Raw genomic sequence first — 57671 nt, forward strand, 5'->3', positions numbered from 1 at the left:
TTTACTAATGTTGCACCAACTTGCATGGTGTTGTTAGGGAATCCAACGGATGCATCGTTGTTAGCTAAATCATAAAGTTTCTTTTGAGCAGATAAATCTAAGTTAGTGTAAACCTTTAAACCAGATTGAGTGTTGTAACCCTTGGCTTTAAGTTCTTGAATAACTTGTTTTAGATATGAATCAATGTATTTTTCTTTAACAGATTCGAATGAACTGCTCTTAGGATTCTTAACCAAACCAGACTTGATACTTGTCTTTTTAGCATCTGCTGCTTGCTTTTGGGTAATAGCACCATATGATGCCATTGCGTTCAATACTTCGTTTCTTCTTTCCTTTGCATATTGAGGATATACATAAGGATTGTAGTAACTTGGTGATTGAGGCATACCAGCTAATAAAGCAGTTTGTGCTATAGATAGTTTGCTTAATGATTTACCGAAGTAGTATTCAGAAGCAGTTTCCATACCGTATACATTGTTACCCATGTATACCTTATTAATGTAGAATTCTAGAATTTGTTGCTTTGAATATGTGCGTTCGATCTTAAGTGCTAACCATGCTTCTTGAGCCTTTCTCTTGAAAGTTCTATCAGAAGCAGCAGTAGAGAACACTGACAACTTAACTAATTGTTGAGTTAGTGTAGAACCACCTTGAAGATTTAAAGAACCAGAAGTTATGTTTGATAATGAAGCTCCCATAATTCTGATTGGGTCAACACCATGATGCTTGTAGAAACGACGATCTTCGATTGAGACAATCGCATTCTTTAGTTGGCTAGGAATCTTGTCGGACTTGATATAGTCTCGATCTTGAACCCCCAATCGTGAAATAACATGGCCAGAATTGTCATAAATCTTGGTTGAGTTATCACTTGATAGTGATTGATAACTAATTTCAGGTGCGCTAGAAGCATAAATCATGAAGACGATACTTCCTAGTACGATTAGCAATGAAATAAAGCCTAATCCACCTACAATGACCTTTTTAATCCATGTAGCGTGTTTAGACGATTTATGTTGCTTTTGGTTTCTTTGGACACGGCTGCCCAAGTTAGGATTGTTTTGAGACATTACTATTCTCCTTTACGGTCTATATTAATTCATCCACGGCATCCAAATAAGGTATCGTGGGATTTAATGAATAATTAATTTTATAACCAAGTTCCTCAATTATATCCTTTTTTATGGATTTTTTTCCACCATTATTTTGTTTATCCCAGAAATAAAAGAGGTCGGAAGCCTTGAATAAATAAACTTCATCTAACACCACAAATTTGATAATTGCGAAACAAATTCCGCCATTATCAACGCATTTTCTCATATGTTCTACCTGATGTTCATGGAAGTTAGATAGTGGAAACGATGTTTTATTTTTGGTTTCCTTGGCATCGAAGTCTATGTATCTTCCTTTATATACACCATTATAATCGGTGGTAGATGCTTTACGAAAATATGCTTCCTTAATCGTAGCAGCGCTTCTTTTAGGATAATCAACTTTAACGATTTGAATAGGGGTTGGTTTTTTGTGTATTACGGCAATATCTTTACTTAAATAATACTCATTGCTTCGATTCAATTCTTCTTCAAGAGTCATTCCACGACCGCCATATAATGTTGGTTTTACGTATCTACTCTTGGGTGATGAATTCTTTTTATCCAAGCCGGTATTATAAGCCTTACCATTTGGATAACGGATAGCCATGTGTACCACCTTTCAAAAAATAATAAATTATTACTGTAAGTTTATTAATGATATTATACCATTAGTATTGAAAAGTTAATAATAAGGTAGGGGGTGTTACTATCTCAAGACTTTGGGTAACCGGATATCGAAGTTATGAACTAGGCGTGTTTAGTGATAAGGATCCAAAAGAACTAGTTATTAAAAATGTAATCGAAAATAATTTGAAACAGTCAATTGAAGATGGGGTCGATTGGATAATAACCGGTGGTCAAATGGGTGTCGAACAATGGACAGTTGAAGTAGCAGATCTGTTAAAAGAGGAATATCCAGATGAATTTCAAATTTCTATGATGCTACCATTCAAGGAGTTTGGTAACCAATGGAACGAACAAAATCAAATGAAATTATCACAAAGTATTAATAAAGTAGACTTCTCTGCTAGTGTTTCTAATGATCCATATAAATCACCAATGCAGTTAAGAGCATATCAGGATTTTATGCTCAACCACACGGATAGAGCGCTACTAATCTATGATGTTGACAATCCTGGCAAAACACAATATGATTATGAGCAGATTAAAAGATTTTCAGAAATACATGACTATGATTATCATTTAATTGATTTTGACGAACTACAAGAAGCCGCGAATGAGTACCAAAATAATTTAAATAATTTTGAGGAATAAATTGAAAATGTTTAAATTTCTGGTACAATAATACTTGTTCGTGATTATTTATGATATGAGGTGTGAATAATGAACAATATACAATTTACCCCTAAGGACATCTTAGAAAAAACATTTTCTCAAAAGATGAGAGGGTACGATCCAAATGAAGTAGACACTTTCTTGGACGGTATTATCAAGGACTACCAAGCATTCGATAACCGAATCAATAGTCTAGAAAACGAAAACAATCAACTAAGAATGGAAGTACAAAGATTAAAGCAATCTGCTGGTACTGTTACACCAGAACCAAGCGTTTCTCCATCTGGTTATTTCAATGATTCAAATTCAGCACCATCAAATCATGATAGTTTAGGTAGAACACGTATTGAAAATGAACTTTTAAAACGTGTATCTAACCTAGAACAACGTGTATTTGGTTCTACTGAAGGACCAAGTAGCATCGACAGATATTAATCGTTAATAACTGGTGTATGTTCTGAGTAATCGCGGTCAACTTATGTTGGCTGAGGAAAGTCCACTCTCGCACAAGCTGCGATGCTTGTAGTGTTCGTGCTCGGTGAAAAAATAAGCCGGGGGACTACAATTTGTAGTAATGGCGAAGAAACGAGCTAAGGTTTTGCTATGCTTTAGTACTTCTGAAAGTGCCACAGTGACGATACAGGATCGGAAACGATACTGGTGGAACGCGGTAAACCCCGCGAGCGGGAAACCCAAACTTTGGTAGGGGAGCTTCACACACGGAAATTGAACCAAGTGTGGGGGAGAAATTTATTTCTCAGATAGATGATTACTACTTTATATTTAAAGGCCTGACTTAAATATAAAGCACAAAACATGGCTTACAGGAATGTACACCATTCAGGAAAAGGGTGGAAGTTTTCTTCCTCCCTTTTTTTATTGAAAATAAATAATTCATAAAAAGGATGAATTAAATGAAAACTTTTAAATTAATGGCCACTTGTGCCGCCGGAATTGAAGCTTTAGTTGGTAGAGAACTTCGTGATTTAGGTTATGAAGTTCAAGTCGAAAACGGAAGAGTTAGATTTGAAGGAACAATTGAAGATATTATCAATACCAATCTTTGGTTAAGAACCGCCGATCGTGTTGAAATTATTGTTGGTGAATTTGAAGCCAAGACTTTTGAAAATTTATTCCAAAACGTTAAAGCACTTCCATGGGACGAATTGTTACCAATGGATGCTCAATTTCCAATGAATGGACGTTCACACAACTCTGCATTACACAGTGTTCCAGACGTTCAAGCAATCGCTAAAAAGGCGGTAGTAAATAAGTTAAATGAAACATATCATCGTCGTACAAGACTTCCAGAAACCGGTCAACTTTACAAGCTTGAAACTAGAATTAATAAAGACCATGTAATGGTTACCCTAGATACAACTGGTGAAAGTTTATTCAAACGTGGTTACCGTGTTGCCAAAGGTCCTGCTCCTATCAAGGAAAATATGGCTGCAGCATTAATCATGTTAACTAGTTGGTACCCAGATATGCCTTTCTTAGATCCAATGTGTGGTTCTGGAACTATTCCAATTGAAGCAGCAATGATTGCAAGAAACATTGCACCTGGTTTTAACCGTGAATTCTCATGTGAAAAATGGGATTGGGTAGATGAAGACGTCGTTGAAGATGTTCGAAACAAAGCTGATGAAAAAGCTGACTACGACAAAGAACTTGATATCATGGCATCTGATGTAGATGGAAATATGATTGATATTGCCAAAGTAAATGCTCAAGAAGTTGGATTACTTCACGATATTCAATTTAAGCAATTGTCTGTTCTTGACTTCAAGACTGACAAGATTAATGGTGTGGTTGTTTCAAACCCACCATATGGTGAACGTTTAAGTGATAAACAAGAAGTTCGTAAGCTATACAAGGGCTTAGGACGCGTATTTAAACCAATGACTAGTTGGTCTAAGTACTTCCTTACATCAGATTTGGAATTTGATAAGTTCTACGGACAAGCTCCAACTAAGACTCGTAAACTATACAATGGTTACTTAAGAACCGATTATTTCCAATTCTGGGGTAAAAAGATTAGAAAATAAAGGGTGTATATATTGACCAAGAAAATAGCAATTATTGGTGGCGGAATTGTCGGATCAACGGCTGCTTATTTCTTAAGCCAACTAGATTCTGGTAACGATTTCGAAGTGACCATGTTTGATGATGGTAACGGTCAAGCCACAAAGGCAGCTGCAGGTATCATCTCACCATGGTTATCAAAAAGAAGAAATAAAAAATGGTATAATCTAGCCCGTGACGGGGCAACATTGTTAAGACAAATATCTAAGGAATCCAAAATGCCTGAAAGCATTTATAACCAATGCGGTACCATCATTACGCGTGAAGATTCTGAAAAGCTAAAAGAACTTTATCAATTAGCTGAAGAACGTCGTGATGAGACTGATACAATTGGTGAAATTAAGGAATTAACTGCAGATGAGGTAATGAGATTTGTTCCGATTATCGATAATTCCTATCCTGGTGTATTCGTTTCAGGTGGTGCTAGATTGAATGGTGATAAATACGCCAGTCATTTGACTAAGATTGCTAAGAAAAAGAATTTAACAATAATTAAGCAAGCTGTATCAATTAATGAAGATGGTAATGTTGAATTAGATGGACAAGTCCTAGAATTCGATAATATCATCTTAGCAACTGGTGCTTGGACAAAGGATATTTTAAAAGAACTTCCTTTAGATGTTGATGTTAGACCACAAAAGGGACAATTAATTGAATTATCTACCACTCAAATTTTTGGTGCTAACGTTGATATGCCAGTTGTAATGCCTGAAGGGGAATCAGATTTCATCCCATTAGGTAATGGACGTTTAATTGTGGGAGCTAGTCATGAAAATGATAAGGGGTTCGATTTATCTGCCGATGCGGATATTATTGATGAACTATTAAATAGTGCTCATAGTATGTCTAATCAAATTAATGCCGAAAACTTAATTAGAGTAAAGATTGGTACCAGAGCATATACCTCAGATTTCGCGCCATTCTTTGGATGCATCCCTGGATATGAAAAAATCCTAGTCGGCAGTGGACTAGGATCATCTGGTTTAACAACTGGACCTTTAGTGGGTAAGATTTTAGCAGAAATGATTGCTGATAAAATCGATTACGATATCGATGAATATCGCAAACCAATTGAAAATTATATTAAATTAGTAAAATAAGTGAAGGGCCTGTGTCGCAAGATTATGGGCACCTTCATTTTTTGTATCTGGAATCCAATTATTGATTACCATGCTGTACTTAGCTTGTTCTTCTAAGATTTGATCAACATATTCTTGATAGTGTTTAGCATATTGCTTTTCTAAACTTTCATGAACAATTTTACTGTCAGTATAATAAACAATGATTGAGTCCTTATTAGTTAATGGTGAAATCGCCTTAAAGCCGAGGAGACAGGCTTCAAACTCTGCTTCATGATTATCTTTTGAAGTTAATTTAAGTTTTTCTTGGTATTGTTCACTATCATGAACAATTAAAATTCCACAAGAACTGTTCCCAGAATTGTTCATTGTGGCCGCATCAGTGTATAATTTAAACATAATCTAATTCTCCAAAGGAAGGTTTTACTTAATGATAACCCAAAAACGAACATTTTTATACCAGCCAGAACCTTTGTATACAGTAATTACCTGGGCTTGGACATTTGCTCTTCTATTTATTGGAATTATTTTTTGGCTTGAAGTAACAGTGATTCAATGGATTACAATCTTTTTCTTTTTAGTATTCTTCTTATTTGCGATTTTTCAAATTATTTTTAGAAGAATTACCATTGAAGATGATAAAATAACAGTAAGTAAGCTAATGAATCCAAAATGGTTGGAAGCAAATATTAGCGATATTGATGACGTTAGATTCACTAAGCATACCGCAGACATTGAAGTTAATAAAAAGCACTACAGATTGTTATTGCCTGTCAATTCAATAATTGAGCTAAGCAACTTACTTAAAAAATAATTACATAATTCTAGGAGATGTTCTTATCATGAAAACAGATATTGAAATTTCACAATCAGCTGAATTAAAAAATATTAGCGAAATTGCATCAAGTTTAAATATAAGTGACGATCAAATGGATCCTTATGGTAAATATAAAGCGAAAATCAACTTACCATTTGCCGGTTCAAAAAACGGTAAACTGATTTTAGTAACATCAATTAATCCAACCGCTGCTGGTGAAGGTAAAACCACTTTGACCATTGGTTTAGGTGACGCATTCCACAGAATTAATGAGTCTGTAGCAATTGCACTAAGAGAACCCTCACTTGGACCTGTTATGGGAATTAAGGGTGGTGCTACTGGTGGTGGATATGCTCAAGTAGCTCCAATGGAAGATATTAACCTATTCTTTACAGGTGATTTTCCTGCTATTACCGAAGCACATGACACATTATCAGCATTAATTGATAATCACATTCATCATGGTAACAAGCTAAACATTGATCCTAGAACAATTACTTGGAAGAGAGTCGTTGACATTAACGACCGAGAATTAAGAAACGTAATCGTTGGATTGGGTGGACGCACATCTGGTGTCCCTCGTGAAGACGGCTTTGACATTACTGTCGCAAGTGAAATCATGGCAGTTCTATGTTTAAGTGAAGATTTAGACGACTTAAAAGAAAAATTAGGTAAAATCCTAATTGGATACAACTACGACAGACAACCAGTTACTGTTAGTGATTTGGGTGTTACTGGTGCATTGGCACTACTATTAAAAGATGCAATCAAACCGAATTTAGTTCAAACACTAGAACATACTCCAGCATTTATTCATGGTGGACCTTTTGCTAATATTGCTCACGGATGTAACAGTATTTTAGCTACTAAAGCAGCCATTCAACATGCTGATTACGCAATTACTGAAGCTGGTTTCGGTGCTGATTTAGGTGGAGAAAAGTTCCTAGACATTACATCTGAAAAGTTGGGCAAACGTCCAGACGCAATTGTTATCGTTGCAACTGTTAGAGCGTTAAAACTAAATGGTGGTGTTAACAAGAACGACCTAGATCAAGAAAACGTAGATGCATTGCTAAAGGGTGCTAAGAACTTAGGTAGACACATTGCTAACATGAAGCAATACAACAAACCAGTCGTAGTAGCTGTAAATGAATTTACTAGCGATACTGAAAAAGAAATTAATGCACTAAACGATTACATCAAAGAACAAGGTGTAAAACCATTCAACACAACTGTATGGGAAAACGGTGGTGCAGGTGCTATTGAATTAGCTGAAGAATTAGTTGATGTATGTGACAACAATCAAGAATTCAAACCTCTATACAACAACGATGATGACTTCATGGACAAGTTAAACGCCATCGTTACTAAAATTTATGGTGGAAATGGTGTTGTTTTAAGTAATAAAGCTAAGACACAACTAAAGAAACTAGTTAAAAATGGTTGGGATAAATTACCAATCTGTGTAGCTAAGACTCAATACTCATTCACTGATAATGCTAAAGAGTTAGGAGCACCAGTTGACTTCTCAATTAATGTTTCTGACATTCAACCTAAACTAGGTGCCGGTTTCATCGTTGTATTAACCGGTAAGATTCTAACAATGCCTGGTTTACCATCACATCCTGCCGCATTAGACATGGATATTGATAATGATGGTAAGATTACCGGACTATTCTAAAGGAGTTTTTCAATGCCAATTGTATATATTTTAATTAGCCTATGTGCTCTTGTTGGAATTGATCAAGCAATTAAAATTTGGATTTCTGCAAACATTTCAGAAACATCCAGTACAACAATCATCCCTGGTGTATTATCAATTACCAATCTGCATAATAGCGGTGCTGCTTGGAGTATCTTGGAAGGTCAACAATGGTTATTTTCCATTATTACCTTAGTAGCAGTCGTAGCGATTGTTTATTTTATGATAAAATTAAAGGGTAGAAAGCTTTATTTAACAAGTACAACAATTTTATTATCTGGAATTTTAGGTAACTTCATTAACCGTTTCTTACAAGGATATGTAGTTGATATGTTCCAAGTTGATTTTATTAATTTCCCAGTGTTTAACTTTGCAGATATCTGCATTACATTCGGAATTATCTTGTTATTTTTTGCAATTTTAAGAGATGGTGATTTAGATTAAAGATACAGTAACTTATACAGTCACAAAGGGGAGTGTTCGACTAGATAAATCATTAACTGATAACGTTGATGATTTAAGTCGTTCAAGAGCCAAGAGTTTGATTGAAGACGGATTAGTCTTGGTAGATGGACAAAAGAAAAAGGCAAAATACGATGTTAAAGACGGTGAAGTAATTCAGGTAACCATTCCTGAACCAGAAACAATGAACGTGGAACCTGAAAACATCGACATCGATATTGTATATGAGGATGACGATGTAATTGTCGTTAACAAGCCGCAAGGAATGGTTGTTCATCCTTCTCCAGGGCATCCTGATCATACATTAGTGAATGCATTGCTTTATCATTCACCACTTTCAACAATTAATGGAACCTACAGACCAGGAATCGTTCACAGAATTGATAAAGATACATCTGGTCTATTAATGGTTGCTAAGAACAATTATGCTCATGAATCTTTATCCAAACAATTAAAGGATAAATCAAACATTCGTGAGTATATTGCGTTAGTACATGGAAATATCAAAGAAAATAGCGGTGTAATTAACGCCCCAATTGGTAGATCTAAAAAAGACCGTAAAAAACAGGCAATCGTAGATGATGGAAAGAATGCCGTTACTCATTTTAAGGTTCTAGAACGCTTTGGTGGAGAATACACACTTGTTTCATGTGTTTTAGAAACAGGTCGTACTCATCAAATTAGAGTTCATATGAAGTATATTGGGCATCCACTTGCTGGAGATCCATTATATGGACCAAAGAATACCTTAAAGGGTAATGGACAATTCTTACATGCTAAGAAATTAGGATTCGTTCATCCAAAAACAAATGAACAAATGATTTTTGAAACACCATTGCCAGAAATTTTCGAACAAACAATTACTAAATTAAGAAATAAGTACAATCAAAAATAGGAGGATTTGTAATGAGTAAAGTCGTTGTTGATAAAATGGCCATGCAAAGAGCGTTAACTCGTATTACTTACGAAATTATCGAAAAAAATAAAGGGGTAAACAACCTAGTATTAGTTGGTATTAAGACTCGTGGTATTTACCTTGCAAAACGCATTGCTAACCGTTTACAAAAACTTGAAAACAAAGAAGTTCCTGTAGTTGGAATCGACGTTACAAAGTATCGTGATGATATTCAACACACTGACAATGAACCAGCAGTTCTTTCTGATGAAGCTGTATCATTAAAGGACAAAAACATTATTTTAGTTGATGATGTTTTATTTACTGGTAGAACTATTAACGCTGCTTTATCAGCAATTGCTGAATTAGGTCGTCCAAAGAACATCAGATTAGCTGTATTAGTTGATCGTGGACACCGTGAATTACCAATTAGAGCTGACTTTGTTGGTAAGAATATTCCAACTTCAAAACAAGAAATCATCAATGTTCAAGTTGATGAAATCGATGATCAAGATTCTGTTGAAATTGATGAAAAGTAACTCTTAAATAAAATATTTAAGGAGATTGTTGTTATGACCACTAGATATTTAATATTAGAAGATGGAACTTCATATAAAGGTAAGGCCTTCGGAGCTGAAGCAACCACAACTGGAGAAATTATTGTAAATTCTAATATGTTAGGCTATCAAGAAGTTATAACAAATCAAATTTACCATAATCAAATCATTGTGTTTACACAGCCATCTATTGGTAATACTGGAATTAATCACAAGAGCTTTGAAGCGATTGTAACTAATTCTAAAGGGGTAGTTGTCAAGGAATACTCCAATATTTCTACCAATAGATTAGGAAACTTAAACTTAGATTTATTTTTAAAGCAACATAACATTCCTGGTATTGCGGGAATTGATACTAGAGAATTAACACGTCGCTTAAATCGAAAACAAACAATGAAGGCAAGTATCGTTGATATGGATGATGAACATGCTTTTGATCAACTTCATGCAACGGTGCTTACTAACCAACAAGTAAATCAAGTATCTACCAAAGCGCCATTTCCAAATACTGGTGATGGATATAATATTGTATTGATTGATTTCGGTCTTAAATACGGTATTTTACGTAAGTTGGCTGACCTTGATTGCAACGTTATTGTGATGCCATTTGAAACAACTAGTCAGGAAATTTTTGATTTAGACCCTGATGGCGTTGTGCTATCAACCGGACCTGGTTCTCCAAGAGATTTACCAGACTCTGTTTTACAGATGATTAGAGAGGTTCAAAAAGAAATCCCAATGTTTGCGATGGGATTAGGTCACGAATTGTTTGCATTAGCTAACGATGCCAACGTCTATAAATTAGATGGTGAGCATCATGGTAGTAATCATCCGATTAGACAAGTTATTACCAATCAAATCATCTATGCATCGCAAAGTGAAGGATACGCTGTTGACCCTAAATCAATCATTCATGATCAGTTATTGATTACATATGTTGATTTAGTTAATGGAACTGTTCAAGGTATCAGACATCGTGATTATCCTGCTTTTTCCGTTCAATTCTCACCAGATGGTGGACCTGGTCCACAAGACAGTGCAGACTTGTTCGAAGAATTTCTAGAAAACGTTAGCTCACAAAGGAGATAACTAATGATAGATAATAAAATCAAGAAGATATTAATTTTAGGTGGTGGACCTTCTAAAATTGGTAGTGAAACTGAGCTTGATGCTGCTGCATTTCAAATGATGACAGCCTTAAAGAAAAACGGCGTTCAAGTCCTAGTGATTGATAATAATCCTTTTTCACTTACACTTTCAGAAGTTCAACCGGCTAATGTATTTATAAAAGAAATTAATTTAAAAAATGTTCTTGATGTAATTAAGAAGGAATCTCCTGATGCAATTATTCCAATCGCAGGGGGATTAAGAGCAATTCATGTTACGCAGGAACTATTAAACCAAGGAATTCTAAGCGATTTAGGAGTCCGTGTTTTAGGAATCTCTAAAGAGTCTTTAAAGGTTATTAATAATCCAGATAAGATGAAGATTGCTATTAATAGTATCGATGAACCAGCAGTACCTTCTAAAATCGTTAGAAGTGATTCTGAAGCATTTGAAGTCGTTCGAGAAATTGGGTTCCCAGTTAACATCAAAAAAGTTAATCATAAGGAAAGTACTGAAAGAATCATCTGTAATAACGCAGAAGAACTTTCTGACATGCTAGAAGAAGAATTTGAAGACGACAGCGTATGTATCATTGAAAAGAGTATCGTTGGTTACAAACAAATCGAAACTGTTGCGGTTAGAGATCAAACCAACACCAAGATTCTAATTAGTGGTTTGGAAAACATTGATGCTGTTGGTGTCCATTCTGGTGATTCAATCGTAATATCTCCAGTTCAAACACTGGGAGATATTGAGTACCAAAGCCTACGAACTGCAACATTTAAGATGATGGATTTATTGAACATCGTTGGTTTATGCCACATTCAATTTGCGCTAGATCCTAATGACGGTAGCAATTACTACATCACAAAGATTAATCCGATGATTAATAGTAGTTCAGCACTAGCTGCTCGCTCAACAGGTTATCCATTGGTTTACGTATGTACAAATCTTTTACTAGGCAATTCATTGCCAGAAATTCAATTGCATGCTAATTATCACCGTTTGACACCAATCATGGAACCTACATTAGACCACGTAGTAATTAAGATGCCAGTCTGGCCATTTGATAATGTTCCAGAAGCTAATCAACATCTAAATACTACTATGAAGTCTGTTGGTTCAACCATTGGGGTAGGTAGAACAGTTGAAGAAGCAATGTTAAAAGCCTTGCGTAGTTCTCAGTTCTCACCTCGTGATGTTCTACCAAGCATGTACGAAATCAGTAGTGATGAATTAATCAGTCAATTAATTCACCCTAAGTCAGATCGTTTATTAGTGCTAATTGAAGCGCTAAGACGTGGTTACCAAGTGGATGAATTAGAGGAATTAACCAAGATTAACCAATTCTATTTCTACAAACTAAAAGAATTATTGGATGTAGAAGAACTAATCATTAAGGAACCTATGAAACTAAGCACCATTGAAGTTGCTCATGATCATGGTTTTGGTGATGGTATGATGGCTGAAACATGGCATCAACCAATTGAAAAAGTGAGAGAACTATACCATGCTGCTGGTGAATACCCAACATATAAGGCAATTGAACCTTCAGCTGGTGAATTTGATCAAAACATTCGTTCTTTCTACAGTAGTTATGAAATTGAAAACGAATCTAGTCAAGAATCAGAAAAGACAGCTTTAGTAATTGGTCGTGGTGGTAACAAGCTGGGACCTAATACAGCAGCCGATTACTACACAGCTGAAATGCTAATCCAACTACACAGAATTGGTTACAAGACAATCGTGATGAATAACAATCCAAATGCCTTATCATTAAGTCCGCAAATTAGTGATAAGCAATACATTGAACCAATTCAATTAGGGGCAATTCTAAATATTATTGAACTTGAAAAACCGGTTAGAGTATTCATTCCTGGAAACAGACATTTCCTACTAAAACAATTGAAGAAATACACTGATTTAAATGTTCAAGTATTGCCACCTGATCAAGAAACAGGAGTTGTTTTACCTAAGGATGTTACCTATGCATTAAACTTCTTTGTGACTCAAGATGAAAGTTACTTTATCTCAACAGAAAAGCTAATTAGTAATAATAAGAGTGACTTAGATTACGTAACTGCTTACGAGACGCCATATGTCTTAGATAATGAAGCATTACAAAGAGATATTGAAGAATCTAAATCACATATTCAAAGTTCCAATTGGATTGGATTAGTTCAAATCTTGTTTAATCAAAACAAGAAGGGCGAATCAGAGTATGTTGGTATTAGACCACTACGTTTAACTGAGACAATATTCTTAAGCAGAGCAACTGGAATTAATTGGGTTAGGGCACTTGTTCGTTTCTACACCAAGAGATTGGATATTAACGAATTAATGAAGAATATGCCTGATATGTCTAACAGAGTTACTCATATGCAAGCAACCTTCCCATTCAAACAATTAAACGTCAAAGTTGATCATGCTAATAGTTCCCAAGAAGTAGGGGCTAAAATCAAATTTAGATTAGTCGATGATAAATAAAAAGCATTCCATTTTGGAATGCTTTTTTTAATAGACGTAGACGCCCTTTTTTACTTAATAAATCCGTCTTTGGTAATTGTGATGTTCTTCTTAAATGAGGTACTGCCAGAGTCGGTTTCACTAATACCAACAAATTTGTTATCGTTAACCTTTTTTAAATTGTAAAGTTTGATGTTAACTTGTTCTTCGTCATACTTGATGTTGAAAGTAATTTCGCCACCGTTATTTTTAAAAGTTCCGATATCATCACTGTAATTGTTTGGATTCTTATAGATTCCATTTAGATCAGATTTATCTTCAGCAATTAATACTTGGTTATTCTTGTTGAAATATAAATATGTAACATCCGAGTCTTGGTTTACCATTTTCCAAATAACTTTTTTGTTTTCATCAGCTTTTACAAGCAATCCAGCGTTGTTGTTTGTAAATTGATAGAACTTTCCATTATCAATGGTGTTTCTGATTCCTAGAGCAACCAATATAATTATTATCCCAATAATTAAATATGTAGATTTTTTTAACTTTAAAACATTCATTTTGCTTCTCCTTAAAATTTAAGTATGAATGCATTTTATCATATGAAACTTAAAAACCAACGTTATTAGTCTTATCAAAATTATCTTATGTATTTAGGGCGTCTCACACTGCACGCAAATGTATAACTATACATATAAACATTTTAACGTGCAGCAGAGAGCGTCCTATTTTTTGCTATTTATTGTATTTAATTACATCTACATCTAAACCAAGGATTTGGTTAGCTTTCTTGTATAAATCAACACCAGCATCCTTATTTGAAGTAAGTAGGTGGAATTCATCATCAGAATCCTTGCTAGCTAAATCCGTATCAATCATACCGTTATTGGTATAGAAACGGTATCTAGCATTTCGCTGTTTAGGATTATCAGAATCGACTAAAACAGACTCAGATTCAAGGATAAATCCATCCTTAAACCTTGATTTCAAGGCGTTTATGGTAGATTTTCCTAAACCGTTACCACGCATATTAGTATCAATAGCAAGATATAATATGAATGCTTGATCGTCAAAATCAACAAGATAAATAATGCCGACATTTTTAGCATTTAACTGAATTAACAGCATTTGAACGGAGTCATTAAAATTAGCAATATTAGTTAAATCATTGAAATCAATTCGTTGATTAGTTGGAAACGAATCTGAATAAAGATCTAACCAATAACTTGAATCATTATTATCAGAGAGATTGCTAAAGGTAATCATATATAAATAAAACCTCCAAAGAATTTATACAAATCATATCATAAACATATTACGGGAATATATAAATCAAATTAAGTTATAAATAAATGTAAAATTGAAAATCATTGCTACTTCTTCTTTTTAAGTCTACTTCGCATAATATATATTATGTAAAGTAGATAATTTTAGATAATTTGAGAAGTGTTCTCTGTATTCCCCATCAATAATTGTATTAAAAAAAGAATCCGTATTGGATGCTCATATTATATTTAATATTTTCCTTTTAATACACGCCAGTAGTTTCTGACAAATAACATTGCTATAACTATAATTAATACCACAGCTTTTGTTATAAACCATAAATATATTGCTTTAGCAATTAATGCAATTAAACCTTGTATTACATAGCTAGCTCCATAATCGATCATAATTATTTTCCTCCTTTATGGTTTTGATACATACGTTCTGGATGATAATAATTGATACCTTTATCATGGTTCATGTAAACATTGGTAAGTGTTTGTGCCATCACTAAACCACCCATTACAATAATAATGATTGACCAACCCATACGACTGATCACAGATGCATGCTTACGTTGTAACCACATTAATATAATAAATAATACTATCGCACTGATTATTATTAAAACCCCATATTTGAACGTGTTTGATAAATCATTATGATAGATTTTCTCAAAATGTTTAGGCGTCATACTTGGTAAAAAGAAATATGCACGTTCCAATGAGTTTTGAAATGTTTCTAGTGCAACACCAATCAATGCTACTAACCATGCTATTGCAGATGAAACCAACAAACCATATAAATCTTTTAATGATTCAATTGTTCTTAATCGTGTCTCTTTTAGTACTTCCTGATTAAACATTGCTAAAATCTCCCTTTATACAACAAAAGCACCCGAAACGGATGCTTTTAGTTATTGATCTAGTTCATTGATAATATCTTGTTCAATTTTACGTGGATTCTTTAATGGTGAGTAACGTTTTACGAATTCACCATTTTTATTAATCAAGAATTTGGTGTAATTAAATTTAATACGACCCTTACCAGATGCTGACTTCAAGTATGTAAATAATGGTAGTTCATCTTTGCCATTTACCTTTGCTTGTTTAGCCATTGGGAATGTAACCCCATAATGTAATTGACAGTATTCGCTGGTCTTTTCATCACTATTTAATTCCATGTGGAATTGATTTGATGGTACACCGACTAAGACAAGTCCTTGATCCTTGTACTTATCATATAAGTATTGTAAATCCTTTAATTGTCCAGCAAGACCACACTTGCTAGCTGTATTAACTATTAAGATAACCTTACCCTTTAAATCACCGAAATTGATGGATTGACCATTCATTTCAGTTAACTGGTAATCATAGATTGTACTCATAATTACACTCCAAATCTAAATTATTTCCAACGAGATTTTATCAACTTTTGCATAATTGGATTACCTAGCACAACTACTAGTAGCACCATTTGAATTGGTGTTGTAATAAGTTGTTTGATCAATCTAGTCATTAAGAATACCCTGAAACTGTATCCAGCTGTCAATGTTGACATTGATAACCATAGAGTATTCAAGAAAGTATTTACTAATAATGTAATGACCAATTGAGCCAAAATAGCTTTCCATGGACTGAACTTTTCATTTTTGTATAAGAATAAACCAAAAATGAAAGCTGATAGAACGGCTGATACTGTAAATCCAGGCAAATACATTTGACCGCTTAGGATCGTAACGAATACGTCATATACCCCACCTACGATTCCTGCTACGATTGGTCCGTACATTGAAGCCAATACAGCAGTAGCTAAAAATGAGAAAGTAAATACAATGATTGGTGTATGTATACCGACTCTTCCTAAAACATAAGTCATTGCCATTAAAATAGCAATTGTAGCGGCGTCCCTTACGTTAATACGCGGAACCCTGAATAAAGTTGAAACATTCATCAAAAGACATCTCCTAGTGGAGCTGCCACTCATATAATTATAAAAGTTGATATTATAAAAAAGTTGTGGCGAATGCGGTAGTTACATCGCAACCTAAGTTTTCGTCAGGCGTTCACATTCCGTTCCGCCTGCACTTTACGCATAACTACCTACTCCCAAATTTTTTGTTACAACTCAATATTATCATGTTTATAATTACAAAACAATTACATTCATCGTTCAATTATTTGAATTGTCTCATTTGTTCAACTAGATGAACTTGGTTTACAACAAACTCATGTGTACGGCAAACGTAGTCATTTTCCCTACCTAACTTAGCGATGTAACCATTAATGTAATCAACTTCTGTTTCCCTACCTTTTGAGAAGTCTTGATACATTGAAGGATAATGATATTTTAGAGTATGACTGGTATCAATAACGGATTGAACCTGTTCATCTCTTGTTTCATCCATATAAATCCCCGCTCTTTCACACGCATCAAATGACTCATTAAATAGTTGTCTTGCCATTTCTGGTGCTTTTGGATATTGAATGAACTGTCCCATTTGAACTTCAAACATTGTACAAAGAGTGTTAACAACAGCGTTAAACACAACTTTAGTCATACACATGTTAATCCAGTTATTGGCCATGATTGGGCCTAATTTCGCTTCTTTCAAGTCATCGTATAAGTTCTTAACAGTTGCATCCGGTTTTTTATCATTATATGGAGCTAAGTGCATTGCTTCTCCATTTACAGGTCCCATGAAATCAACATCTCCAGGTCCATTTAAAACAGTCGCAATCATCGCGGTACCACAAACGATTTTATCTTTATCAAAATATTTTTCGATTTTATCAAAATGCCCCATTCCATTCATCGCAGAAAAAGCATATTGATCATCATGAAAGATTCCAGCAGCACTATCTCTCCTAAGTTCTTCTTCCAGTTGCATTTGTTTTTTAAAAATAATCCAAACATCAGGATGACCCTTATAATCTTCTGGATAATAGATATTAATCGGCACCAGATGTTTATTTTCGTGGTCACGTGAAACGTAAACACCACCTTGTTCCTTTACCTTTTCAATATTAGGTTCCCATGTTTCGATGAAATCTACTTCCACGCCGGCATTCTCTTGCAATAAAACACCATACCTGTATCCCATTGCTCCTGCTCCAATAATTCCGTATTTCATAAACAACACCTCATATCTTTAAAAGTTGTTATGAGTATAGAACTAATTATTAGAAAAAGCAATGTGTTTTCTAATTGTTTTTTAATAATAAAAAAGAACTAGTCAACACTAGTCCTTTTTGTCAGTATCTATCATCCAAGCTAAAGCAAGTGATTTGTTACCTAAATGGGTACCAATAACAGGTCCAAAGTAACTTTCTTCAATGCTCATCTCTGGATATAACTGTTGAATATTTTCTTTCCATTCATGTCCAGCTTCTGGATCATTACCATTAATCACGATTGCTTTTAATGGATAATCAACCTTAGAAGCAGCTTCTTTGAAGATTTCTTCAGTACGTTTAAGTGCCTTCTTACGAGATCTTACTTTTTCAAATGCCACAATTTCATTACTCTTCTTATCGAAAGTTAGTAATGGCTTAATCTTAAGTAAGCTTCCTAGAAATGCTGAAGCATTTGATAATCTTCCACCTCTTACAAGGTTTTGTAGGTCATCAACAACGAATACTTCATCAATTGTGTCTCTAACGTGATCTAAATGTTCAATGATTTCATCTACGCTAGCCCCCGATTGTACTTTCTTTGCAGCTTCGATTGCCAAGTTACCCATTAGTTTTACTGTAATCTTTGAGTTATAAGGCATTACCTTAATGTTTTCAATGGTTGGTGCAAGCGCTGACAATGAATTGTAAAAACCAGAAATGGTACTTGCTAAATGAATACTGATTACAGTGTCGTAACCTTCATCTGCCAATGAATCATACAAGTTAATCAACTCACCCATTGGTGGTTGTGATGTACTTGGAAATGATTGTGAGTTTTTTAGTTTTTCATAGAATTCATCCGTTGAAATGTTGCTGCCTTCTTCATAGCTTTTACCATCAATCATTACAGGCATATGAACAATATGAATTCCATATTTTTCTTGTTCTTCTTTTGATAAATAAGAAGTACTATCTGTTACGATTGCAATTTTCATTATCTTTCATCCTTTTTCATAATACATACGATTATTTATAAATAAAATTATAACATTAAAACATATTTATATCATGAGAACTCTGTTATTTTTGCTAATTTGCTTGCATATCAGTTATACTAGAATGTAATACTTTGTACGAAAGAGAGATGAGATAATGTCATTTGATGGATCATTTACTCATGCAATGACTGGTGAATTAAATCAATTAGTTTCAGGTGGTCGAGTATCCAAAATCAACCAACCATATGATAACGAAATTGTATTAACAGTTCGTTCAAATCATGAAAACTATCCAATTTTAATTTCAGCCAACCCTAACTATGCGCGTGTGCAAGTTTCAAAAATTCCATATGTTAACCCGCACACACCAACTACTTTCACAATGACATTAAGAAAACATCTTAGTGGATCAGTTTTAAAGAAAGTATCCCAAATTGATAACGACCGTGTAATGATTTTTCATTTCACAACTAGAAATGAAATTGGTGATTTAAAGGAAATGCGTTTAGTCGTAGAAATCATGGCTAGACACAGTAATATCATTTTAGTAGATACGCAAGATGATATGCGAATCATCGATGCAATCAAACGAATTGGTGCAGATAAGAATAGATACAGAACTATCTTGCCCGGTGACACATACATCACCCCACCAAACCAAGACATGGTTAATCCATTTGATGAAAACGTTGACTATCAACAAATTGAAGACTTAACCAAGGAATTCCCTAACCAAGAGGTTCTATCCGCTGAACTACGTAAGAGAATCCAAGGACTTGGTAAAGACACATCACTATATCTTGCTCAAGCAATGCATGAAGATGGTACCGTCAAAGATAAGTTTGATAAGTTCTTCGATCATTTTAATAATCCAATTCCAACCATGATTGAACATGGTAAGAGTAATAGTTTTAATGTTTATCCGTTTGAAGATAATAACATTCAATATGATACATTAAGTGAATTACTAGATAACTACTACGAAACAAAGGCTAGATTGGACCGTGTTCGCGAACAAGGTGGCCAATTAATTAAGGTTGCTAGAAGTGAATTAAAGAAGAATAAAAATAAGAAGAAGAAACTTGAAAAGACCTTGGATAATACTAAGTATGCCGATGAATACCGTATTAAGGGTGAAATTTTAACCACATACCTATACAAGATTCAAAAAGGAATGACTAAAATTGCCCTACCTAATTTCTATGACGATGGGAACGAAATCGACATCAGTATTTCTAATCAATTAACTCCTTCAGAAAACGCGCAAAAGTACTTTAAACGTTATCAAAAGGAAAAGAATGCTGTTTCATTTGTGACGGAACAATTGAAGAAAACCAATGACGAAATTGATTACTTTGAAAATATTCTTTCACAAATTGAGATTGCCAACCCATCCGATTTAGACGACATTAAAGTCGAACTAAAAAACGAAGGATATTTAAAGCATCATAACAATCGAAACACTAAGAATAAAAATAAGAATACCAAGATCAGTAAGCCTGAAGAGTTCATTACTGATAAAGGCATTCATATTATTGTAGGTAAGAATAACCTACAAAATGATAAGTTAACAATGAAGGATGCTGATAAGCGAGATACTTGGTTGCATACACAAAAGATTCACGGCTCTCACGTTATCATCAAGGACTTCAATCCAGACGACGACACCATTGAAACTGCTGCCATGCTTGCCGCATACTTCTCTAAAGCAAGAGATTCAGCAACTGTTCCTGTTGACTATGTCCAAGTTAAAAAGATTAGAAAACCAAATGGTTCTAAGCCTGGATTTGTTATTTACGAAGGTCAAAAGACCATTTTTGTAACACCAAGTAAAGAATTCGTTGATCAATTAAGAGAAAACAAATAAAGGGATGCATCTTCGGATGCACCCCTTTTTATTTTAAGTTTTTATATAAATAGAAAATTAACTCAATCACTACCATAACAACAGAAACATATCTAATCATGATTTCTTTCATACTATGAACTTTATATCTAAATATGCCCTTCTTACGTATAATTTTACGATTTCCTAATGGATATAGCCATCTAATTCCTTCAACTGAAAAAGCGTCTAACAGTTCATGTAAAAAGTATCCCAAAACCAACGTAAAATAAAAGTATCCCATCACTTTATATCCATAGACACTTATTCCATTTAAGATTGGGCTATTAGAGCTGTAGCGTGCTAAAATAAATAGGAAGACTGGTATCCAAATACTGTGTGACCAGGTTCGATGACCCCATAAGGTCAGAACGGATGTTTCTACACCGGTTTTCTTATTTATTCTAGTTTGTCTTTGATCAATATCAGGAAGTTGACTACCAATCCATACACCAATCGCCTCAGTTATGATAATTGGTAATGGTTGATTAGTCGAAATGGCATATCCCATCATTACTGCTTCTGCTGAAGCAATATGCGTTTTTCTTAGCGCCAAAAATAACATTCCTTACGTATTTAACATTAGACAACTATTTTATCATACATAGGTTTATTAGGAGGATTTTTAATTGAAATATACTAAACTAATGGCCTCTTTTACTATTGGACTTTCATTAGTTCTAAGTGGCTGTGCAAATAATAGTAACGAAAACACTGCTAGCAAGAGCAGCAAATCATCAGACGTTACCAAAGATTTGTCAAATACTAATACAAGTGATTTAGCGTCACTAAACTACCAAAATAACACGTCAGCAATCATGACTGTTAATAATGATGCATCTAACCTAAAAGCATCTGATTGGAAATACAATCACGTAGAATACACCAATCTAGATTCCTTAAACAGAACATCTGAAGGTAATACTGCTTACCTAGAAAAGCGTAATATTGCCAACGACAGTCTAAGAACCAGACAAGTGGTTCAACCAACTGGATGGCATCAAAAGTTCGTTAATAATGATGCTATTATTAACCGTGGTCATGAAATTGCTTACAGTTTATCTAAGGGAATCAGTGTAAATGGTAAATACGAACCATCAGTACAATCTGGTGATCAAAATAATTTGAAGAACCTATTTACGCAAACTGCATTCAGTAATCAAAAACTACAAACCATTTACGAATCACAAGTAAGAGAAGCACTTAGAAAAGATAAAAAGGTCATTTTCCAAGTTACCCCTATTTTTAGAGGAGATGAATTAATGGCTCGTGGTATTCATATGCAAGCTATTTCAACCGATGGAAGTCTGAACTTTAACGTTTACATCTTTAATGTTCAACCGGGTGTTGAATTCGACTATTCAACCGGTAGATCAAAGATAAATAACGAGATTAAGGTACCTACACCTGCAAACGCACCATCGTTCAATAATCACCGTAACTCATACAGAAAACACCACTACGTAAGAGATGCCGTGGTAGCGGGTGTCGTTCATCACGAAATTAAAAAGCACTACGAAAGAAAGTACCGTAAAGAATACAAGAAAGAAACTGAACATCGAACATACCATTCACGTCGCCACTATTACAGACATAAGTATTAAAAAAAGGTTCCTAGCATAAGCTAGGAACCTTTTTTATTATTATCTTATTTAGCCCACTTTGTATCCTTGAATTGTTGACGGCCACCTAATTCTTCAATTTGAGCTCTTAATGGGTTCTTCTTGTAGAAATCTTGGTGATAGTCTTCAGCTGGATAGAATGGTTTAGCATCTTCGATTGATGTAACGATTGGTTCATCAAACATGCCACTTTCAGCTAGTTGCTTCTTTGATTCTTCAGCAACTTTTCTTTGTTCTTCACTGTTAACGAAGATAACAGGACGGTAACTGTCACCTCTGTCTTGAAATTGACCAGAAGCGTCAGTTGGATCTGTTTGTCTCCAGTAAATTTCGACTAAATCCTTGTATGAAATTACTTCAGGATCAAATGTAATTTCAACGGCTTCAGTATGACCTGTTGTATGGCTACATACTTGTTCGTATGTTGGGTTTGCAACGTGTCCTCCTGTGTAACCTGAGATAACACTTTCAATTCCTGGTTGTTGATCGAATGGTTCAACCATGCACCAGAAACATCCTCCTGCGAAAATAGCTGTATCTTTACTCATAAAACAAATCTCCTTTCCTATTTAAATTCTGCAGCGTATTGGCCGTAGCCTTCTTCTTCTAACTTATTAACTGGAATGAATCTTAGTGATGCAGAGTTAATGCAGTATCTCAATCCACCCTTGTCTTTAGGACCATCAGGAAAAACGTGACCTAAGTGTGAGTTAGCTTCGCTACTTCTTACTTCGTTTCTTACCATACCATGTGAGGTATCTAAATTACTCTTAATGCTACTTTGTTCAATTGGCTTAGTAAATGCTGGCCAACCACATCCAGAGTTGTATTTATCTTTTGAAGTGAATAAAGGTTCACCTGATACAATATCTACGTATAAACCATCTTCAAAAAAATCATCATATTCATTTGAAAATGGCATTTCTGTACCGGCGTTTTGAGTAACTTCGTATTGTTCATCAGTTAGTCTACTTCTTAATTCTTCTTCACTGTATTTCTTCATAATCGTAACAGCTCCTTTTGTTTGATCTGATATATCCGATGGAGATATATATCGTACACGACATAACTATAATAATAATGATTATAAAAAATAATGCAAATTATTAGCACAGAAAAATATATTAATTAATCCTTCCAATATGCATTACCAGCAAGTGCCATTAAGATGTAATAAATGTACTTACCGACGTTTGCAAAGTTGAATTGGCTAATTGCCTTAGCTAGTTGAATAAAGTCGTATAATAGCCAGAATTTCCATTGTGTAGATATCTTCATTGCATTCATGATGTTTGCGATTAATGAAATTCCGAATACAAAACTAGTTAATACATATAAAACGAAATCAGATGAATTTAAACTACCGTATCCAATGTAATTAATACCAAAACTGAATGCCAATGATAATAATGATAATAGTACGAAGACAATTTGTCCCTTTTTGGTATTCATAAAATCAGATTTCTTGAATTTATCAGAGTTAGTCCATGTCCTAATTGCCCAAATTTGGATAACAAAACTGATTGGATAAGTTAGGATTGCACCATGGTTTCCTAATAGGTAATCAATTGCACATCCAAGAATGATTTCAGGAACACCAATCCAGTTACCTAGGTTACTAAAACGGCCGACTAACCTAGTAGACATGATTGACATGCAGGCGTCAAAAGCACTAATTAGTCCGAATGGAACAAAGATTGCCCAATGGCCCCAATGAGTTACATCGTTTAGTGATTCGAATAAATAACCTGAAAGAAACGCTGATAAGAAAATAATTGCGATTCCTAATAAATCCATTGTCTTTGAAGTAGCTAAATTTCTAAATACCTTTACCATTTTGAAGATCTCCTATTGTTTTTATTTGAGACAGCCGTATTCCGGAAGCAACGCTGTCAGATATTTTTTTATATAAAGAAAGGACACACCCATTAGGATGTGTCCTTTAAATACGTCCTAGTATTAGTCTAAAACATCAGTTAATTGAGGAACAACTTGTTTCTTTCTTGATACAACACCTGGAAGTGCAATTGTATCTTCTGAAACTTTTTGGTTAAATGCTTTTTCTACAGCATCCTTTGGTTCACCATAAATGATGGCTTCAGAGTTACTGTCTAATACGTTGGTAGCAATTACTAAGAATAAGTCATAGCCTTCTGCTTTGGCTTCTTCTTCCATTGCCTTTAATAAGTCTTCTTTACGTTTTAATACGTCGTTTAAATCAACAGTGTTGATTTGGTCGATACGCACTGCCTTACCACCCATAGTGAATGACTTAGCATCACCGTCGATTAGGTCTTTGTCAGATCTAGCATCAACGTTAGTACCTGCCTTTAGCATCTTGATACCGTATTCTTCGGCATCAACCTTAGCAATTTTAGCTAATTCAGCAACGGCCTTTTTATCAACATCAGTAGTTGTTGGTGATTTTAGTAATAAAGTATCTGAAATGATTGCTGAAAGCATTAGTCCAGCTAATTTTTCAGGAATTTCAACGTTCTTTTCGTTGAACATTTCAAATAATACAGTACTTACACAACCAACTGGTTCAGCACGGTAGAATACAGGCTTTTCAGTATTGAAATCTGCGATTCTGTGGTGATCAACTACGTGAGTAACTGTTAATTTATCAATATCTGAAACACTTTGTTGAGGTTCATTATGATCTACTAGCATAACTGAGTCTACTTCTGATGAAGCTTCAGTGATAACACGAGGTGCTTCTTGACCGAAGTAATCTAAAACAAATTTAGTTTCTTCGTTTGGAGTACCTAGAGCGACGGCTTCAACGTCGTATCCTAGTTTATTTTGTAAATATGCATATTCGATAGCTGCACAAATTGCATCAGTATCTGGACTTTGGTGTCCGAAAACTAATTCTTTAGCCATAATAAAACTTCCTTCGTATTTTTAGTAGTTGTCCTTTAATCTTGATAGGTAGTCTTCTTCATCTAAGAAGGCATCGAATTCGTCTAAGAATGAACCAACACGAGGAATCATCTTCTTGTTAGATCTGTAAACGAACGCTAAATCAAAATTGATATTTGGATTCAAACGGGCAACCCATGTATTATTATCTTCCAATGTTTTGACATCTTTGTCAATCATAAATGAACTTGGAAGAGCAGTATTTAATCCAGTATTAACAGCAAAACGTAAAATTTGGTCTGGAGTTGAGAAGCAAGCGCCACTCTTAGGATTATCTAGAAGTTGATCTTTGTATTCAGTCTTTAGGATTGAATCTAAGAAGTAATCTTCTGGGTAAGTAACCCAAGGACAATCCAATGTGTCCTTGAACTTAATCTTATCCTTACCAGCTAATTTTTCGTTGTGGTGAATGTACATTAAGTCATCGCTCATAATCTTTTGAGATTCGTATGGCTTCCAGTTCTTAATTGATGAATCTGGTAAGTACATAATTGCTAAATCAATACGGTTGTTTTCCAAACTTTCCCAGATTTCCTTACGAGTTAACATTCTTAGGTTAACCTTTAGTTCAGGATTTTTCTTGTAAAGTTGAGCAATGAACTTTTCAAAAACTTTAACTTGGATTGATGATAGAACACCAATGTTAATGTCACCAGTTGATGCACTGTTTGATTGTTCAATTTCATCAGCAGTTTGGTTTAAAATTTCATAAATATCCTTAGTTGACTTAAGCATAATGTTACCGGCAGATGATAACTTTAGCTTCTTACCAATTGAGTAAAATAATGGAGCGCCAACAGTCTTTTCTAATTTTTTAATTTGTTGAGTTAATGCCGGTTGCGTAATTCCCAAAATTTGCGCAGCCTGAGTGTAATTCATAGTTTCTGCTAATTGCAAAAAGTATGAAAGTGTCTTAGAAGAGAAAATATTTTCTTGCTTAGTTTTTTTCATGCTTATACCCCTATATCATTTATTACATATTATTATCTATTAATAGTTCATTAAAATATAATAACCTATCCATCATAAAATAACAATATATTTTATGATAATAATAATAAATTTCTATTGGAGTTATATTACTTAATATTCGCCACTACTTCGGGATGTAACACAGCCATGCTGGTTGGTGTACCTTCAGCATCGACATCCATAACAGCAGAACCGTTTGATTGACGATCATTTACTGGATGGTCACCTGGCATAATATCATGGACACGGCGTCTATTAGTAAATACTCTAATTGGGTTAAAGCTGTCAGTGGCCTTTTCTAGTTTTACAAAGTCAACCAATTCATGTGGGTTCTTCTTCAATGATTTTAGAACTTGAACCCCTCTTCTTGCACGACTAGCAAGAGGTACTTCATCTACCTTCATGTTCTTGTAGAATCCGCGTTGGGTAATCATCCCTACCTTATCGTCTTGTTCTACCAGTTGCACATCAACAACTTGTTCTTCATCCCTAATGTCCATTGAACGAACACCAGTAGATCTTGCACCAGAATATGATACTTCATCTAATTCAAAACAAGTAGCTAGTCCAACGTTAGATGCAATAAAGACATTTGGATTAGCATTTGCATCTGTTAGGTAATCAACATTAACTACATTTGCACTATCATCTTTTAGTTTTTCAAATACAGCTGGTCTTGAACGGTAATTTCTACCGGGAGTTAACTTATCAAACTCAGTTTGTTTGATGTATCCGTCACTAGTAGAAATTACAAACTTACCAGTTTCTTTCAATGTCTTAAATGACATGACTTTCATGATTTCTTCGTCATCGGCTAGACCGATAGTTTGAGAAATATGTTCACCGGTTTCTTTCCAACGAGCATCTGTAATTTCATGAACTGGACGATAGATTAGATTTCCTTTATTAGTAAACATGAATAAGTGTTGTAATGTAGTCATTTGTTCTAAGAAGATTGGATAATCATCTTCCTTTAGACCATTTTCTTCAACTTCTGAAGCTTTATATGAACGAACACTACTACGTTTTAGGTATCCATCATGACTTACTAGCACAACAACATCTTCTTCTGGCACTGTGATGGTCTTACTAATCTTAAGTTCTTCAACTTCTGCTTCAATCTTAGTAAGACGATCGTTACCATAAGCCTTCTTAATGTCTTTGAACTCTTTGGTTAGTACCTTATTTAGTTCGTTCTTATCATTTAGGATGGTGTTGTATTCTAGAATATCTGCACTTAACTTATCTTTTTCGGCTTGTAGTTCAACTACATCGGTATTAGTTAAACGGTATAGTTGTAACTTAACAATTGCATCCGCTTGTTTTTCTGAAAAGTCGAATTCAGAGATTAAGTTATTACATGCATCTTTTCTGTTATCACTTGCACGAATGGTCTTAATAACTTGGTCTAAAATTGATAAGGCCTTAATTAAACCATCTACGATGTGTTGTCTGGCCATCGCTTTGTTTAAGTCGTACTTAGTACGTTTAGCAACAATCAAGCGTTGGTAATCTAGGTATGATTCTAGGATTTCCTTTAATGATAGACGTTCTGGTCTCATCTTATTAATTGCAACGACGTTAAAGTGATAGTTGATTTGTAAATCAGTGTTCTTAAATAGGTAGTTAAGAATACCAGTGGCATCAACATCACGTTTTAATTCAATGGCAATTGATAGACCGTTTCTATCACTTTCATCCCTAACTTCAGCAATTCCGTCAATCTTCTTGTTAATTCTGATTTCATCGATTTGCTTAACTAGTTGTAGCTTATTAACTTCATATGGTAATTCACTGACACGAATAAGAGTCTTGTTACCACGTAGTTCTTCAACATCTGTCTTAGAACGGATGATAATCTTACCGCGACCAGTTTCATAAGCCTTCTTAATACCGTCTAGACCTTGTACGATTCCACCAGTTGGAAAGTCAGGTCCCTTAATGAATTGCATTAAGTCATCCAAAGTAGTGTCTGAATGCTTTTGTAGGTAAATCAAAGCATCCAATACTTCAGATAGGTTGTGAGGAGGAATTTCGGTTGCATAACCTGATGAAATCCCGGTTGCACCATTAACTAATAGATTAGGGAAACGAGATGGTAATACTGTTGGTTCATTTTCGGTGTCATCAAAGTTAGGCACCCAATCAACAGTATCCTTATCAATATCTCTTAGCATTTCAGAAGCAATCTTACTTAGACGTGCTTCTGTATAACGCATAGCCGCAGCTGGATCTCCATCCATTGAACCATTGTTACCGTGCATTTCGATTAATGGTTCTCTGATTTTCCATTCTTGACTCATACGTACTAATGCTTCATAGATTGAACTATCACCATGAGGATGGAAGTTACCCATAACATTACCAACGGACTTAGCTGACTTTCTAAATCCCTTGTCATAAGTATTTCCGTCCTTATTCATGGCATATAGAATACGACGTTGAACCGGTTTTAATCCGTCACGAACGTCTGGTAACGCTCTTTCTTGAATGATTGACTTAGAGTATCTACTAAATCTTTCACTCATGATTTGTTCAAGCGTTAGTTTTTCAATAACTGAATGATTAACCACTATAGTTCCTCCTATCTACTCGTTTTCTGTTTCTTTGGTGGTATCTAAGATACTGCCATCTTCTTCAAGCGTGAACTTAACGTTTTCTTCAATCCATTCACGTCTTGGTTCAACCTTGTCACCCATTAATGTAGTAACACGTTTTTCGGCTAATGCAGCATCGTCGATTTGAACTTGAATTAATGTTCTGTTTTCAGGATCCATAGTAGTTTCCCATAATTGATCAGCATTCATTTCACCTAGACCCTTAAATCTTTGAAGAGCTGGGTGTTGCCCGAATTCCTTTAACTTTTCGGTTAATTCGTCATTGGTCCATGCGTAATCAACATGATTCTTCTTACCGGCCTTTTGTTGAATCTTGTATAGAGGTGGTAGTGCAATGTAGACACGACCTTGTTCAACCATTGGGCGCATGTATTTGTAGAAGAATGTTAATAGTAGAATTTGAATATGAGCACCATCATCATCGGCATCGGTCATGATAATAACCTTATCGTAGTTAGCATCAGAAATGTTGAATTCAGGACCTACTCCTGCGCCAATGGTGTAAATCATGGTACTAATTTCTTCATTTTTAAGAATATCGTCTAGCTTTGCTCTTTCGGTATTTAAAACCTTACCTCTAAGTGGCAAGATAGCTTGATGTTTTCTGTCACGGCCTTGCTTAGCAGAACCTCCGGCAGAGTCCCCTTCGACTAGGAACAATTCATTCTTAGAAACATCCTTAGATTGAGCTGGTGTTAGCTTACCTGATAGTAAACGTTCCTTCTTATGTTTCTTCTTACCATTTCTACTTTCATCTCTGGCCTTACGTGCAGCTTCTCTGGCCTTACGGGCACGAAGGGACTTATGAACCAATTCATGGGCGAATTCACCGTTTTCCATTAGGTAGTAACCTAATTGTTCAGAAACGATGTTATCAACGATAGAACGCACTTCTGGGCTTCCTAGCTTTTCCTTGGTTTGTCCTTCGAATTGAAGCATTTCTTCGGGCACCTTAATAGAGATGATTGCTGATAGTCCTTCACGAACATCGCTACCATCTAAGTTCTTTTCTTTATCTTTAAGTAACTTCACTCTTCTAGCAAAATCATTGAATGATTTAGTCCAAGCACTTCTAAATCCTGATTCATGCGTACCACCATCTTTGGTACGCACATTATTAACGAATGATAATGTGTTTTCTGTATAACCATCGTTGTATTGTGCGGCAACTTCTACTTCAACACCATCTTTTGATCCGTCAAAATACATAATGTTACCTAATGTGTGTTTGTCTTCATTTAAGTATTGAACGAATTCCTTGATTCCATCTTTAAAGTAGAATTCATCGCTTCGTTCTTGACCTTCACGTTCGTCAGTTAAAGTAATTTTAATTCCGTTTAACAAGAAGGCAGATTCTCTTAAACGTTGTTTTAGTATTTCATAGTTATAAATTGTGGTAGTAAAGATTGCTGAATCTGGTTTAAATGTTACAGTTGTTCCACTATGTTCACTTGTCTTACCAATTTTTTTCAAAGTTCCAATTGGTTGACCACCATTTTCAAAATCTTCTTCATATTTGTAGCCATCTCTTACGATTGTCACGCTTAAGTGAGTTGAAAGTGCATTAACAACACTTGATCCAACACCGTGTAGTCCCCCTGAAGTCTTGTATCCACCATTTTCGGTGAACTTACCACCGGCATGTAGCACGGTTAAGATAACTTCGGGAGTTGGCTTACCTGATGAATGCATTCCCACTGGCATCCCACGTCCGTGGTCCACCACAGTTATACTATTATCGTTATGGATAGTAACGTCAATTTCGTCACCGTATCCTGCTAATGCTTCATCGACTGCATTATCTACAATTTCGTATACCAAATGATGAAGACCCTTGCTATCAGTTGAACCGATATACATACCAGGGCGCTTTCTAACTGCCTCCAGACCCTTTAGGACCTGGATGGAGTCATCATTATAATTTTCTGACTTCTTAGCCATCGTAACGCACTCCCTTTCATACAATATAATATATTACATTATTTAAAACGCTTTTAAAAGGGAATATTAAACGTCCTATACAGAGAAGATGTTGTCATAATGCTTAAAAATGGTAAAATTAATAGATAGTTAATTTTTGGGAGGAACCATTTTTGAAAATCACAATTTTATTAATTGTCGCCTACTTGTTAGGGGCAATTCCTAATGGAATCTGGATTGGCAAAGTCTTTTTCAATAAAGATATTACCAAGTTAGGTTCTGGAAATATGGGAACCACCAATACATTTAGAGAACTTGGTAAGACTGCCGGTGCTGTTGTTATGGTTTTAGATATTCTAAAGGGTACAATTGCAACATTGCTACCAACATTCTTCCATATCTCTAACGTATCACCAATCGTATTTGGTTTATTCGCTGTATTGGGACATACATTATCAATCTTTGCTAATTTTAAGGGTGGTAAAGCCGTTGCTACTAGTGCCGGAATGTTACTAGCAATTCATCCAATCCTATTCTTGTGTGCTTTTATATTCGAAATTTCATTTACTTACCTAACTAGTATGGTTAGTGTAGCAAGTATGATTTCATTTCCATTAATCACAATCTTAATTTTATTGGATCATGATTACGTACTTGGCGTTATTGGTATTATTCTAACAATCTTTATTTTCATTAAGCACAGAAGTAACATTCAACGTATTAAAGAAGGTAACGAAAACTTAGTTCCATTTGGTTTGGTATACAAACATCAAAAAAATAAATAAACACAAAAAAGCACTGCTTAATTGCAGTGCTTTTTTATTTCGCTTATTGCTTAGTATTCATATCTAGTTGTTTCAAATGTTCAATCTTATCCTTTGAAAGGATTGGGAATGAAATTGTAAAGATTGATCCATATCCCGATGAACTTTCAACATTGATTTTACCGTTATAGGCCTCTACCAAACGTTTGGCGATTGATAATCCTAAGCCATTACCACCTTGGTTACGACTTCTAGCCTTATCAACACGGTAAAATCTGTTAAAGATTTTATCGATGCTTTCTTGGCTTAATCCTTCACCAAAATCTTGAACCGCAATATCGACATAACGATATTTACGAGAAAGTGAAATATGAATTTCCTTTCTTTTTTTAGAATACTTAACAGCATTATCTAACAAGATAATCAAGATTTGTTCCAAGTGATTACGGTAAATTTGAATGATTGTTTCTTCCCCAATATCATCATCTAAGATGAACTTGTAATCAGGATGAATCATTTGGAAATCATTATATTGTTGATGAACAACATCTTGAACATCCGTGGTCTTGTTTCCATAGTTGATTTCAACTTGTTCAGCACGAGAAAGATCTAGCATTTCTTGAACTAAACTCTTCATACGATTAATTTCGTAGATTGAAGATTTAATTGACTCATCTAGGACTTCAGGATCATCCTTTCCCCAACGAGAAAGCATGTCTAAGTGTCCCTGAATTACAGCGACCGGAGTTCTTAATTCATGGGAAACATCTTCAACGAATTGTTGTTGTTGATCAATGTATCTTTGCATTGTATCAATCATATCATTGAACAAGTCCCCTAAGTCAGTTAACTCATCGTTTTGAGTCAACTTAGGCACACGACTGTCCGTTTCAGGAGATTCCTTAACACTGTGAATGGTGTTAGAGATAATCTTGATTGGACGAAGCATGTATGATGATAGAAAGTACGACAATGCAGCAGAGAAGAAGATACCAATAATTAAAATTACAAATAAAATTCCGGCTAATTTGTTAATGTACAAATTGTAGTCAGACATTGAATCAACTACTCTTAGATAACCAATTAATTCATGTGTCTTCGCAGAATAGATTGGTGAATCTAAAACTAAGATTGTCTTACCTGAGTTCTTGGTAATAACCGTTTTACGGCTATCTACCGGTTTGAAATTGTAAATCTTTTTTGGCGACTTCTTCGATGAGAAGATTTGGTCTGAATTCTTATTGTATACACTAACCACGATATCCTTACTAAATAAGTTAGTATAAATAGAATCAGAATAAACGTCTGTAGACATTCCATTATTAGGGTTGCCGTCCCTAAAACCACTATTTGGATTTAAAGCAGAGCTAACTGTTTTTTCATCCAATGATCGATTAATTGTTCTTAATCGATTTGATATCGTTACATCCGATTCAATAGTACGTGAGTTCTCCTGGTGTAATAAGACATCAGAAAAACGGTTGTAAATCAAAAAAGAAAAAATTGATAGAATTACAAAAATTATAATTGCTGATCCAATTGACCATTTCCATTTAAGAGAAAACCATCTTCGATTGCTGCTTACTGTCTTTGAAACTTTATCATCATGGTTGGAAATCATGATCTCATCACGTAACCGGTTCCTCTAACAGTTTGGATGTAGCTCTTTTGATCAGGTCTATCAATTTTGTTTCTTAGGTAACGGATGTAAACATCAACAACGTTTGTTTCAGCACTTGAGTCGTATCCCCAAACCTTAGTTAAAAGAACGTCTCTGGCTAATACAACATTTACGTTTTCCATTAAAGTAAGTAGTAGTTCGTATTCACGCTTAGTTAAGTCGATAATATCGTCTCCACGTTTTACAATTCTACTTTCCTTTTCGACAGTAATGTCCTTAAAGTAAACAACCTTTTGGTCTTCAGCGTTTTCGTCACCTTCGATATCAATACGACGAAGTAATGCTCTAACACGAGCTAATAATTCTTCGATAGCAAATGGCTTAACGATGTAGTCATCTGCACCATGATCGAATCCTGAAACTCTATCAATAACAGAATCTCTAGCTGTCATCATAATGATTGGAGTTGTCTTCTTTTCACGAAGTCTTCTTGCAACTTCCATACCATTAAGCTTTGGTAACATAAGATCTAAAAGAATAACATCATAGTCATTGTTAAGTGCTTCTTCTAGTCCTTCGCGACCGTCTAAGGCTACTTGAGTTTCGTAACCTTCATGCTTCAACTCTAACTCTACAAATCTAGCTAAGCTTTTTTCATCTTCAATTATCAAAATACGGCTCATTAAATTACACCTCTCCATTTATTTTAGAAAATCTTAACTTACTTTGTACATTTTATCACGTTTTTTCTCATAATAGAAGAGCTTAATCCGAATATTATTATTAAAATCTTAAATATTTTCACCAATTTACTATTTTAAATTAGAAAACGAACCATTCTCTCGATTTAAGTTTAATATAAATGGTTAAATAAATAAAATAATTATACTTACATAAAAAAAAGCTACCAGGACCCATGGTGTTCTGGTAGCTTTTTATTTAATTAGTTGTTTTCATTAACAACTTGTTTTCCATCATAGTATCCACAACTAGGACATACCATGTGAGGTTTACGTAATTCACCACAGTTTGGGCAAGCACTCAAACCTGGGTTAGCCAACTTAATGTGACCACGACGCATACCCTTCTTAGCTTTTGAAGTTCTTCTTGCTGGTACAGCCAATGCAAAAACCCCCTTTATATTAAAATATCCACTAGTGAAAAATTTTTAAGTCTTGCTTAATTATCACTATCGTCAAAGAAGTTCTTTAACTTAGCAAGACGTGGATCTACTTTTTTATCATTTGCCTCTTGTTCAGCTAAATCGTCTTCAGAAATAACTTCCCAGTCATTTCCTTCTGGCATTTTACCAGTTTCGATTTCCTCAGGAGACAAAATGTGCATTGGAATTTGTAGGATGATGTTATCGGCAACTGATTTATCAAAATCAATTTCGCCTTCGTCATCTACTAGGAAAGCAATTTCACCTTCGTCCTCACGTTCTTTCAAACGTAAGTTTGTTTCAACATAAACTTCATTAATTGAGAAATCCAATGGTAACTCAACCGGAGTTAATGATCTAGATGAAGGAACCACAATCTTACCTGTTACACGAGCGGTCACGATTGCATCACCGTTTTCAGAGAAAACGTTAGCAGCAACGTGAATATCGTCATCAGCAGAAATAACATACTTGCTATATCTACTCATAATATCATCAGATAAGTTCATATCTTCTGATACTGAAAGTGGCTTGTTTTTGTATTCGGATAGTTCCTTTAAGAACCATTTCATGTCTATTCCTCCTAATGCAACAGCGTTAATTATACATATTAAGAAGTTAGTTTGTCAAGGTCATATCCTTGATACCCGACCTAAAAATTAATAAATTAATGGAATTTTTCCAGCATCTTGAGGAATATGATTTATATTTTCATAAATCCTCCCAGATACTACATCAAAATTTAATTCTGATTCAGATAGTTCCTTATTAATCTTAGTAATTACAGGTATTTCTATTTGCCTCTTAATGTCATTCAAATACACTCTACCGTTCTGATTAAATCCTAATACTCTGACATACTCTTGACTCAAATCATCGCTTTTATGCCAATTTAAGAGCGTGTATACGAATAAACGTTGAAGTCGTGCATATGTGTAGCGTTTGGATTTAACCAAGCGTAGAAAATCATCAAACGACTGTGCTTCATAGATATACTTCTTTAGTCTGTATTCTAATCCTTCAGTCATTTGATAGATATGATTTAATTCATCAATACTTGATGTTTCAATCTTATATTTTAATAATGGCCAGAAATCTTCCCAATTAATATGCTTCTTTAAAACTTCTATATCAATGCTATCGGGAAGATATTGAACCAATTTATTACTATTATCTAAGATAGCGGCTCTTATTGAAGAAGCACTCGCAATGGCCCCCTCGTTGTTTAAATCACGATCATGATGGTTAGCACCGTTTCTCTTAATCGGTACTAGCTTCATTTTATGATTATTTTTTTGGTTAGCGATTGCATAGTTTAATGCCAATACATCATTTGGTGCACTGACATCTTCTCCAGTCGCATTAGTTAATGCATCCCTAATTAGCTCAGCATAGCTTTTGGTGTAATCTTGATCTATTTTAGTTTCTTTTAAATCAATATTAGCAAGCTCATTAAAGCTAATATCTGGATGTTCACTACCAAATGATAGCCACTCACACTTAAGACTAGCTAAAATGTTTACCGCGTGCCTAGCAAATATATCAGCAGGCTGCACGGCACATTGCACAGGTAACTCTATTACCATATCGGCACCATTTTCTAATGCCATTTGTGCTCTAGTCCATTTATCTAATATAGCGGGTTGGCCTCTTTGTACCCAATTTCCAGACATGATTACGATGACTGCGTCGGCATTAGTTACTTGTCTTGTCTGCTTAATTTGGTACTTATGCCCATTATGGAACGGGTTATATTCAGCAATTATACCAACAGCTTTCATCGAATCATCCCTTCTTACATACAAAGAACCATCTGGTTGTAGTATCAGTGATTTCGTCTTTACCAAAGTTAGCACTAACCTTGATATCTTTGAATCCCGCATTCTTTAATAAATCAATGTAAATATCAACTTTATAAGTTCTTTCCAAATGAATTTCACTAAATTGATCATATGCATTGATTGACTCATTGTACTTAAAAAATACTAAGTCATGTTCTACTGAGTGATCTTCATCACCTAAGTATGATTGCCACATGAAAGCATTGCTATCATCGTGGTAATTATACATGTATCCCGGATATACGACATCTGTTTGATATGGCGTAATTACATCAAATAAGAATTGTCCATCATCATTTAGATGTTCATGTACTTTTTCAAAAGCAGTTTGTAGTACGTTTTGATCTGGCAAGTAACATAATGAGTCATCAAAACAGGTGATCACATCAAAGTTAGGAATTCCTTCCATCTCAGTCATGTCACCTTGAATTAATGGCATATCTGGTTTGATATCTCTTAGATGCTCTTCTGCTAGTGTAAGCATGTCTTCGGATAAGTCCATACCACAAACATTATATTTTTGAGAGGCAAGCAGCGCTAATAAGCGTCCGGTTCCACAAGCCATATCCATAATTGAATCATTTTTTGATACATTTGTTTTTACAAAAGAAAGCCATTGATCATACATTGTTTCATCAAATAATTCATCATAGAATTTTGCGAATTCTTGATAAATCATTTGACTAGTCCTTAACCCATTCTGAAACATCTACTGAATTAGCATCTGACCATAGTTTTTCTAGGTTGTAGTATTCTCTTTCATCTTCTTGGAATACGTGAACAATAACGTCACCTAAGTCCAATAGAATCCACTTAGCAGTATCTTTACCTTCTACTTCTTTAACACTGATACCAGCTTCTTCAGCTTGGTCAGCAACTTCGTCAGCAATAGACTTAACTTGTCTGTTTGATGCTGCATCCATGATTACAAAGTAGTCAGCCATTAGACTAACTTCGTGGACGTTTAAAGCAACAATGTTGTGAGCTCTCTTGCTGTCCGCTGCTTTAACAATTACTTCTAATTTTTCTTTACTATTCATTTGAAATCTCCTCGTTATTTGATGTTTGATCCATTTACCCACTCGTTATAGGTATCAATGGTCTTTGGATAAACGGGTTTATTTGCACTAATTAAATATTGTAGAGTGTGCTTAGTTTGATATGCCACCCCGTCAGCTAGATTGTTAAAGGTAATTTCACGTGCTTCTTCTACACCTGGGAAGTCGCGTCCCATTTCTATATAGTCAGCCATGTATACAATTTGTTCCAGCTTTGACATGTACTTTGCACCAGTGGTGTGATGTTTAATGGAATTCAAAATGTCGATATCAGTAACGCCTAATTCGTTTTGAACCATTAAGTAACCAACTTCACCATGCCAAATTGCATTTCCGTATTGCAACAACAAATCATCCAATCGGTATTTCTTAATTAGTTGAATGAAATCGTCATCTGGTCTTTGCTTAGCGTAGTCATGGCAAAGTCCAGCAACACTTGCTTTTTCAACATCTACATCATTTTTCTTTGCTAGTTCAATCGCCATTTGTTCAACGCGTAAAACGTGTTCAAATCTGGATTGAGTTAAAGCATTTTTTAGTTTTTCGATTAGTTCTTCTCTAGATAAAGGGATGTACTTATTTGTATATGTTAATTCAACATTATTCATAAAGATGATGCTCCTTTATATATTTTAAAACTGCATCAGGAACCAAGTATCGAATTGATTGATGGTTTGATACAAGTTTTCGAATTAAGGTTGAAGATATATCCAACTTAGCAACATCAACCCAGATAACCGGATAGTTTGTCGACATTGGATAGTTTTCCCTTCTAACACCTACAAAATGAGTTAGTTTGAATAAATCATCAACTCGATACCATTTAGGTAGGTATTCAACCATGTCACCACCAATAATAAAGTAGTATTCATAGTCGGGATGTCTTCTCTTTAATTCTACCATAGTGTTATAGGTATAACTTTTACCACGATTGATGATTTCTAGCATTTCAATATCAAACTTATCATTATCGTTGATTGCTAGATTAACCATGTTAACGCGGTCATCAGCATCAATTGCATCCTTATGATCGACGTGAGGTGGAATAAAATCGGGCATAAAGTATACCTTTTCTAAACCTAATTGACTCCTCACTTGATCTGCAATAAATAGATGACCATTATGAATTGGATTAAAGGTTCCACCAATAATCCCAATTTTTTTGCGCTTGTTTAAAGATTCTAACTTAGGTAAAGTTTGTACCTTTTCACTATGCATTGATAAGAACTCCTCTAAATATTTCTAACTTCTACAGAGTAAATTTGGAATTTTTCCTTACTTGCAGGTAAGAATAGTAGTAATGTCTTTCCGATCGTTTGAACAACATTGATATCACTGTTTGCTTCAATGTATTCTTGAACATCACTTACTTCTAAATCAGAATTTTGTTGGATGTTAACTTTGATTAGTTCACGTCTGTGTAAAGCATCCAATACTTGTTCTAACCAAGTTTCGTTTAAACCATTCTTTCCAACTGAGAATAAAGGTTTCATTCTGTTAGCTTGTGATCTTAAATATCTTTTTTGTTTTCCGCGTAATTTCAATTTGGTACCTCGCTTTTTATATCATTGCTCTTCTAACTAATACATCTACACCCTTAGGCGCCCATCCAGCTACAATTACACCTGCTGGAACGGTAATCCATCCAAGTCCTTCGAATACTAAATCACTCTTTTGATCAGTCTTGAATTCGAAACGAACTAATTCTGGGAAATCATCAATTGATTCGCTACTTGGTGGAGTTAATAATTCACCGAAATGCTTGTCGTAGAAGCTATCAGCATTTGCTAACTTAGTACGGTGAATTAGTAAGTTGTTTTCAACATAAACAGTAAAACCATGTTTCTTGTCCCCTTGAACGTAATCAAAACGGGCAACACCACCGAAGAATAGTGTTTGTTCTGGGTTCAATTGGTAAACCTTTGGCTTAATTGGCTTTTGTGGTTGAACAATCTTTAGGTCTTTACCATTTAGGTAATGTGCCATTTGCTCTTTATGAATGATACCTGGTGTATCTACTAATTCATGACCATCTTCCAAATCGATTGAGATTCTATCTAATGTAGTACCAGGGAATCTTGAAGTAGTGATTAATTCTTTGATTCCAGTGTTTTGTCTAATAATTTGGTTAATTAATGTTGATTTACCAACGTTAGTAACACCTACTACATAAACATCACGATCATTTCTGTACTTGTCGATGTTCTTCAATAAATCATCAACTGATTCATTAGTTTTAGCAGAAACTAGTTCCACATCAATTGGACGAATTCCGGCTTCATTAGCACGTTGTCTAATCCAATCCTTTAGTTTAGAACGTTTTAGTGAGTTTGGTAATAAGTCTGATTTGTTACCAACTAACATGATTGGGTTATCACCTACGAAACGGTGTAATCCAGGAATCAAGCTTCCGTTAAAGTCGAAGACATCAACCAAGTATACGATAAGCGCATTTGCATCTCTAATTTGGTTCAATAGCTTCAAGAAATCATCATCAGTTAAGCTAACTGGTGAAATTTCATTGTAGTGACGTAATCTAAAGCAACGTTGGCAGTAAATTTCACCATTTTCTTTGCCTTTTTCAAGGGCAGAATTAGGAGTGTATCCAAGTTCATCGGGATCTGTGGTTTGAATTAATGCACCACAACCAATACATCTAATTTCTTCGTCTTGTAATTGATTAATTTCTGTCATTTATATCCTCCTGCCAGTCTAAATCATTATATTTGTTTCTTAATTTTTTCCATATTAATTTTTCTAAGAAGCGATTAGGCTTAGTATTCCAAGCATCAGATTCAATTAATGGCTTAACTAACACGCTTCTAACGTTTGCATTGTTGGAAGCCCAAACATCAGTTAATAATTGATCTCCACACATAATTACTTCTTTGTGGTGTAAATGGTAATCTCTCAAAGCCTTATTAATACCTCTAGGTAGTGGCTTTAAGGAGCGTGAAATGAAGTTTAATTTTAAACTTCTTAGCGCTCTTTGAACTCGGCTATGTTTATTATTTGAAATAACAATTAATTCAATATTGTTTTTCTTGAGTTCAGATATCCATTCTCTTAATTGAGGAGTTCCATCAGGATTATTCCAAGGAATCAAGGTGTTATCTAGATCACTAAAAACGGCCTTAATCCCCATGTCTTTTAGTTTTGATGGTGAAATATTATATACGACTGGAATCATCCATGTTGGTTTAAACTTAGAAATCATTTTAATTCTCCTCAATAATATTATGTATTATATGAGCACCAAAAATAGTGGTGCCCATAATAAGAAAAAAACTCCCACCTACTTACCTTAAGTGGTGAAAGTTTTTATAGACTATTTAATAGCTTTCTTTGCAGTTTCTGCTAATGAAGCAAATGCCTTTTCATCGTTAACTGCTAAGTCAGCTAGCATCTTACGGTTCATTTCAATGTTTGAAAGTTTCAAACCGTGCATTAACTTGCTGTAGCTTAAGCCGTTCATACGAGCAGCAGCGTTGATACGAGCAATCCATAATCTTCTGAAGTTTCCTTTGTTTGCTCGACGATCACGGAATGCGTATTCACGTGACTTCATAACTTGATCTTTAGCAGTCTTGAATAGACTGTGCTTACCTTCACGGTAACCTTTAGCTTCTTTTAAAACACGCTTACGACGTGCATGAGTAACTGTTCCACCCTTAACTCTTGGCATATTTAAATCCTCCTAAATTATGTCTTACTTAAAAGTATTAATTAAAACATCTTTGTGTATTTGCTTGCTAATGTATCGTTTACCATGCTTGTACCACGTAGGTTACGACGTTGTTTCTTTGTCTTACCGTGGAAACGGTGACTTGTGAATGCGTTAGCACTCTTTAAACCACCCTTAGCAGTTTTCTTGAAACGCTTTGCAATTGCACGATTTGATTTAGTCTTTGGCATTGAAAAAATCCTCCCTTAATTTAACTTAAGTATTATAAAAATACTATCTAATTTTTATCGCTTGACTTAGGTGCGAGCATTAGGAACATACTTCTTCCATCCATTTTTGCTCGTTGAGTAACGCTAGCAACATCTGATGTAGAATCTGCCATTCTGTTTAAAACATCACGACCAATTTCCTTATGTGTGATGGCACGTCCCTTAAAGCGAATTGAAACTCGAACTTTTTCACCTTTTGCGATGAATGTCTTAGCTCTCTTCAACTTAGTATTAAAATCATTAGTATCAATAGTTGGACTTAATCTAATTTCCTTAACACTAACTACCTTTTGCTTCTTACGAGATAGACGAGCTTTCTTTTGTTGTTCGAAACGGTATTTTCCGTAATCAATAACTTTAGCAACCATTGGCTTAGCCTTTGGAGCAACAACTACTAAATCTAATCCAGCAGCTTCAGCAATTTGCATTGCTTCGTCCTTTGACTTAATACCTAATTGATCACCGTCAGCACCAATTAAACGAACTTCGCGAGCTCGAATTCCATCATTAACCATCATATCGTTTGCTATGGTAATTCACCTCCAAGTATATTAAAAAGCAGAAAAAAACGGATGCCATAGTTGAGCACCCGCTTTTGGTCCTTTGAATATTAAATCAAAGGTTAATCCGATATCATGCCTAGCCATCTCTTTCGATCACTCAGGCGAGAAGCGGGATGCTTCTGCTTTTTCGTTACTTATATAATACCACATGAGTGATACATGTCAATAACATTTATTATTTTTCTCTTGAATAGTTACTAATGTCTTCTTGAATTTCTTTGATGAAGTCATCAAGACTTAGACTTTCACTATCTTGTTCACCGTACTTACGTACAGAAACTTGGTTTGAGTTCATTTCACTTTCACCAACAACGATTGTGTATGGAATCTTGTTAGTTTGAGCATCACGAATTAAGTAACCCATCTTTTCGTTTCTGTCGTCAACACTTGTACGGATACCTAATGCAGCTAACTTGCTGTTAACTTCCTTAGCATAGTCACCGTATTTTTCCATACTTACTGGAATAACTTTAACTTGCTTTGGAGCTAACCAAGTTGGGAATGCACCCTTGTATACTTCGATTAGGTAAGCAATGAATCTTTCCATAGTTGAAACTAAACCACGGTGCATCATAACTGGACGGTGTTCTTCACCATCTTCACCAACGTAGTGTAGATCAAATCTTTCAGGTAGCATGAAGTCTAATTGAATAGTTGATAGAGTTTCTTCATTACCCATTGCAGTGTAAGTTTGAACATCAAGCTTAGGACCGTAGAATGCTGCTTCACCTTCGGCTTCAACGTAGTCTAGGCCAAGATCATCCATGGCACCCTTAAGCATTGATTGTGACTTGCTCCACATTTCTTCATCATCAAAGTACTTTTCAGTGTTCTTAGGATCTCTGTAACTTAATCTGAAGTGGTAGTTCTTAATATCGAAGTCTTTGTATACTTCAACCATTAAACCAAGAACCTTCTTAAATTCGTCTTGGATTTGGTCTAGTCTTAAGAATGTGTGACCATCATTTAGAGTCATTTCACGAACACGTTGTAAACCTGATAAAGCACCTGATTTTTCGTATCTGTGCATCATACCAAGTTCAGCAATTCTCATTGGTAGTTCACGGTATGAACGAATGTGGTGCTTGAAGATTTGGATGTGACTAGGACAGTTCATAGGACGTAGTTCTAGTTCTTCACCGTCACCCATGTCCATTGGTGGGAACATGTCTTCACGGTAATGTTGCCAGTGACCAGATGTCTTGTATGCATCTAAGTTCATTAGAACTGGTGTAATAACATGTTGGTAACCGTTGGCTAATTCCTTATCGATGATGTATCTTTCAACAACACGACGGATAGTAGCACCATTTGGCATCCAGTAAGCTAAACCAGCACCAACCTTAGGGTCAACGAAGAATAAGTCTAACTTGTTCCCGATAACTCTGTGGTCTCTTTCTTTAGCTTCTTGTCTTCTCTTTAGATCTTCTTCTAGATCAGCTTTCTTGTAGAATGCTGTAGCGAAGATTCTTTGTAGCATTGGGTTTGATGATTTACCTTCCCAGTATGCACCGGCAACTGAAAGTAACTTGTATTCCTTAACAGCCTTGGCTTCTGGTAATACAACACCTTCACCTAAACCTAAATAGTCACCGATTTGGTAGAAGACAACTTGGCCATCTTCAGCTAATTCGTTAACTAACTTAGCTTGGTATGGATCTCCATCAACTTGCTTTAAAGCATCTTCTAGAGATAATACTTTTCTTTCAATTTTTACATTGTCTGAAACCATTTTGTTAATACGTTCTTCTACTTGTGGTAGTTCATCGGCACTAACTTGTGAGTCACGTTTGTCAGTATCAACGAAGAAACCGTCTTCGTCAGAAGTACTTTCACCAAATTGAATATTGTTAAATTGGTCAGCAAGGGCAGCTTTTAATAATTGTGAAGCTGTTTGGCGTAGAACCTTTAGACCATCTTCTGTATCTTTTGTAACGATTTCAATTTTGCCACCTTTTTCAAGTGGTAAATCAATTTCAACCATTTTTCCGTCAATCTTACCAGCTACTGATTTCTTAGCTAAACTAATTGAGATTGATTTAGCGATATCTTCAGTAGTTACTCCCTGATCGAATTCTTTTACGCTACCGTCAGGAAATTCAAATGAAATCTTTGCCATAATAGAGCACTCCCTTGTGTAATTTTCGAATAGAAACAAAAAAGTCCCTAGCATCTAAATAAATAGACACTAGGGACGTTAATAACGTGGTTCCACCCGAATTCTACCTATCTGCACAAACAAATAGGCCTCATAATAGTCTATAACGAAACAACCCGATTCAGAATTTTCCTCTGATTTAAAATAAAAGTGGTAACTTCAAATCTGAACATGAAGATACTTCCAGCAAATGTATCCTCTCCCTGTAAGTCGAGATTTAAAATCATGTCTTTTATCAACTGTCTTTATTATCGACAGTCACGCTTAAATTGTCAAGCATTAATTATTGTGGTCGACGATTTTGGCCAAACATCCCTACTTCTTTTGCCAAGTAGTGAACACGTTGCATGATTCGTTTAGCCTTAAGTGGTTCTACGTCACCTTTATTGTTAATAGCTAGGTGTTCTTCTTCAAATTGTTGCATTGAGAAGTTTGAAGTAAAGAATGTGCTTAGTGAGTTTTGCATTCTGTATTCAAGAATAACACCCAAGATATCATCCCTTACCCATGATGACATAGAATCAGCACCAATATCATCAAGGATTAAGACCGGTGTCTTCTTAATTGCATCTAGTTTATCAGCAACCAAGTTACTTGAAATTGCACTCTTCATTTCAACTGCAAAACTTGGAAAGTGAACCAAGGTTACTTCAAATCCATTCTTGGCTAATTCGTTAGCCATTGCAGCCATTAGAAAAGTTTTCCCGACACCAAATTCACCGTATAGATACATTCCTTGATGCCACTTATTAGGAGTATTGGTATATTCTTCAATGAAGTCAGTAACCAATCCCATCGCATTCATACGATAATCATTTTCACTTAAATCAAATTGATCTAAGGTAACGTTCTTAATGTTCTTAGGCATTGCAACCGCATGGATTCGTTTAAGCACTTTGGCCTTCTTCATATTGTCCTTAGTTTCTTGCGTAGGAACGTATGAAATATCAACCAGTCCCTTGTTAACTACTAATACAGGAGTATATCCAGGAATTGTTGTGGGTTGATTATTCTTTAGTTTGTTATTTTCTTGCACAAATTCATATAGTTTTGACATTGAGCGTTTTACAACATCGTCTTCCAACTCATCTTTGTGCTTATTCAAAAATGATTTAACATCTTCATTATTTAAAACAGCATTGACTGATTGTTGATAGCGTTCATTGTATTTTGGTTTGCTTAAAGTCTTTGCAAATTCATCACTTAAGTTTTTCATTCTCTACCCTCTTTTCTACTGTTACGAAGCTTTTGAATTCTCGCTTCTAGTTCTTTTTTCTTATCTTCGTTAACCTTACCATATTCCTTTGGCTTTTCGTTATCTTTTGCCCAATCAGGAAGGGTTTCTTTAACTGTCATCTTACGATTGTTATTGAAACGTGGTTTTCTAGGTTTATTTAATTCTTTTTGTCTGTTCTTGATGAAAGTAATCGCCTTACTTGCATCGGTAACATTATTTTGTGACCAGTTATCAGCAATTGCTTCAAAGAGGTTCTTATTTAAACCGGACTTTTCTTGATCAATTAGTAGATGATAAACAATCATGTTAATTACTTCTGGTTTTAGAATTTGTCTAGAAACCAAGTCAGAAATCATGCGTTCCTCATTGCTGTGAACATAGCCACCTTTAGCGGTCTTCAAATAGTTTAAAAATTCGATTGGTGCGTATTCACTAGATGACTTAATCAATTGTCTTTCCTGAGCATTTAATTCATTGCTATATGCCTCAGTGGATTTATCTGCAGCAGTGGATTCACGTGATATGTTAGCTGCATTTGATTGAAACTGTCTTGATACCAAAATCTTAAAGTTGTTTGGATCAAAGACGTTATTAGTAACATTAGTTGCCTTTTCAATCAATTTAGCCATTTCAATCTCATCAATACCGTACAACTGATGTTCTGAATTAATCAGATTGATATTCTTCTTAACATCAGATGTATTAACGTAAGATTGGTTTAGCATGTCTAATAGCAAGTTAAAGTCAAAGTCGTCACTTTTTTTGATGACTGGACCGGCTTTAACGTCATTACTATTATTCTTAATACTATTTTTTACTTGTTGAACTGCCTTTGGTGTGTTGGTAACTTCACTATCACGAATATTAAACACTTGAAGGAAGTTTCTTGAGACGTCCTTATATTCGGATAAATCAAATCCTGGTCGGATAAATTCATTATATAAGTCAACATATCTATCTTCACCAATTACTTGTAATAGTGAAACGCTTAGTAAATCATCCATAAAGAAATCATTAACGGATAGCGGACTAACAAGACGATAAACGTATTGTTTTTCGCCCTTATCACTAGTCTTGATATATGTCTTCATCAAGCCGGCAGCTTCCAGTCTCAATCGGGCCTCATAGAATGATTGCATATCGACACTCAAATAAGACAAGGTTTCAAAATGACTATGTGCTTGATGTGTCTTTTTTTCATGACTCATACGCCAAAAATTGTTAATCAAAGCATAGGGCAAGACACCAATGATTGGTTGATATAAAACATCCAAAGAAGTTCTTTGTAAGTCAGACAAATCATCATCTGCCAACAATATAAACTTGGATAGAGGATCTACCTCTCGCCATTGATCTGTCATATTAATTCCCCGCTATTTCTTATTTTTTTGGTCCTTATCTAATACCTCTTTTAGTTCATTATAAAAGACCGTCATATCTTTAAATTGACGATAAACACTTGCAAATCGAATATAAGCAATTTCATCGACATTAACTAGTTCTTTCATCACGTATTCACCAATTAGTTGACTTGACACTTCGTTTTCACCTAAAGAACGGATACGGTTTTCAACTTTATCCGCGATAGATGTCATTGCATCCATTGGTACTGGACGTTTTTCAGCAGAACGAATAATTCCACGAAGAATCTTTTCGTGGTCAAATTCTTCACGATTGCCGTTGTTCTTAATAACTAATAATGGTGTTTGTTCAATTCTTTCAAATGTTGTATATCTGTAATTACAATTTTCACATTCACGTCGACGTCTAATTACCTGGCCGTTTTCAGCAGGACGACTGTCAACTACTCTAGAAGAGTTTTTGTGGCAATGAGGACATTGCATATGTTTCACCTCAATTAATCTATGTTATTAAACAATTTTACCACTTGATTGCGTGTTTGCATAATGCTTCCATTACTATCGATCACATAAGTGGACAACTCTGCCTTAATTTTTAAAGGCCATTGGCTCTTAATTCTTGAATCTGCATCTTCTTTGGATAGAGAATCGCGTTCCATCAAACGCTTTTCCTGTTCATCAAAGTCACAAACAACGCTGATAATGTCATCACACATAAAGTGATAACCATTTTCAAACAATGTTGGTGCATCCAGGATGACTACATCATTTTTGGTCTCATCAATTCTTCTAATCACTTCGTTGCGAATGAATGGATCAATGATTCTGGTTAATTCAATCAGTTTAGACTTGTCGTTAAACACGATTGACCCCAATTTTTGTCGATTTAACTCACCATCTTCTTTGATAACATCTTTACCAAAAAAGGCAGCAATAGCCTCTAGACCCTTGCTGCCGTTTGATTGAACCTGGTGAGTAATTTTATCAGCGTCAATGATTTCATATCCAACACTTGCTAGATACTCAGACACAGTTGATTTTCCGGTGGCAATGCCACCGGTCAAACCAATTACTCTTGTCATGTTATTCAACCACTTTTCTTTGACAGTTAGGACAGAATGTTGTGCCTCGTTGAGCCACCTTAATCTTTTCTAATAAGGTATCACAACGTTCACAAGGTTCACCTTTTCTACCATACACATGTAGATGGTTTTGGAATGATCCAGCTTCTCCATATGCATTTGAATAAGAGTGAACAGTAGTTCCATGTCCCTTAATTGCCATTTTTATTTCTGCAATAATGTTCTTTCTTAATTCTTCAATTTCCTCATCGGTAATTAAGTTAGTTTGAGTTTCAGGGTGAATCTCGGTCAACCATAAAACTTCGTCACAGTAAATATTACCTAATCCAGCAATATTACTTTGGTTTAGTAAAAATGGTTTAATCTTTCCTCTAGCCTTGTTCATGATTGATTTCATGTAATCAAATGTTAGAGTTTCATCGGTTGGTTCAGGACCAATTGTACCTAAACCAGAAAGAGTCTTTTCGTCACCGTTTTTAACTAAGTACATACGACCAAACTTACGGCTATCTTTGTATCTTAGTTCACGGTCATCATCCATATGGAAAATAATATGAGTATGTTTAGTTGGTTCAGTTCCATCAGGTTCTACGTCATACTTACCTTCCATTCTTAGATGTGATACCAAAGTCATTTCGTTATCAAATCTGAATAATAGGTATTTACCACGGCGATCAATACGATTAATAGTGTGGCCTTCTAGAGTATCCTTGAATTCCTTTGCACTAACATTAATCATTTTTGGATATAATACATCAATTGTCTTAACCTTAGCACTTTCCACTAAGTTAGTAAGACCTCTTCTAACAGTTTCTACTTCAGGTAATTCAGGCATATCATTAAACCTCACTTAATTTATTTCAAACTGTACCAGTTTTTACCGTAATGACTCTTAACATTTAGCGGAACGTTAAGTTCAACAGCTGAGTCCATTACCTTTGGTACTAAGTCACTTAATACTTCAATTTCTTCATCAGGTGCTTCAAAAATTAATTCATCATGCACTTGTAATAACATTTTGGCTTTCATGCCACGTTTGCTTAATTCATTTTCCATCTTAATCATTGCAATCTTAATAATATCAGCGGCACTACCTTGGATTGGTGAGTTCATTGCTGTTCTTTCTGCAAATGATCTTAGGTTAAAGTTCTTTGAATTGATGTCTGGTAGATAGCGTCGACGATGAAGGATAGTTTCAACATAACCATTTTTCTTTGCGTTTTCAACACTTTCATCCATGTATTTCTTAACACCTGGATATTCAGCAAAGTACTTTTCGATGAACTCCTTAGCATCTTTACGACTGATTCCAGTATTCTTGGCTAAACCAAAATCGGAAATTCCATAAACAATTCCAAAGTTAACAGCCTTAGCTTGACGACGAAGTTCAGGAGTTACTTCACTGTTATCCTTTAATCCAAAGATTCTTCTGGCGGTTGATGCATGAATATCATCATTATGGATGAATTCATCTTGCATGTTCTTGTCACCAGAAATAGAAGCAAGCACTCTCAATTCAATTTGAGAATAATCGGATGAGAAGATTTGGTAGTTATCATGACTAGGTATGAATGCTTGTCTGATTTTACGTCCTTCTTCAGTTCTTACTGGGATGTTTTGTAGGTTAGGATCTACTGAGGATAATCTTCCAGTTTGGGTAAGAGTTTGTAAGTATCTAGTATGAACCTTGCCATCACCGTGAATATCGGATAGTAATCCTTCAACATAGGTTGATAGAATCTTGGATAGTTGACGATATTCAAGGATTGCTTCAACGATTGGATAGTCAGGAGCAAGTTGTTCTAACACACCCACTGCAGTTGAGTAACCTGTCTTAGTCTTCTTAATTACGGGTAGTTGTAATTTTTCAAATAGAATTACACCCAGTTGTTTAGGGGATGCAATATTGAATTCTTCACCAGCATCGTTATAGATAGTTTGTTTGATTTCTTCTAAACGTTCAGAAAGTTTGCTTTGCATTTCGTTTAGAACATCTTTATCAACTACGACACCTGCAATTTCCATTCTAGCTAATACAAATGTTAATGGTAATTCAACATCAGTATATAGGTCCCATTGGTTATTTTCCTTTAAACCATCGAATAGCTTATCTTTTAATGCATCAATGGCATTTAACTTTCTAGCGAAATGGTTAAATAACTTATCGCCTTCAGGAATTTCACGCTTAGCACCCTTACCATATACATCATCATCTGATTGAACATCAAAATAATCATGACGATTAGCAACTTTACCTAAATCATTACTATTGTCGTTTGTGTCCAACAGGTATGAAGATAGTAATAAATCAAAATCGACGTTGTTTAATGTAATGCCTAAACGATTTAAACCAACGTAGGTTCTTTTAGCATCAAACACATCTTTTTTAACATCATTGCTTTCAATGATTTGTTTAATCTGATTATTCTTTAGATATTCAACATCGTTTGATACATAAATCTTATCGTTAATCTTTAGAGCAAATCCGATGAATGGAGCATCATGATAGTTGTCACCATCCATGCCAATGTAAAATGTCACCTTGGAACTGTCTTGTTTAGCAAGTTCAGACAAAGTATCATCGCTAACTTCAATGTATTCAATATCCTTCATATTGGTATTTTGAGTTGTGTTCATTTCACTAAGGAATTTTCTAAAGTTCATTTGACGATAGAACGCGATTAAATCATCTAGATGATCTCCTTCGTATTCTAAATCATCAATTGAAATTTCGATTGGTGCTTCACGATTGATTCTAGCTAACTTTTTGGCTAGGAAAGCCTCGTCCTTATCTTCAATTAGGTGTTCCTTTAGTTTCTTGCCAGAAACTTCATCAAGATGATCGTAAAGGTTTTCGACGCTGCCAAATTGTTTAACTAATTTTAGGGATGTCTTGTCACCGACACCGGTAACACCAGAATAATTGTCAGATGAATCACCTTTCAAGGCTTTCCAATCAATAATTTGTTCGGGCGTAATTCCCATTGTTTCTTTAACATAGTCAGTATCGTATCTAACAACACCTGAAACACCACGGTTAGAAATAGATACAGTTGTCTTATCTGAACATAGTTGAGTTAAATCATTATCTCCAGTGACAATGGTTGTATCGAATCCTAAACCATCAGCTTGTTTTGAAAGTGTACCGATAATGTCATCTGCTTCGTAATTATTTAATTGGTAATATTTAATACCACGATTTTTTAGAAGTTCTTTTACATAGTCGAATTGTTCAACTAATTCTTCAGGAGTCTTGTCTCTACCAGCCTTGTAATCAGAGTACATTTCTGTTCTAAATGTAGTTTTTCCGGCATCAAAGGCTACCAGAACGTGAGTAGGTTTCACTTTATCTAACATGATATTTAGCATGTTATTGAAACCATAAATTGCGTTAGTATGTACCCCTTCGTTATTAGTAAAACGATCTACTAATTTAATTAAAGCAAAGAAGGCTTTATAAGTAATACTATTTCCATCGATTAATAATAATCTCTTATCAGACATATAATTCTCCTTACCGTTTTCTTCGATAACTTAATTTTAACATGCACGCACAGTATATTATATAAAAAATAAAAAAGATGGTGTTGTATAAACACCATCTTTTTTATTATCTGTTATTGTCACCAATTCCAAAAATACTTAGTAAGTTTAAGAATAGGTTAATAAAGTCCATGTATAAAATCATCGCACCATTAATGGCTAAACCATTTTCTGATACTTCAGAACCATATTCGTTAAACGCTTCCTTAATTTTTTGACTGTCATAAGCAGTAAATGCTGTAAAGATAATAACAGCAATAAATGAAATGAATAGGTCAAATAATGGATTGTGTAAGAAAATATTAATGATACTTACAACAAGCAATGCAATAAAGGCAGCCATTGCTTGAGTTCCAATCTTATCTAAGCTCTTCTTAGTAGTAACACCAATAATTGCCATAATGGCGAAATCAATGGTAGTAGTGAAGAATGCTTCAGCAATTGCAGTTGGACTGTAAAACATAAATACATATGAGAATAATCCACCTGTTAATGCTGAGAAGACCACTAACAAAATAAATCCAGCGAATGCATTACGCATAGCAACTGATTGAGTAGCAAAAGCTAACACAAACCATAGAATGAAGCCTACGATAGTTGCTCCATAGCTAAAACTAGCGTGATACATTCCACCCATTAAATAAGCAACAATTCCAGAAATTAATACTGAAAGAGTCATCCATCCATATGTTTTAGTTAAAAATCTGTTCATCCCGAAAGCGTCATTTACTAAACGACGTCCAGCTTGATCATAGTTATTCATAAAATCCATAAACCTCCTTGTTTACGATGTGTTAGAAGTATTCTACCAGAATCGTAAGAAACTACAAGTGTTTAATTCATGTTATTTGTTACATCATTCAACAAGTTTTCGTAGATTCTTTCGTACTTTTGAATATCTCCTGCACCCATGAATACGACAACAGCATCATGATATTCAAGTAATGGTGACATGTTTTCGGCTTCGATTAATCCACCATTCTTAGTAATCTTGTTTGCTAAGTCAGCACTTGAAATCTTACCAGATTTTTCACGTGGCGAACTGTAAATCTTAGTGATGTAAACGTCATCTGCCTTGTTTAGACTCTTAGCGAAATCATCTAAATAAGCGATTGTACGACTGAATGTGTGTGGTTGGAATACCGCAATAATCTTCTTGTTTGGATATTCTTGTCTTGCAGCATCAATGGTTGCGTCAATTTCTGAAGGATGATGAGCATAGTCATCAATAATAGTCATGTCAGCAACTTTTCTTTGTGCAAAACGTCTCTTAACACCCTTGAAAGTTTCTAATTCACGTTGAACTTCATCTAGGTTATCGTGTTCGAAGTATGAAACAGCGATAACTGCTAGTGCGTTCAATACGTTATGTTCACCGTATAAGTGAATTTGGAAATGACCTAGTTTCTTACCCTTGTATTCAACATCAAATTCTGAACCTGAAGTGCTCTTAACAACGTTAACAGCTCTAAAATCATCATCTTCTCTAGTACCGTAGTAATAGATTGGCACATCGGCTTTAATGTCTCTTAGGTTTTCATCGTCACCCCAAGCAAAGATACCTTTCTTTGTTTGGTTAGCGAATGTTTGGAATGCACTCTTAACATCTTCGATTCCTGTGTAGTAATCAGGGTGATCAAAGTCAATGTTAGTCATGATTGCATAATCTGGACTAGTTGCTAAGAAGTGACGACGGTATTCATCAGCTTCGTATGCAAAGAATCTAGCATTTGGAACACCTTTACCCGTACCATCACCGATAAGGTAATCAGTAGGTGCAATTCCTGATAATACGTGAGCTAATAGACCGGTAGTACTTGTCTTACCATGGGCACCACAAACACCAATACTAGTGTGTCCTTTAATCATTTCACCTAGAAACTCATGGTATCTAAATACTGGTAGTCCCATTTCTCTTGCTTTTTTGATTTCAGGTTGATCATCTGTAAATGAGTTACCTGCAATTACAGTTAAACCTTCTTTAATGTTATCTACGTTAAAAGGAAGTACTTTAATTCCTGCTTGTTCTAGACCAACTTGAGTAAATGTGTATTTATCAATGTCTGAACCTTGTACTTCGTATCCTCTATCTTTAAGGATTCTTGCCATTGCCGACATTCCTGTACCTTTAACACCGACAAAGTGATATATTTTCTTTGCATCCATAATTAAATGCTCCTTTTATCTCTCATTAATCTTATAATATCAGATTTGAGCTGATATGGCGCCCCTTTTTTAAATATTTAACTTTTTGTAATCACTTTCTGTTAAATATACATCTCTCGGTTTAGAACCATGTTGACCTGATACATAATTATGCTTCTCTAACTCATCAATCAAACTGGCAGCTCGATTGTATCCAATTGAGAAGACTCTTTGTAGTTTTGATGTCGATACTGTTTCTTCATTGGAAATATATTCCAAAACATCTGGCATCAATTCGTCTTGTTGTTCGACTTGGTTTACGCTCTTCAACAATGAATCAGGTTGGAAAGCATACTTAGGTTCACCTTGTTTTCTAACTTCATCGGTTACTCGTTCGATTTCATCGTTAGTAACAAATGTACCTTGTAAACGAGCAGATTGACTTGCCCCATTTCCTAAGTACAACATATCACCTTTTCCAAGTAATCTTTCGGCACCAGCAGTATCGATAATCGTTCTCGAATCAACTTGACTGGATACCATAAAGGCAACACGAGTTGGAATATTATTCTTGATTGTACCAGTAATAATATCAACACTAGGTCTTTGAGTGGCAACAATCAAATGAATACCTGCCGCTCTGGCCTTTTGTGTAATTCTTACGATGTAGTCTTGCACTTCGTTAGAAGCGACCATCATCAAGTCGGCCAACTCATCGATTACAATCAAAATGTAAGGCATCTTCTTGGTATATTCACCAGCTTGTTCAGCCATTTGATTGAATTGTTCGATGTTTCTTGCCCCTGCTGCAGCAAGTTTTTCATATCTTTCATCCATTTCCTTAACAGACCATTTCAAAGCTGCAGAGGCTTGTTTTGGATCTGATATAACTGGTGAAAGCAAGTGTGGCAATTTATCATAAGGAGCCATTTCCACGGCCTTTGGATCAATTAAAATCATCTTTAATTGTGCAGGAGTTGCCTTGTATAGTAGTGAAATTAATAAACTATTTAAGAACACACTCTTCCCTGAACCAGTTGCCCCGGCAATTAGACCATGAGGCATCTTACTCAAGTCTGTCATTTGAGGTTTACCTGTTAGGTCGACCCCTAAAGCAACAGTAAGTGGTTTGTCTGTCTTTTCAAACTGTGGTGTATCCAATACTTCGGATAATCTAACTGGTCTTGGCTTTGGATTTGGAATTTCAATACCTACAGTTGTCTTTCCAGGAATTGGTGCTTCGATTCTGATGTCCTTAGCAGCTAATGCTAGTTTCAAGTCATCCGTTAGGTTAGTAATCTTACTTACTTTAACCCCAAGTTGAAGCTTAATTTGGAATTGTGTAACTGTTGGTCCATTGGTCCAATCAACAACGTTTGCATCCACATTAAAAGCACGGAGTGTTTCATCCAAGATTTCAGCTTGATTTTCAATCCAATCATCCATTGAATCATCTTCAAATTCATCTGATGGTTCCAATAAATTCATAGATGGGAATTGGTAGCCCTTATCATCGTAATCAGCAGAAACACTTTCATCATGATGATATTCTTCCTCAGAAGTGTCATCTTCTTCTGACTCGTTAGATTGCGCTACTGGACGATCATTAAAGATGGATAAGTCTTTTTGCACGTTTTGCTCTTGGTTCAAGATTGATGCTAAAGAATGTCCTAATCCATGATTTTCGATATTTCTCTTTTGTTCTTGTGGTTCTTCAACATGTTCATTATCATCATTACCACTTGTTTCAGTTGTCGTTTCATCAATTTCGGCACGTTCTTCTTCGTTGCTTGAAGCATCATAATCAGATGAAACATATTGAGTAGTATCTCCATCAACCGATGAATTATTTACATCATCATGTGAAGAGACGATGTCGTCACTATCCGAATTAGCGTAACTATCACTAATAGGTTCATCATCGTAATAATCATTAGTCTGAGTATCATCTTCAACATCGTTTTCTGATTCTGACTCTAGGTTATCAGGGTGATCGTAAACATCATGATTTACCATCCCCATGAACTTATCAAACGAAGAGTGATTGGATGAACTGCTTTGTTCTGCACTTTGTGGAACTTCGTTACTTGAAGTCTCAGCTCCATCAGCAACAGTGTTGCTTACAGAAACGGGTTCACTGTCAGCCACAACTGCTTCTTGAGCTTCCGCTTCACTTTCAGCAGCCTTACTTCTATCAATGTATGGTGTTGAGTATGGTTCTGCTTCTATGTCATTAAATTGTTCGATTGATTGTTTATCAACTGCATCAGCTTGACTAGTTGCGATTGATTCGTCTTCAGAAGTGTTAATTTCTTCTCGATCTAAATCAATAGCTCCAGTATCATCACTTGTCATTCCAATTAATTCTTCATTGTGACGATCAAGTTGATTCATGATTTTTCTGAATTTGCTAGAAGTTTCATTTTGGTAGAATTGAACTTTTGAGCCACTAGTTGAATTATGACTAGGTTTAAAGGCTGCTGCTCTTTTAGCAATTGGATTATCTCTGTTAAGTAGAAGATAATCTTCAGAATCATCATTTTGTCTTACAGTTGCATCTCTATTAGTTCGGGATTCACTTTTATTAGACTTATTATTATGTTTTAATTCATTGTTTTTACCTAAAACGTTATATTTACGGTAAAAAGCAGGTCCGTCATAGTGTTCCATTCAAGCGTCATCCTTAATCTAAAAATTTATGTATAGCGGGGATTTTAAATCCCCTATCACTTACTTATTTTGAAAATAATGTGTCAGCTTTATCAAAGTCAAAAGCTTCTCCAACTTCTTGGTAATCGTTAGGTAGAATCAAAGCACCTGGTCTTTGTGGTGCATTTGGAATTAATAGTTCACGACCTGAACAAATCATCCCGTTACTTTCTTCACCCTTCAATTCACCAGGCCAAATAATTAGACCATCAGGCATCATTGCACCAACTTTAGCTACAACAACCTTAATGTCTTCTTGCATGTTTGGAGAACCACTAACGATTTGTAGTGTCTTACCATCATTAATTTCAGTTTCAGTAATCTTTAGGTGGTCAGACTTAGGATGTTCTTTAACAGATTTTACATATCCCACAACAAACTTTGGATCAGTATCCATTTCAATAGTGTCCTTAATTCCATTATCTGATAATGATTTATTTAAGGCGTCTAAATCTTCTTGAGTTAAGGTAACTTCACCGTTTATGTCTTCTAGACGTGGTAGTACTTCAGAAGCGTTAGTAAAGTTAAAACCAGTAACGTGGTCATTTTCTGAATCGGAAATTCTGACAACATTACCAATTTGTTCTACCTTTTGTTCTTTAGCGTCTTCATCCAAGATGACAACTAAAATGTCACCAGTTTGTTTTGGGTTATAACTTGCAATTAACATTAAATCTTACCTTCCACATATTAATTATTATAGAGAATCGATAAATTCTTCTACTTGTTTCTTTGTTTTTCTGTCTTTGTTTACGTAACGGCCAATTTCTTCACCGTTTTCGAATGCAACAAAGCTTGGAATACCAAAGATTGCTAAGTCAGCAGCTAAATCAATGTTTTGGTCACGATCAACTGCGATAAATTTGTAATCTGGGTATTCTGCTTCAATTTCTGGCATTGCTGGCTTGATAAATGAGCAATCTGGGCACCAGTCAGCTGAGAAGAATAGCATGTACTTGCCATCGCTAACCGTCTTCTTTAATTCATCTAAGTTCATTGTTGGTAATTGTTCCATGTTTATTCACTCCAATTATTTTTTCTTTATTATAACTTATTTCTTGCTATTTTCGATGCAGTTTGATTATAAATTTGAATGTAATATAATGTATCCTATATAAAAAGGATGTGATATATCATTAAGTCTAAAGATGCAATCGTTTCAACCCTTGCCATTGGAGTTATCGGCACTAGTGTTTTAGTTGCTAAAAAGATTAAGCAAGAAAAACATATTAAAAAAATTAACCTACAAATAACTCATGCAAAAAATACTTTAAACAAAAGCAAAGTTTACGGTAGCTGGGTTATGAAAAAGAATAACAATAAAGATTACGTTGGTGCTATCAACGTTTTAGAAAACGATGAAATAATTGAACGATACTTCGAAATTAATTCTAACTATCAATTCAAATGGATTAACGAACTTCAAGAAGACTATTAATTAGTCTTCTTTTTTGTTGAAGTAAGCAACAATCTTGTAGATTGGACCTTTGCTACTAAACTTGTGTTCATATTCAGTTTCAACATTATCTTCCATGTATTCACTATTGTGTAAATCAAGTGATAATAAGTCGAAGTACATTCCGTAATTATTGAA

The 57671-nt window shown here is 35.0% G+C and carries 62 protein-coding genes, 1 other RNA gene, 1 riboswitch and 1 other annotated feature (2 of these 65 cut by a window edge); of the genes, 16 read left to right on the plus strand and 47 right to left on the minus strand.

Features of this window, described 5'->3' with window-relative positions; all coding sequences use genetic code 11:
• Positions 1 to 1070: the beginning of a PBP1A family penicillin-binding protein gene (locus OEZ61_RS00690; RefSeq protein ID WP_290046618.1), read on the minus strand. 1249 nt of this gene lie to the left of the window's left edge; 1070 of the gene's 2319 nt are visible here — the first part of the coding sequence; its start codon is at positions 1068 to 1070; the stop codon falls past the left edge of the window.
• 19 nt (positions 1071 to 1089) lie between these two features.
• A complete protein-coding gene (gene recU, locus OEZ61_RS00695) occupies positions 1090 to 1701 on the minus strand; it encodes a Holliday junction resolvase RecU (RefSeq protein WP_217303905.1) in 612 nt (203 codons plus the stop codon).
• A 101-nt stretch (positions 1702 to 1802) separates the two neighbouring features.
• On the opposite strand from recU, the gene OEZ61_RS00700 reads away from it, so the two are divergent.
• The 5 genes from OEZ61_RS00700 to OEZ61_RS00720 all read left to right on the plus strand — a co-directional run bounded on the left by OEZ61_RS00700 (position 1803) and on the right by OEZ61_RS00720 (position 5575).
• Complete coding sequence (locus OEZ61_RS00700) at positions 1803 to 2369, plus strand: DUF1273 domain-containing protein (protein WP_041152261.1); 567 nt, start codon at positions 1803 to 1805, stop codon at positions 2367 to 2369.
• A 69-nt stretch (positions 2370 to 2438) separates the two neighbouring features.
• Positions 2439 to 2825 carry a cell division regulator GpsB gene (gpsB, locus tag OEZ61_RS00705; protein ID WP_290046620.1) on the plus strand — a complete coding sequence of 129 codons (387 nt, stop codon included), beginning with the start codon at positions 2439 to 2441 and terminating at the stop codon, positions 2823 to 2825.
• An 18-nt stretch (positions 2826 to 2843) separates the two neighbouring features.
• Positions 2844 to 3219, plus strand: an RNA gene (gene rnpB / locus OEZ61_RS00710) — RNase P RNA component class B.
• Positions 3220 to 3304: 85 nt separating this feature from the next.
• The gene (locus tag OEZ61_RS00715) at positions 3305 to 4438 is read left to right on the plus strand and encodes a class I SAM-dependent RNA methyltransferase (RefSeq protein WP_290046622.1); all 1134 of its coding nucleotides are present in this window, start codon (positions 3305 to 3307) and stop codon (positions 4436 to 4438) included.
• A 12-nt stretch (positions 4439 to 4450) separates the two neighbouring features.
• Positions 4451 to 5575: an FAD-dependent oxidoreductase gene (locus tag OEZ61_RS00720; protein WP_290046624.1), complete on the plus strand. Its 1125-nt coding sequence runs from the start codon at positions 4451 to 4453 to the stop codon at positions 5573 to 5575.
• Here OEZ61_RS00720 and OEZ61_RS00725 read toward each other — a convergent pair.
• The gene (locus tag OEZ61_RS00725) at positions 5564 to 5953 is read right to left on the minus strand and encodes a ribonuclease HI family protein (RefSeq protein ID WP_034533593.1); all 390 of its coding nucleotides are present in this window, start codon (positions 5951 to 5953) and stop codon (positions 5564 to 5566) included. The genes OEZ61_RS00720 and OEZ61_RS00725 overlap by 12 nt on opposite strands.
• Before the next feature lie 31 nt (positions 5954 to 5984).
• On the opposite strand from OEZ61_RS00725, the gene OEZ61_RS00730 reads away from it, so the two are divergent.
• The 7 genes from OEZ61_RS00730 to OEZ61_RS00760 are packed head-to-tail and all read left to right on the plus strand — an operon-like array spanning position 5985 to position 13581.
• Positions 5985 to 6368 carry an EbsA family protein gene (locus OEZ61_RS00730; protein ID WP_041152257.1) on the plus strand — a complete coding sequence of 128 codons (384 nt, stop codon included), beginning with the start codon at positions 5985 to 5987 and terminating at the stop codon, positions 6366 to 6368.
• Between the two features lie 28 nt (positions 6369 to 6396).
• The gene (locus tag OEZ61_RS00735) at positions 6397 to 8052 is read left to right on the plus strand and encodes a formate--tetrahydrofolate ligase (protein WP_290046626.1); all 1656 of its coding nucleotides are present in this window, start codon (positions 6397 to 6399) and stop codon (positions 8050 to 8052) included.
• Between the two features lie 18 nt (positions 8053 to 8070).
• Positions 8071 to 8517, plus strand: coding sequence for a signal peptidase II (gene lspA / locus OEZ61_RS00740; protein ID WP_140999766.1), 447 nt, complete (start codon positions 8071 to 8073; stop codon positions 8515 to 8517).
• Positions 8513 to 9430 (plus strand): RluA family pseudouridine synthase, encoded by a 918-nt coding sequence (locus OEZ61_RS00745; protein ID WP_041152255.1) that lies wholly within the window; start codon positions 8513 to 8515, stop codon positions 9428 to 9430. Before lspA ends, OEZ61_RS00745 begins: the two co-directional genes overlap by 5 nt.
• 11 nt (positions 9431 to 9441) lie before the next feature.
• Positions 9442 to 9969, plus strand: coding sequence for a bifunctional pyr operon transcriptional regulator/uracil phosphoribosyltransferase PyrR (gene pyrR, locus OEZ61_RS00750; RefSeq protein WP_034531143.1), 528 nt, complete (start codon positions 9442 to 9444; stop codon positions 9967 to 9969).
• 33 nt (positions 9970 to 10002) lie between these two features.
• On the plus strand, positions 10003 to 11076 hold the full coding sequence (locus OEZ61_RS00755; protein ID WP_041152254.1) for a carbamoyl phosphate synthase small subunit: 1074 nt from the start codon (positions 10003 to 10005) through the stop codon (positions 11074 to 11076).
• A 3-nt stretch (positions 11077 to 11079) separates the two neighbouring features.
• Positions 11080 to 13581, plus strand: a complete 2502-nt coding sequence (locus tag OEZ61_RS00760; protein WP_057197802.1) for an ATP-grasp domain-containing protein — start codon at positions 11080 to 11082, stop codon at positions 13579 to 13581.
• 50 nt (positions 13582 to 13631) lie between these two features.
• Here the strand turns inward: OEZ61_RS00760 and OEZ61_RS00765 are convergent, their stop codons facing one another.
• The 8 genes from OEZ61_RS00765 to OEZ61_RS00800 all read right to left on the minus strand — a co-directional run bounded on the left by OEZ61_RS00765 (position 13632) and on the right by OEZ61_RS00800 (position 18934).
• Complete coding sequence (locus tag OEZ61_RS00765) at positions 13632 to 14117, minus strand: hypothetical protein (RefSeq protein WP_041152252.1); 486 nt, start codon at positions 14115 to 14117, stop codon at positions 13632 to 13634.
• 175 nt (positions 14118 to 14292) lie between these two features.
• Complete coding sequence (locus OEZ61_RS00770) at positions 14293 to 14823, minus strand: GNAT family N-acetyltransferase (protein ID WP_217303911.1); 531 nt, start codon at positions 14821 to 14823, stop codon at positions 14293 to 14295.
• Between the two features lie 248 nt (positions 14824 to 15071).
• Positions 15072 to 15230, minus strand: coding sequence for a hypothetical protein (locus OEZ61_RS00775; protein WP_290046628.1), 159 nt, complete (start codon positions 15228 to 15230; stop codon positions 15072 to 15074).
• 2 nt (positions 15231 to 15232) lie between these two features.
• A complete protein-coding gene (locus tag OEZ61_RS00780; RefSeq protein WP_198177885.1) occupies positions 15233 to 15688 on the minus strand; it encodes a hypothetical protein in 456 nt (151 codons plus the stop codon).
• A gap of 51 nt (positions 15689 to 15739) precedes the next feature.
• Complete coding sequence (locus tag OEZ61_RS00785; protein ID WP_041152249.1) at positions 15740 to 16210, minus strand: redoxin domain-containing protein; 471 nt, start codon at positions 16208 to 16210, stop codon at positions 15740 to 15742.
• Between the two features lie 20 nt (positions 16211 to 16230).
• Positions 16231 to 16776 (minus strand): folate family ECF transporter S component, encoded by a 546-nt coding sequence (locus OEZ61_RS00790; RefSeq protein ID WP_041152248.1) that lies wholly within the window; start codon positions 16774 to 16776, stop codon positions 16231 to 16233.
• Positions 16777 to 16840: 64 nt separating this feature from the next.
• Positions 16841 to 16935: riboswitch (THF riboswitch) on the minus strand.
• A 64-nt stretch (positions 16936 to 16999) separates the two neighbouring features.
• On the minus strand, positions 17000 to 17956 hold the full coding sequence (locus tag OEZ61_RS00795) for a ketopantoate reductase family protein (RefSeq protein WP_041152247.1): 957 nt from the start codon (positions 17954 to 17956) through the stop codon (positions 17000 to 17002).
• Positions 17957 to 18064: 108 nt separating this feature from the next.
• The gene (locus OEZ61_RS00800; protein ID WP_263506415.1) at positions 18065 to 18934 is read right to left on the minus strand and encodes a DegV family protein; all 870 of its coding nucleotides are present in this window, start codon (positions 18932 to 18934) and stop codon (positions 18065 to 18067) included.
• Between the two features lie 157 nt (positions 18935 to 19091).
• Here OEZ61_RS00800 and OEZ61_RS00805 point away from each other — a divergent pair, with 157 nt between their 5' ends.
• The gene (locus OEZ61_RS00805) at positions 19092 to 20804 is read left to right on the plus strand and encodes an NFACT family protein (RefSeq protein ID WP_263506414.1); all 1713 of its coding nucleotides are present in this window, start codon (positions 19092 to 19094) and stop codon (positions 20802 to 20804) included.
• A gap of 28 nt (positions 20805 to 20832) precedes the next feature.
• Here OEZ61_RS00805 and OEZ61_RS00810 read toward each other — a convergent pair whose 3' ends face one another.
• Complete coding sequence (locus OEZ61_RS00810; RefSeq protein ID WP_263506413.1) at positions 20833 to 21378, minus strand: metal-dependent hydrolase; 546 nt, start codon at positions 21376 to 21378, stop codon at positions 20833 to 20835.
• Between the two features lie 73 nt (positions 21379 to 21451).
• Between OEZ61_RS00810 and OEZ61_RS00815 the strand changes: the two genes are divergently transcribed.
• Positions 21452 to 22426 carry a DNA/RNA non-specific endonuclease gene (locus OEZ61_RS00815; RefSeq protein ID WP_349238462.1) on the plus strand — a complete coding sequence of 325 codons (975 nt, stop codon included), beginning with the start codon at positions 21452 to 21454 and terminating at the stop codon, positions 22424 to 22426.
• A 44-nt stretch (positions 22427 to 22470) separates the two neighbouring features.
• Here OEZ61_RS00815 and msrA read toward each other — a convergent pair whose 3' ends face one another.
• From msrA to parE, 7 genes are all read right to left on the minus strand, one after another.
• A complete protein-coding gene (gene msrA, locus OEZ61_RS00820) occupies positions 22471 to 22992 on the minus strand; it encodes a peptide-methionine (S)-S-oxide reductase MsrA (protein WP_034531164.1) in 522 nt (173 codons plus the stop codon).
• A gap of 17 nt (positions 22993 to 23009) precedes the next feature.
• Positions 23010 to 23447 (minus strand): peptide-methionine (R)-S-oxide reductase MsrB, encoded by a 438-nt coding sequence (gene msrB / locus OEZ61_RS00825; protein WP_041152243.1) that lies wholly within the window; start codon positions 23445 to 23447, stop codon positions 23010 to 23012.
• Between the two features lie 125 nt (positions 23448 to 23572).
• Positions 23573 to 24280, minus strand: a complete 708-nt coding sequence (locus OEZ61_RS00830) for a nicotinamide mononucleotide transporter (RefSeq protein WP_041152242.1) — start codon at positions 24278 to 24280, stop codon at positions 23573 to 23575.
• 123 nt (positions 24281 to 24403) lie between these two features.
• Positions 24404 to 25330: a manganese-dependent inorganic pyrophosphatase gene (locus tag OEZ61_RS00835; RefSeq protein ID WP_054606509.1), complete on the minus strand. Its 927-nt coding sequence runs from the start codon at positions 25328 to 25330 to the stop codon at positions 24404 to 24406.
• 21 nt (positions 25331 to 25351) lie between these two features.
• Positions 25352 to 26320 carry a LysR family transcriptional regulator gene (locus OEZ61_RS00840; protein ID WP_290046636.1) on the minus strand — a complete coding sequence of 323 codons (969 nt, stop codon included), beginning with the start codon at positions 26318 to 26320 and terminating at the stop codon, positions 25352 to 25354.
• 128 nt (positions 26321 to 26448) lie between these two features.
• Positions 26449 to 28914, minus strand: a complete 2466-nt coding sequence (gene parC / locus OEZ61_RS00845; RefSeq protein WP_290046637.1) for a DNA topoisomerase IV subunit A — start codon at positions 28912 to 28914, stop codon at positions 26449 to 26451.
• A gap of 15 nt (positions 28915 to 28929) precedes the next feature.
• The gene (gene parE / locus OEZ61_RS00850; RefSeq protein WP_034531173.1) at positions 28930 to 30900 is read right to left on the minus strand and encodes a DNA topoisomerase IV subunit B; all 1971 of its coding nucleotides are present in this window, start codon (positions 30898 to 30900) and stop codon (positions 28930 to 28932) included.
• Positions 30901 to 31052: 152 nt separating this feature from the next.
• Between parE and plsY the strand changes: the two genes are divergently transcribed.
• The gene (plsY, locus tag OEZ61_RS00855; RefSeq protein WP_290046638.1) at positions 31053 to 31664 is read left to right on the plus strand and encodes a glycerol-3-phosphate 1-O-acyltransferase PlsY; all 612 of its coding nucleotides are present in this window, start codon (positions 31053 to 31055) and stop codon (positions 31662 to 31664) included.
• A gap of 43 nt (positions 31665 to 31707) precedes the next feature.
• On the opposite strand, the gene OEZ61_RS00860 is transcribed toward plsY, so the two are convergent.
• The 27 genes from OEZ61_RS00860 to OEZ61_RS00990 all read right to left on the minus strand — a co-directional run bounded on the left by OEZ61_RS00860 (position 31708) and on the right by OEZ61_RS00990 (position 57092).
• A complete protein-coding gene (locus OEZ61_RS00860; protein ID WP_052471457.1) occupies positions 31708 to 33264 on the minus strand; it encodes a HAMP domain-containing histidine kinase in 1557 nt (518 codons plus the stop codon).
• Positions 33261 to 33947, minus strand: coding sequence for a response regulator transcription factor (locus OEZ61_RS00865; RefSeq protein WP_034531176.1), 687 nt, complete (start codon positions 33945 to 33947; stop codon positions 33261 to 33263). Before OEZ61_RS00865 ends, OEZ61_RS00860 begins: the two co-directional genes overlap by 4 nt.
• Before the next feature lie 260 nt (positions 33948 to 34207).
• Positions 34208 to 34387: a 50S ribosomal protein L32 gene (gene rpmF, locus OEZ61_RS00870; RefSeq protein ID WP_034531177.1), complete on the minus strand. Its 180-nt coding sequence runs from the start codon at positions 34385 to 34387 to the stop codon at positions 34208 to 34210.
• A 56-nt stretch (positions 34388 to 34443) separates the two neighbouring features.
• Positions 34444 to 34998 carry a DUF177 domain-containing protein gene (locus OEZ61_RS00875; protein WP_198177878.1) on the minus strand — a complete coding sequence of 185 codons (555 nt, stop codon included), beginning with the start codon at positions 34996 to 34998 and terminating at the stop codon, positions 34444 to 34446.
• Positions 34999 to 35085: 87 nt separating this feature from the next.
• The gene (locus tag OEZ61_RS00880) at positions 35086 to 36207 is read right to left on the minus strand and encodes a nucleotidyltransferase (RefSeq protein WP_290046643.1); all 1122 of its coding nucleotides are present in this window, start codon (positions 36205 to 36207) and stop codon (positions 35086 to 35088) included.
• A 4-nt stretch (positions 36208 to 36211) separates the two neighbouring features.
• The gene (locus tag OEZ61_RS00885) at positions 36212 to 36946 is read right to left on the minus strand and encodes a class I SAM-dependent methyltransferase (RefSeq protein ID WP_057197774.1); all 735 of its coding nucleotides are present in this window, start codon (positions 36944 to 36946) and stop codon (positions 36212 to 36214) included.
• Between the two features lie 4 nt (positions 36947 to 36950).
• Positions 36951 to 37307 (minus strand): ribosome silencing factor, encoded by a 357-nt coding sequence (gene rsfS / locus OEZ61_RS00890; protein WP_057197772.1) that lies wholly within the window; start codon positions 37305 to 37307, stop codon positions 36951 to 36953.
• 14 nt (positions 37308 to 37321) lie between these two features.
• On the minus strand, positions 37322 to 37933 hold the full coding sequence (gene yqeK, locus OEZ61_RS00895; RefSeq protein WP_057197770.1) for a bis(5'-nucleosyl)-tetraphosphatase (symmetrical) YqeK: 612 nt from the start codon (positions 37931 to 37933) through the stop codon (positions 37322 to 37324).
• Positions 37926 to 38543, minus strand: a complete 618-nt coding sequence (locus OEZ61_RS00900; RefSeq protein ID WP_290046645.1) for a nicotinate-nucleotide adenylyltransferase — start codon at positions 38541 to 38543, stop codon at positions 37926 to 37928. Before OEZ61_RS00900 ends, yqeK begins: the two co-directional genes overlap by 8 nt.
• 14 nt (positions 38544 to 38557) lie before the next feature.
• The gene (yhbY, locus tag OEZ61_RS00905; RefSeq protein ID WP_034533636.1) at positions 38558 to 38869 is read right to left on the minus strand and encodes a ribosome assembly RNA-binding protein YhbY; all 312 of its coding nucleotides are present in this window, start codon (positions 38867 to 38869) and stop codon (positions 38558 to 38560) included.
• Between the two features lie 16 nt (positions 38870 to 38885).
• The gene (gene yqeH / locus OEZ61_RS00910; RefSeq protein WP_250233328.1) at positions 38886 to 40019 is read right to left on the minus strand and encodes a ribosome biogenesis GTPase YqeH; all 1134 of its coding nucleotides are present in this window, start codon (positions 40017 to 40019) and stop codon (positions 38886 to 38888) included.
• Positions 40006 to 40542: a YqeG family HAD IIIA-type phosphatase gene (locus tag OEZ61_RS00915; RefSeq protein ID WP_041152231.1), complete on the minus strand. Its 537-nt coding sequence runs from the start codon at positions 40540 to 40542 to the stop codon at positions 40006 to 40008. Before OEZ61_RS00915 ends, yqeH begins: the two co-directional genes overlap by 14 nt.
• 111 nt (positions 40543 to 40653) lie before the next feature.
• Positions 40654 to 41010 carry a 50S ribosomal protein L20 gene (gene rplT / locus OEZ61_RS00920; RefSeq protein WP_034531196.1) on the minus strand — a complete coding sequence of 119 codons (357 nt, stop codon included), beginning with the start codon at positions 41008 to 41010 and terminating at the stop codon, positions 40654 to 40656.
• A 41-nt stretch (positions 41011 to 41051) separates the two neighbouring features.
• Complete coding sequence (gene rpmI, locus OEZ61_RS00925) at positions 41052 to 41240, minus strand: 50S ribosomal protein L35 (protein WP_034531197.1); 189 nt, start codon at positions 41238 to 41240, stop codon at positions 41052 to 41054.
• Between the two features lie 47 nt (positions 41241 to 41287).
• The gene (gene infC, locus OEZ61_RS00930; RefSeq protein ID WP_034533640.1) at positions 41288 to 41797 is read right to left on the minus strand and encodes a translation initiation factor IF-3; all 510 of its coding nucleotides are present in this window, start codon (positions 41795 to 41797) and stop codon (positions 41288 to 41290) included.
• Between the two features lie 36 nt (positions 41798 to 41833).
• Positions 41834 to 41973, minus strand: a sequence feature (ribosomal protein L20 leader region).
• 44 nt (positions 41974 to 42017) lie between these two features.
• Positions 42018 to 43961: a threonine--tRNA ligase gene (gene thrS, locus OEZ61_RS00935; protein WP_034533642.1), complete on the minus strand. Its 1944-nt coding sequence runs from the start codon at positions 43959 to 43961 to the stop codon at positions 42018 to 42020.
• Positions 43962 to 44283: 322 nt separating this feature from the next.
• Positions 44284 to 45216 carry a primosomal protein DnaI gene (gene dnaI, locus OEZ61_RS00940; RefSeq protein WP_094751147.1) on the minus strand — a complete coding sequence of 311 codons (933 nt, stop codon included), beginning with the start codon at positions 45214 to 45216 and terminating at the stop codon, positions 44284 to 44286.
• On the minus strand, positions 45213 to 46598 hold the full coding sequence (locus OEZ61_RS00945; protein WP_290046654.1) for a DnaD domain protein: 1386 nt from the start codon (positions 46596 to 46598) through the stop codon (positions 45213 to 45215). The genes dnaI and OEZ61_RS00945 overlap by 4 nt, the downstream gene beginning before the upstream one ends.
• Positions 46599 to 46610: 12 nt before the next feature.
• Positions 46611 to 47081, minus strand: coding sequence for a transcriptional regulator NrdR (nrdR, locus tag OEZ61_RS00950; protein ID WP_034531205.1), 471 nt, complete (start codon positions 47079 to 47081; stop codon positions 46611 to 46613).
• A gap of 14 nt (positions 47082 to 47095) precedes the next feature.
• A complete protein-coding gene (coaE, locus tag OEZ61_RS00955) occupies positions 47096 to 47680 on the minus strand; it encodes a dephospho-CoA kinase (protein ID WP_057197755.1) in 585 nt (194 codons plus the stop codon).
• A gap of 1 nt (position 47681) precedes the next feature.
• Positions 47682 to 48515, minus strand: coding sequence for a bifunctional DNA-formamidopyrimidine glycosylase/DNA-(apurinic or apyrimidinic site) lyase (gene mutM, locus OEZ61_RS00960; protein WP_057197753.1), 834 nt, complete (start codon positions 48513 to 48515; stop codon positions 47682 to 47684).
• Between the two features lie 20 nt (positions 48516 to 48535).
• Entirely contained in the window at positions 48536 to 51184 is a 2649-nt protein-coding gene (gene polA, locus OEZ61_RS00965; protein WP_290046655.1) for a DNA polymerase I, read from the minus strand.
• 106 nt (positions 51185 to 51290) lie between these two features.
• Positions 51291 to 51986 (minus strand): Bax inhibitor-1/YccA family protein, encoded by a 696-nt coding sequence (locus OEZ61_RS00970; protein ID WP_052471456.1) that lies wholly within the window; start codon positions 51984 to 51986, stop codon positions 51291 to 51293.
• A 71-nt stretch (positions 51987 to 52057) separates the two neighbouring features.
• Positions 52058 to 53389 carry a UDP-N-acetylmuramate--L-alanine ligase gene (gene murC, locus OEZ61_RS00975; RefSeq protein WP_034531212.1) on the minus strand — a complete coding sequence of 444 codons (1332 nt, stop codon included), beginning with the start codon at positions 53387 to 53389 and terminating at the stop codon, positions 52058 to 52060.
• Positions 53390 to 53458: 69 nt separating this feature from the next.
• Positions 53459 to 56038 carry a DNA translocase FtsK gene (locus OEZ61_RS00980; protein WP_041152223.1) on the minus strand — a complete coding sequence of 860 codons (2580 nt, stop codon included), beginning with the start codon at positions 56036 to 56038 and terminating at the stop codon, positions 53459 to 53461.
• Between the two features lie 64 nt (positions 56039 to 56102).
• Complete coding sequence (gene ytpR / locus OEZ61_RS00985) at positions 56103 to 56747, minus strand: YtpR family tRNA-binding protein (protein WP_041152222.1); 645 nt, start codon at positions 56745 to 56747, stop codon at positions 56103 to 56105.
• A gap of 27 nt (positions 56748 to 56774) precedes the next feature.
• Positions 56775 to 57092, minus strand: a complete 318-nt coding sequence (locus OEZ61_RS00990) for a thioredoxin family protein (protein ID WP_034531217.1) — start codon at positions 57090 to 57092, stop codon at positions 56775 to 56777.
• A gap of 288 nt (positions 57093 to 57380) precedes the next feature.
• Here OEZ61_RS00990 and OEZ61_RS00995 point away from each other — a divergent pair, with 288 nt between their 5' ends.
• On the plus strand, positions 57381 to 57515 hold the full coding sequence (locus OEZ61_RS00995) for a hypothetical protein (protein WP_257719911.1): 135 nt from the start codon (positions 57381 to 57383) through the stop codon (positions 57513 to 57515).
• On the opposite strand, the gene trmB is transcribed toward OEZ61_RS00995, so the two are convergent.
• On the minus strand, positions 57516 to 57671 hold the 3' end of the coding sequence (gene trmB, locus OEZ61_RS01000; protein ID WP_034531218.1) for a tRNA (guanosine(46)-N7)-methyltransferase TrmB. It continues 495 nt past the right edge of the window; 156 of the gene's 651 nt are visible here — the last part of the coding sequence; its start codon lies beyond the right edge, outside the window; the stop codon is at positions 57516 to 57518.

It is taken from the genome of Apilactobacillus sp. EABW-1NA (assembly GCF_030398685.1).
Taxonomy (GTDB): domain Bacteria; phylum Bacillota; class Bacilli; order Lactobacillales; family Lactobacillaceae; genus Apilactobacillus; species Apilactobacillus waqarii.

Coding starts and splice junctions, on each gene's coding strand:
- OEZ61_RS00830 (WP_041152242.1), bottom strand. CDS start 24,280: ATGGTAAAGGTATTTAGAAATTTAGCTACTTCAAAGACAATGGATTTA.
- yqeK (WP_057197770.1), bottom strand. CDS start 37,933: ATGAATAATGTTGAATTAACATATACAAATAAGTACATCCCTTTATCT.
- nrdR (WP_034531205.1), bottom strand. CDS start 47,081: ATGCAATGTCCTCATTGCCACAAAAACTCTTCTAGAGTAGTTGACAGT.
- OEZ61_RS00915 (WP_041152231.1), bottom strand. CDS start 40,542: ATGATTTCTAAGTTTAAACCAACATGGATGATTCCAGTCGTATATAAT.
- rplT (WP_034531196.1), bottom strand. CDS start 41,010: ATGCCAAGAGTTAAGGGTGGAACAGTTACTCATGCACGTCGTAAGCGT.
- coaE (WP_057197755.1), bottom strand. CDS start 47,680: ATGACAAGAGTAATTGGTTTGACCGGTGGCATTGCCACCGGAAAATCA.
- OEZ61_RS00715 (WP_290046622.1), top strand. CDS start 3,305: ATGAAAACTTTTAAATTAATGGCCACTTGTGCCGCCGGAATTGAAGCT.
- OEZ61_RS00785 (WP_041152249.1), bottom strand. CDS start 16,210: ATGAGTACAATCTATGATTACCAGTTAACTGAAATGAATGGTCAATCC.
- thrS (WP_034533642.1), bottom strand. CDS start 43,961: ATGGCAAAGATTTCATTTGAATTTCCTGACGGTAGCGTAAAAGAATTC.
- OEZ61_RS00765 (WP_041152252.1), bottom strand. CDS start 14,117: ATGAATGTTTTAAAGTTAAAAAAATCTACATATTTAATTATTGGGATA.
- parE (WP_034531173.1), bottom strand. CDS start 30,900: ATGGCTAAGAAGTCAGAAAATTATAATGATGACTCCATCCAGGTCCTA.
- msrA (WP_034531164.1), bottom strand. CDS start 22,992: ATGAGTAAAGATACAGCTATTTTCGCAGGAGGATGTTTCTGGTGCATG.
- ytpR (WP_041152222.1), bottom strand. CDS start 56,747: ATGTTAATTGCAAGTTATAACCCAAAACAAACTGGTGACATTTTAGTT.
- OEZ61_RS00900 (WP_290046645.1), bottom strand. CDS start 38,543: ATGCATAGTGAAAAGGTACAAACTTTACCTAAGTTAGAATCTTTAAAC.
- OEZ61_RS00760 (WP_057197802.1), top strand. CDS start 11,080: ATGATAGATAATAAAATCAAGAAGATATTAATTTTAGGTGGTGGACCT.
- OEZ61_RS00840 (WP_290046636.1), bottom strand. CDS start 26,320: ATGAAAAAAACTAAGCAAGAAAATATTTTCTCTTCTAAGACACTTTCA.
- OEZ61_RS00795 (WP_041152247.1), bottom strand. CDS start 17,956: ATGAAATACGGAATTATTGGAGCAGGAGCAATGGGATACAGGTATGGT.
- gpsB (WP_290046620.1), top strand. CDS start 2,439: ATGAACAATATACAATTTACCCCTAAGGACATCTTAGAAAAAACATTT.
- dnaI (WP_094751147.1), bottom strand. CDS start 45,216: ATGAAAAACTTAAGTGATGAATTTGCAAAGACTTTAAGCAAACCAAAA.
- OEZ61_RS00865 (WP_034531176.1), bottom strand. CDS start 33,947: ATGAGCCGTATTTTGATAATTGAAGATGAAAAAAGCTTAGCTAGATTT.
- msrB (WP_041152243.1), bottom strand. CDS start 23,447: ATGAAGAAATACAGTGAAGAAGAATTAAGAAGTAGACTAACTGATGAA.
- OEZ61_RS00805 (WP_263506414.1), top strand. CDS start 19,092: ATGTCATTTGATGGATCATTTACTCATGCAATGACTGGTGAATTAAAT.
- OEZ61_RS00755 (WP_041152254.1), top strand. CDS start 10,003: ATGACCACTAGATATTTAATATTAGAAGATGGAACTTCATATAAAGGT.
- OEZ61_RS00880 (WP_290046643.1), bottom strand. CDS start 36,207: ATGAAAGCTGTTGGTATAATTGCTGAATATAACCCGTTCCATAATGGG.
- OEZ61_RS00860 (WP_052471457.1), bottom strand. CDS start 33,264: ATGATTTCCAACCATGATGATAAAGTTTCAAAGACAGTAAGCAGCAAT.
- OEZ61_RS00995 (WP_257719911.1), top strand. CDS start 57,381: ATGAAAAAGAATAACAATAAAGATTACGTTGGTGCTATCAACGTTTTA.
- OEZ61_RS00725 (WP_034533593.1), bottom strand. CDS start 5,953: ATGTTTAAATTATACACTGATGCGGCCACAATGAACAATTCTGGGAAC.
- OEZ61_RS00980 (WP_041152223.1), bottom strand. CDS start 56,038: ATGGAACACTATGACGGACCTGCTTTTTACCGTAAATATAACGTTTTA.
- OEZ61_RS00970 (WP_052471456.1), bottom strand. CDS start 51,986: ATGAATAACTATGATCAAGCTGGACGTCGTTTAGTAAATGACGCTTTC.
- OEZ61_RS00790 (WP_041152248.1), bottom strand. CDS start 16,776: ATGAATGTTTCAACTTTATTCAGGGTTCCGCGTATTAACGTAAGGGAC.
- OEZ61_RS00780 (WP_198177885.1), bottom strand. CDS start 15,688: ATGTTTAATCAGGAAGTACTAAAAGAGACACGATTAAGAACAATTGAA.
- OEZ61_RS00735 (WP_290046626.1), top strand. CDS start 6,397: ATGAAAACAGATATTGAAATTTCACAATCAGCTGAATTAAAAAATATT.
- OEZ61_RS00775 (WP_290046628.1), bottom strand. CDS start 15,230: ATGATCGATTATGGAGCTAGCTATGTAATACAAGGTTTAATTGCATTA.
- recU (WP_217303905.1), bottom strand. CDS start 1,701: ATGGCTATCCGTTATCCAAATGGTAAGGCTTATAATACCGGCTTGGAT.
- OEZ61_RS00800 (WP_263506415.1), bottom strand. CDS start 18,934: ATGAAAATTGCAATCGTAACAGATAGTACTTCTTATTTATCAAAAGAA.
- polA (WP_290046655.1), bottom strand. CDS start 51,184: ATGTCTGATAAGAGATTATTATTAATCGATGGAAATAGTATTACTTAT.
- OEZ61_RS00945 (WP_290046654.1), bottom strand. CDS start 46,598: ATGACAGATCAATGGCGAGAGGTAGATCCTCTATCCAAGTTTATATTG.
- rpmI (WP_034531197.1), bottom strand. CDS start 41,240: ATGCCAAAGACTAAATCAAATCGTGCAATTGCAAAGCGTTTCAAGAAA.
- yqeH (WP_250233328.1), bottom strand. CDS start 40,019: ATGACAGAAATTAATCAATTACAAGACGAAGAAATTAGATGTATTGGT.
- pyrR (WP_034531143.1), top strand. CDS start 9,442: ATGAGTAAAGTCGTTGTTGATAAAATGGCCATGCAAAGAGCGTTAACT.
- mutM (WP_057197753.1), bottom strand. CDS start 48,515: ATGCCTGAATTACCTGAAGTAGAAACTGTTAGAAGAGGTCTTACTAAC.
- OEZ61_RS00885 (WP_057197774.1), bottom strand. CDS start 36,946: ATGATTTATCAAGAATTCGCAAAATTCTATGATGAATTATTTGATGAA.
- OEZ61_RS00770 (WP_217303911.1), bottom strand. CDS start 14,823: ATGATTACCTTTAGCAATCTCTCTGATAATAATGATTCAAGTTATTGG.
- OEZ61_RS00990 (WP_034531217.1), bottom strand. CDS start 57,092: ATGGAACAATTACCAACAATGAACTTAGATGAATTAAAGAAGACGGTT.
- infC (WP_034533640.1), bottom strand. CDS start 41,797: ATGATGGTTAATGATGGAATTCGAGCTCGCGAAGTTCGTTTAATTGGT.
- OEZ61_RS00835 (WP_054606509.1), bottom strand. CDS start 25,330: ATGGCTAAAGAATTAGTTTTCGGACACCAAAGTCCAGATACTGATGCA.
- rsfS (WP_057197772.1), bottom strand. CDS start 37,307: ATGAATAGTAAAGAAAAATTAGAAGTAATTGTTAAAGCAGCGGACAGC.
- murC (WP_034531212.1), bottom strand. CDS start 53,389: ATGGATGCAAAGAAAATATATCACTTTGTCGGTGTTAAAGGTACAGGA.
- OEZ61_RS00730 (WP_041152257.1), top strand. CDS start 5,985: ATGATAACCCAAAAACGAACATTTTTATACCAGCCAGAACCTTTGTAT.
- OEZ61_RS00875 (WP_198177878.1), bottom strand. CDS start 34,998: ATGAAATGGTTCTTAAAGGAACTATCCGAATACAAAAACAAGCCACTT.